Source organism: Variovorax sp. HW608 (genome assembly GCF_900090195.1).
GTDB lineage: Bacteria > Pseudomonadota > Gammaproteobacteria > Burkholderiales > Burkholderiaceae_C > Variovorax.
This window is the reverse complement of record NZ_LT607803.1, coordinates 1,891,927-1,947,907: the sequence shown is the minus strand read 5'-3', so window position 1 is coordinate 1,947,907 and position 55,981 is coordinate 1,891,927. Positions and strand designations below refer to the sequence as shown.

48 protein-coding genes and 2 pseudogenes (2 of these 50 running past the window's edge) are annotated in these 55,981 nt (G+C 65.8%); 27 read left to right on the top strand and 23 right to left on the bottom strand.

Translation table 11 applies throughout. From position 1 onward, the window contains the following. Window positions 1–1,053 carry the 3' portion of a hydantoinase/oxoprolinase family protein gene (locus VAR608DRAFT_RS09015; protein WP_088953755.1) on the top strand. The gene continues 1,041 nt to the left of window position 1, outside the view, so only the last 1,053 of its 2,094 coding nucleotides appear in the window; its start codon lies off the left edge, out of view; its stop codon occupies window positions 1,051–1,053. A 9-nt stretch (window positions 1,054–1,062) separates the two neighbouring features. Continuing rightward, window positions 1,063–2,733 (top strand): hydantoinase B/oxoprolinase family protein, encoded by a 1,671-nt coding sequence (locus VAR608DRAFT_RS09010; protein ID WP_231973374.1) that lies wholly within the window; start codon window positions 1,063–1,065, stop codon window positions 2,731–2,733. A gap of 33 nt (window positions 2,734–2,766) precedes the next feature. On the opposite strand, the gene VAR608DRAFT_RS09005 is transcribed toward VAR608DRAFT_RS09010, so the two are convergent. Continuing rightward, window positions 2,767–3,729, bottom strand: coding sequence for a LysR substrate-binding domain-containing protein (locus VAR608DRAFT_RS09005; protein WP_088953753.1), 963 nt, complete (start codon window positions 3,727–3,729; stop codon window positions 2,767–2,769). 237 nt (window positions 3,730–3,966) lie between these two features. On the opposite strand from VAR608DRAFT_RS09005, the gene VAR608DRAFT_RS09000 reads away from it, so the two are divergent. Further along, entirely contained in the window at window positions 3,967–4,749 is a 783-nt protein-coding gene (locus VAR608DRAFT_RS09000; RefSeq protein WP_088958691.1) for a class II aldolase/adducin family protein, read from the top strand. Window positions 4,750–4,789: 40 nt separating this feature from the next. On the opposite strand, the pseudogene VAR608DRAFT_RS08995 reads toward VAR608DRAFT_RS09000, so the two are convergent. The 3 genes and pseudogenes from VAR608DRAFT_RS08995 to VAR608DRAFT_RS08985 form a co-directional block, all read right to left on the bottom strand. Next, window positions 4,790–5,579, bottom strand: a pseudogene (locus tag VAR608DRAFT_RS08995) (SDR family NAD(P)-dependent oxidoreductase). A 174-nt stretch (window positions 5,580–5,753) separates the two neighbouring features. Continuing rightward, window positions 5,754–7,190, bottom strand: coding sequence for an aldehyde dehydrogenase family protein (locus VAR608DRAFT_RS08990; protein WP_088953752.1), 1,437 nt, complete (start codon window positions 7,188–7,190; stop codon window positions 5,754–5,756). A gap of 85 nt (window positions 7,191–7,275) precedes the next feature. After that, on the bottom strand, window positions 7,276–7,950 hold the full coding sequence (locus tag VAR608DRAFT_RS08985; protein WP_088953751.1) for a GntR family transcriptional regulator: 675 nt from the start codon (window positions 7,948–7,950) through the stop codon (window positions 7,276–7,278). A 306-nt stretch (window positions 7,951–8,256) separates the two neighbouring features. On the opposite strand from VAR608DRAFT_RS08985, the gene VAR608DRAFT_RS08980 reads away from it, so the two are divergent. Together VAR608DRAFT_RS08980 and VAR608DRAFT_RS08975 are read left to right on the top strand one after the other, a co-directional pair. Then, a complete protein-coding gene (locus VAR608DRAFT_RS08980; RefSeq protein ID WP_088953750.1) occupies window positions 8,257–9,366 on the top strand; it encodes a mandelate racemase/muconate lactonizing enzyme family protein in 1,110 nt (369 codons plus the stop codon). Window positions 9,367–9,561: 195 nt separating this feature from the next. Further along, window positions 9,562–10,428, top strand: coding sequence for a DMT family transporter (locus tag VAR608DRAFT_RS08975; protein WP_088953749.1), 867 nt, complete (start codon window positions 9,562–9,564; stop codon window positions 10,426–10,428). 317 nt (window positions 10,429–10,745) lie between these two features. On the opposite strand, the gene VAR608DRAFT_RS08970 is transcribed toward VAR608DRAFT_RS08975, so the two are convergent. The 5 genes from VAR608DRAFT_RS08970 to VAR608DRAFT_RS08950 form a co-directional block, all read right to left on the bottom strand. Continuing rightward, window positions 10,746–11,618 (bottom strand): amino acid ABC transporter substrate-binding protein, encoded by an 873-nt coding sequence (locus VAR608DRAFT_RS08970; protein ID WP_157730748.1) that lies wholly within the window; start codon window positions 11,616–11,618, stop codon window positions 10,746–10,748. A gap of 71 nt (window positions 11,619–11,689) precedes the next feature. Beyond that, window positions 11,690–13,873 (bottom strand): response regulator, encoded by a 2,184-nt coding sequence (locus VAR608DRAFT_RS08965; RefSeq protein WP_088953747.1) that lies wholly within the window; start codon window positions 13,871–13,873, stop codon window positions 11,690–11,692. 17 nt (window positions 13,874–13,890) lie between these two features. Next, window positions 13,891–18,834, bottom strand: a complete 4,944-nt coding sequence (locus VAR608DRAFT_RS08960) for a HAMP domain-containing protein (protein WP_088953746.1) — start codon at window positions 18,832–18,834, stop codon at window positions 13,891–13,893. Between the two features lie 255 nt (window positions 18,835–19,089). Then, a complete protein-coding gene (locus tag VAR608DRAFT_RS08955) occupies window positions 19,090–20,604 on the bottom strand; it encodes a sodium:solute symporter family protein (protein WP_088953745.1) in 1,515 nt (504 codons plus the stop codon). Then, a complete protein-coding gene (locus VAR608DRAFT_RS08950; protein WP_088953744.1) occupies window positions 20,601–20,882 on the bottom strand; it encodes a DUF3311 domain-containing protein in 282 nt (93 codons plus the stop codon). Before VAR608DRAFT_RS08950 ends, VAR608DRAFT_RS08955 begins: the two co-directional genes overlap by 4 nt. A 222-nt stretch (window positions 20,883–21,104) precedes the next feature. On the opposite strand from VAR608DRAFT_RS08950, the gene VAR608DRAFT_RS08945 reads away from it, so the two are divergent. Genes VAR608DRAFT_RS08945 through VAR608DRAFT_RS08935 form a run of 3 tightly spaced genes read left to right on the top strand, consistent with a single transcriptional unit; the run spans window position 21,105 to window position 23,072 of the window. After that, complete coding sequence (locus VAR608DRAFT_RS08945) at window positions 21,105–21,641, top strand: helix-turn-helix domain-containing protein (RefSeq protein ID WP_088953743.1); 537 nt, start codon at window positions 21,105–21,107, stop codon at window positions 21,639–21,641. A gap of 16 nt (window positions 21,642–21,657) precedes the next feature. Next, entirely contained in the window at window positions 21,658–22,014 is a 357-nt protein-coding gene (locus VAR608DRAFT_RS08940) for a TIGR04076 family protein (RefSeq protein ID WP_088953742.1), read from the top strand. Next, a complete protein-coding gene (locus tag VAR608DRAFT_RS08935; RefSeq protein ID WP_088953741.1) occupies window positions 22,011–23,072 on the top strand; it encodes an aldo/keto reductase in 1,062 nt (353 codons plus the stop codon). The genes VAR608DRAFT_RS08940 and VAR608DRAFT_RS08935 overlap by 4 nt, the downstream gene beginning before the upstream one ends. A gap of 19 nt (window positions 23,073–23,091) precedes the next feature. Here VAR608DRAFT_RS08935 and phnX read toward each other — a convergent pair whose 3' ends face one another. The 5 genes from phnX to VAR608DRAFT_RS08910 all read right to left on the bottom strand — a co-directional run bounded on the left by phnX (window position 23,092) and on the right by VAR608DRAFT_RS08910 (window position 28,989). Further along, window positions 23,092–23,910: a phosphonoacetaldehyde hydrolase gene (gene phnX, locus VAR608DRAFT_RS08930; protein ID WP_088953740.1), complete on the bottom strand. Its 819-nt coding sequence runs from the start codon at window positions 23,908–23,910 to the stop codon at window positions 23,092–23,094. A gap of 19 nt (window positions 23,911–23,929) precedes the next feature. After that, window positions 23,930–25,054: a TIGR03364 family FAD-dependent oxidoreductase gene (locus VAR608DRAFT_RS08925; RefSeq protein WP_088958690.1), complete on the bottom strand. Its 1,125-nt coding sequence runs from the start codon at window positions 25,052–25,054 to the stop codon at window positions 23,930–23,932. Between the two features lie 17 nt (window positions 25,055–25,071). Beyond that, window positions 25,072–26,775 (bottom strand): putative 2-aminoethylphosphonate ABC transporter permease subunit, encoded by a 1,704-nt coding sequence (locus VAR608DRAFT_RS08920; protein ID WP_088953739.1) that lies wholly within the window; start codon window positions 26,773–26,775, stop codon window positions 25,072–25,074. Between the two features lies 1 nt (window position 26,776). Next, window positions 26,777–27,874 (bottom strand): putative 2-aminoethylphosphonate ABC transporter ATP-binding protein, encoded by a 1,098-nt coding sequence (locus VAR608DRAFT_RS08915; protein ID WP_088953738.1) that lies wholly within the window; start codon window positions 27,872–27,874, stop codon window positions 26,777–26,779. 80 nt (window positions 27,875–27,954) lie between these two features. Next, complete coding sequence (locus VAR608DRAFT_RS08910) at window positions 27,955–28,989, bottom strand: putative 2-aminoethylphosphonate ABC transporter substrate-binding protein (protein WP_088953737.1); 1,035 nt, start codon at window positions 28,987–28,989, stop codon at window positions 27,955–27,957. Between the two features lie 162 nt (window positions 28,990–29,151). On the opposite strand from VAR608DRAFT_RS08910, the gene VAR608DRAFT_RS08905 reads away from it, so the two are divergent. From VAR608DRAFT_RS08905 to bamC, 4 genes are all read left to right on the top strand, one after another. Further along, complete coding sequence (locus tag VAR608DRAFT_RS08905) at window positions 29,152–29,889, top strand: phosphonate utilization associated transcriptional regulator (RefSeq protein WP_088953736.1); 738 nt, start codon at window positions 29,152–29,154, stop codon at window positions 29,887–29,889. Between the two features lie 11 nt (window positions 29,890–29,900). After that, complete coding sequence (locus VAR608DRAFT_RS08900; RefSeq protein WP_088953735.1) at window positions 29,901–30,458, top strand: phosphonate degradation HD-domain oxygenase; 558 nt, start codon at window positions 29,901–29,903, stop codon at window positions 30,456–30,458. Further along, on the top strand, window positions 30,455–31,327 hold the full coding sequence (locus tag VAR608DRAFT_RS08895) for an EamA family transporter (protein ID WP_088953734.1): 873 nt from the start codon (window positions 30,455–30,457) through the stop codon (window positions 31,325–31,327). Before VAR608DRAFT_RS08900 ends, VAR608DRAFT_RS08895 begins: the two co-directional genes overlap by 4 nt. 92 nt (window positions 31,328–31,419) lie before the next feature. After that, entirely contained in the window at window positions 31,420–32,529 is a 1,110-nt protein-coding gene (gene bamC, locus VAR608DRAFT_RS08890) for an outer membrane protein assembly factor BamC (RefSeq protein WP_088953733.1), read from the top strand. Window positions 32,530–32,542: 13 nt separating this feature from the next. On the opposite strand, the gene bamA is transcribed toward bamC, so the two are convergent. After that, window positions 32,543–34,930, bottom strand: a complete 2,388-nt coding sequence (bamA, locus tag VAR608DRAFT_RS08885; RefSeq protein WP_088953732.1) for an outer membrane protein assembly factor BamA — start codon at window positions 34,928–34,930, stop codon at window positions 32,543–32,545. A gap of 200 nt (window positions 34,931–35,130) precedes the next feature. Between bamA and VAR608DRAFT_RS08880 the strand changes: the two genes are divergently transcribed. After that, window positions 35,131–35,520 carry a hypothetical protein gene (locus tag VAR608DRAFT_RS08880; RefSeq protein ID WP_088953731.1) on the top strand — a complete coding sequence of 130 codons (390 nt, stop codon included), beginning with the start codon at window positions 35,131–35,133 and terminating at the stop codon, window positions 35,518–35,520. A 42-nt stretch (window positions 35,521–35,562) separates the two neighbouring features. Here VAR608DRAFT_RS08880 and VAR608DRAFT_RS08875 read toward each other — a convergent pair whose 3' ends face one another. After that, window positions 35,563–36,417: a LysR family transcriptional regulator gene (locus VAR608DRAFT_RS08875; protein WP_088953730.1), complete on the bottom strand. Its 855-nt coding sequence runs from the start codon at window positions 36,415–36,417 to the stop codon at window positions 35,563–35,565. Between the two features lie 120 nt (window positions 36,418–36,537). Between VAR608DRAFT_RS08875 and VAR608DRAFT_RS08870 the strand changes: the two genes are divergently transcribed. Genes VAR608DRAFT_RS08870 through VAR608DRAFT_RS08860 form a run of 3 tightly spaced genes read left to right on the top strand, consistent with a single transcriptional unit; the run spans window position 36,538 to window position 39,428 of the window. Next, window positions 36,538–37,410, top strand: coding sequence for an NAD(P)-dependent oxidoreductase (locus VAR608DRAFT_RS08870; protein WP_088953729.1), 873 nt, complete (start codon window positions 36,538–36,540; stop codon window positions 37,408–37,410). Between the two features lie 2 nt (window positions 37,411–37,412). Then, entirely contained in the window at window positions 37,413–38,345 is a 933-nt protein-coding gene (locus tag VAR608DRAFT_RS08865; protein WP_231973372.1) for a DMT family transporter, read from the top strand. Between the two features lie 51 nt (window positions 38,346–38,396). Further along, window positions 38,397–39,428, top strand: a complete 1,032-nt coding sequence (locus VAR608DRAFT_RS08860; RefSeq protein ID WP_088953728.1) for a cupin domain-containing protein — start codon at window positions 38,397–38,399, stop codon at window positions 39,426–39,428. A 101-nt stretch (window positions 39,429–39,529) separates the two neighbouring features. Here the strand turns inward: VAR608DRAFT_RS08860 and ltrA are convergent, their stop codons facing one another. After that, a complete protein-coding gene (gene ltrA / locus VAR608DRAFT_RS08855) occupies window positions 39,530–41,038 on the bottom strand; it encodes a group II intron reverse transcriptase/maturase (RefSeq protein WP_231973370.1) in 1,509 nt (502 codons plus the stop codon). 402 nt (window positions 41,039–41,440) lie between these two features. On the opposite strand from ltrA, the gene VAR608DRAFT_RS08850 reads away from it, so the two are divergent. After that, on the top strand, window positions 41,441–42,130 hold the full coding sequence (locus tag VAR608DRAFT_RS08850; protein WP_088953727.1) for an iron-containing redox enzyme family protein: 690 nt from the start codon (window positions 41,441–41,443) through the stop codon (window positions 42,128–42,130). Window positions 42,131–42,258: 128 nt separating this feature from the next. Here VAR608DRAFT_RS08850 and katG read toward each other — a convergent pair whose 3' ends face one another. Both katG and VAR608DRAFT_RS38475 read right to left on the bottom strand, forming a co-directional pair. Next, window positions 42,259–44,478 (bottom strand): catalase/peroxidase HPI, encoded by a 2,220-nt coding sequence (katG, locus tag VAR608DRAFT_RS08845; RefSeq protein ID WP_088953726.1) that lies wholly within the window; start codon window positions 44,476–44,478, stop codon window positions 42,259–42,261. A gap of 127 nt (window positions 44,479–44,605) precedes the next feature. Beyond that, window positions 44,606–45,232: a hypothetical protein gene (locus tag VAR608DRAFT_RS38475; RefSeq protein WP_443082926.1), complete on the bottom strand. Its 627-nt coding sequence runs from the start codon at window positions 45,230–45,232 to the stop codon at window positions 44,606–44,608. A gap of 42 nt (window positions 45,233–45,274) precedes the next feature. On the opposite strand from VAR608DRAFT_RS38475, the pseudogene VAR608DRAFT_RS08835 reads away from it, so the two are divergent. After that, window positions 45,275–45,502: pseudogene (locus VAR608DRAFT_RS08835) on the top strand (IclR family transcriptional regulator); the annotation flags it as partial. A gap of 73 nt (window positions 45,503–45,575) precedes the next feature. After that, window positions 45,576–45,773, top strand: coding sequence for a hypothetical protein (locus tag VAR608DRAFT_RS08830; RefSeq protein WP_088958688.1), 198 nt, complete (start codon window positions 45,576–45,578; stop codon window positions 45,771–45,773). A gap of 3 nt (window positions 45,774–45,776) precedes the next feature. Here VAR608DRAFT_RS08830 and VAR608DRAFT_RS08825 read toward each other — a convergent pair whose 3' ends face one another. The 3 genes from VAR608DRAFT_RS08825 to VAR608DRAFT_RS08815 form a co-directional block, all read right to left on the bottom strand. Then, window positions 45,777–46,691: a bestrophin family protein gene (locus tag VAR608DRAFT_RS08825; RefSeq protein ID WP_088953725.1), complete on the bottom strand. Its 915-nt coding sequence runs from the start codon at window positions 46,689–46,691 to the stop codon at window positions 45,777–45,779. A gap of 8 nt (window positions 46,692–46,699) precedes the next feature. Then, the gene (locus VAR608DRAFT_RS08820) at window positions 46,700–46,840 is read right to left on the bottom strand and encodes a hypothetical protein (protein WP_157730746.1); all 141 of its coding nucleotides are present in this window, start codon (window positions 46,838–46,840) and stop codon (window positions 46,700–46,702) included. Window positions 46,841–46,915: 75 nt separating this feature from the next. Continuing rightward, complete coding sequence (locus VAR608DRAFT_RS08815) at window positions 46,916–47,455, bottom strand: DUF4231 domain-containing protein (protein ID WP_088953723.1); 540 nt, start codon at window positions 47,453–47,455, stop codon at window positions 46,916–46,918. Window positions 47,456–47,639: 184 nt separating this feature from the next. Here VAR608DRAFT_RS08815 and VAR608DRAFT_RS08810 point away from each other — a divergent pair, with 184 nt between their 5' ends. The 4 genes from VAR608DRAFT_RS08810 to VAR608DRAFT_RS08795 all read left to right on the top strand — a co-directional run bounded on the left by VAR608DRAFT_RS08810 (window position 47,640) and on the right by VAR608DRAFT_RS08795 (window position 51,277). After that, window positions 47,640–48,494, top strand: a complete 855-nt coding sequence (locus VAR608DRAFT_RS08810; RefSeq protein WP_088953722.1) for a DUF2272 domain-containing protein — start codon at window positions 47,640–47,642, stop codon at window positions 48,492–48,494. 355 nt (window positions 48,495–48,849) lie between these two features. Beyond that, complete coding sequence (locus tag VAR608DRAFT_RS08805; RefSeq protein WP_231973368.1) at window positions 48,850–49,662, top strand: transporter substrate-binding domain-containing protein; 813 nt, start codon at window positions 48,850–48,852, stop codon at window positions 49,660–49,662. 10 nt (window positions 49,663–49,672) lie between these two features. Beyond that, entirely contained in the window at window positions 49,673–50,467 is a 795-nt protein-coding gene (locus tag VAR608DRAFT_RS08800) for an amino acid ABC transporter permease (RefSeq protein ID WP_088953720.1), read from the top strand. Beyond that, window positions 50,468–51,277, top strand: a complete 810-nt coding sequence (locus VAR608DRAFT_RS08795; RefSeq protein WP_088953719.1) for an amino acid ABC transporter ATP-binding protein — start codon at window positions 50,468–50,470, stop codon at window positions 51,275–51,277. Window positions 51,278–51,283: 6 nt separating this feature from the next. Here the strand turns inward: VAR608DRAFT_RS08795 and gcvA are convergent, their stop codons facing one another. After that, the gene (gene gcvA, locus VAR608DRAFT_RS08790; RefSeq protein ID WP_088953718.1) at window positions 51,284–52,201 is read right to left on the bottom strand and encodes a transcriptional regulator GcvA; all 918 of its coding nucleotides are present in this window, start codon (window positions 52,199–52,201) and stop codon (window positions 51,284–51,286) included. Between the two features lie 189 nt (window positions 52,202–52,390). Between gcvA and hglS the strand changes: the two genes are divergently transcribed. The 4 genes from hglS to VAR608DRAFT_RS08770 form a co-directional block, all read left to right on the top strand. Further along, on the top strand, window positions 52,391–53,773 hold the full coding sequence (hglS, locus tag VAR608DRAFT_RS08785; RefSeq protein WP_088953717.1) for a 2-oxoadipate dioxygenase/decarboxylase HglS: 1,383 nt from the start codon (window positions 52,391–52,393) through the stop codon (window positions 53,771–53,773). Window positions 53,774–53,892: 119 nt separating this feature from the next. Continuing rightward, the gene (locus VAR608DRAFT_RS08780) at window positions 53,893–55,005 is read left to right on the top strand and encodes an aminotransferase-like domain-containing protein (RefSeq protein WP_157730744.1); all 1,113 of its coding nucleotides are present in this window, start codon (window positions 53,893–53,895) and stop codon (window positions 55,003–55,005) included. Window positions 55,006–55,070: 65 nt separating this feature from the next. Beyond that, the gene (locus tag VAR608DRAFT_RS08775; protein WP_088953715.1) at window positions 55,071–55,523 is read left to right on the top strand and encodes an Lrp/AsnC family transcriptional regulator; all 453 of its coding nucleotides are present in this window, start codon (window positions 55,071–55,073) and stop codon (window positions 55,521–55,523) included. 28 nt (window positions 55,524–55,551) lie between these two features. Beyond that, a protein-coding gene (locus VAR608DRAFT_RS08770) for an aspartate/glutamate racemase family protein (RefSeq protein WP_088953714.1) crosses the window boundary here: on the top strand, window positions 55,552–55,981 show its 5' portion. Its footprint extends 257 nt past the window's final position; only the first 430 of its 687 coding nucleotides appear in the window; the start codon lies at window positions 55,552–55,554; the stop codon falls past the right edge of the window.

Genomic DNA, 55,981 nt, shown 5'->3' with positions numbered 1-55,981 from the left:
GACATGAAGCAGGTCCGCGTGGGACCGGAAAGTGCAAGCTCGGAACCAGGCCCGGCCTGCTACGGGCGCGGGGGCAAGCGACCCACGGTGACCGACGCCGACCTCGCGCTGGGCAAGCTGGACCCGAACAACTTCGCCGGCGGCAGTATCCAACTCGACACCGCAGCGACGCGGTCGGCTATGAATGAACATGTGGCGACGCCGCTCGCTGCGAGCGTCTTGGCCGCGGCCCACGCGATCGCGGAGGTCGTCGACGAGAACATGGCGAACGCCGCACGCATGCACGCTGTCGAGAACGGGCGCGACCTCGAGCGCTACACCATGATCGCCTATGGCGGTGCAGCGCCCCTGCATGCCGTGCGCCTGTGCGAGAAGCTGGGCATCAAGCGCTTGCTCGTTCCATCCGGCGCCGGCGTCGGTTCGGCCATCGGCTTCCTGCGGGCGCCGTTCTCCTACGAGTCGCTCCGAAGCGCCGTGATGAGTCTGGCCGACTTTGACGCGAGCCTCGTCAACCAGCTGCTAGACGACATGGAGACGGAGGTGTCTGGCTTTCTGCGCGACGCAGGCCACCAGGGCGAAGCCCGCAGGGAACTGAAAGCGTATATGCGCTACGCGGGCCAGGGATGGGAAATTCCCATCGCCGTCGAAGTCGGTCGATTCGAGCCTGGCAGCATCGCCCGGCTGCGGGAGAGCTTCGTCAAGTCCTACACAGCCCTGTTCGGCCACGCGGTCGAGGGACTGGACCTCGAGATCGTGAGCTGGTCGCTGTCGCTTCGGACAGAGGTGACTTCGCCTCAGCCCGTGCAAGCCATCGACGGGGATCGCTGCGGCAACGGCGCGCCGCCTGTGGCGGCCGCCCATCGCGAGGTTTTCGATGCCAAGACCGGCAAGCCGCTTCGCTGCGCCATCTTCACACGGGACAAGCTGTCGCCAGGCATCGGCGTCGATGGGCCGCTCATCGTCGTGGAGCGCGAGACATCCACCTACGTCAGCCCTGCATACAGGGTCATCCGCCAACAAGACGAGACCCTGCTGGTCGAGCGTCGCAACTAAGGAATGAATATGGACAACCCAATCGCCGTGCACCACCAGATCATGTGGAATCGGCTCATCTCGGTCGTCGAGGAACAGGCGGTGACCTTGATGCGCACCGCGTTCTGCACGAGTGTTCGCGAGGCTGGCGACCTCTCCGCCGGTGTCTTCGACGCACAGGGACGCATGGTCGCGCAGGCCGTGACGGGCACGCCGGGCCACGTGAACTCGATGGCCGAGTCCGTGGGGCACTTCACCCGGCCGTTCGACTCCCGCACGCTGACGCCAGGCGACGTGCTGGTCACCAACGACCCCTGGATGGGCACCGGTCACCTGCACGACATCACCGTCGTCACGCCGGTGTTCCGGGAGCGCAACGGAGTGCCGGTCCTGGTGGCCTACTTCGCCTCGACTGCACACGTCGTGGACATCGGTGGTCGCGGCTTCGGGCCGGATGCCGGCGACGTGTACGAGGAAGGCATCTGCATTCCGCCAATGAAGCTGTACAAGGCTGGGATGCTGAACGAGGACCTCGTCGGCATCCTGCGGTGGAACGTCAGGGAGCAGGACCAGGTGGTCGGCGACTTCCAGTCGCTGGCAGCCTGCAACGAGACCGGCCGTCGCCGCCTGAACGCCATGCTGGACGAATTCGGGCTCGATGGCCTGGAAGAACTGGCTGGCTTCATCTTCGCCCACAGCGAGCGCGCGACGCGCCAGCGCATCGCGGCCTTGCCCGGCGACGTTCACCGCTACGCGATGACGGTCGACGGCTACGAGCAGCCGGTCGAACTCTGCGTCGCCATCCACGCACGAGACGGGACGCTGCACTCCGACTTCGACGGAACCTCCGGTCTCAGCCGCTTCGGCATCAACGTGCCGCTCACCTACACCAAGGCCTACACCTGCTATGCCCTGAAGTGCGCCATCGCGCCCGAAGTGCCCAACAACTGGGCGTCGCTGCGGCCCTTCGCGGTCTCGGCGCCGGACAACTGCATCCTCAACGCGCCGCGCCCCTGCCCGGTTTCGGTTCGCCATGTCATCGGCCACCTGATTCCCGACGTCGTCTTCGGTGCCCTGCGCGGCCTGTGCCCCGCGGTCGTCCCGGCGGAGGGTGCAAGCGCGCTGTGGAACCTTCAGCTTCGGTTCAAGGGTGTGGAGCCGGAGACGACAGGCATTCAGCGCGATGTCCTGATGTTCAACACCGGGGGTACCGGCGCGCGGCCGTACAGCGACGGGCTCAGCGCGACCGCGTTTCCCAGCGGCGTGCATGCCATGTCGGTGGAGGTCACCGAGAGCGTCGGCCCGATCGTGATCTGGCGCAAGGAGCTGCGGCCGGACTCCGCGGGTGCGGGGCGGTGGCGCGGCGGGCTGGGCCAGCACATTGAACTCAGCGCATCGAAGGGCTACGAGTTCACGCTCAGCGCCATGTTCGACCGCGTCCGCTTTCCGGCGCGCGGCCACAACGGCGGCGAAGCCGGCGCGTCCGGCAGCATTGCGCTCGACGATGGAACCGTGCTGAAGGCCAAGGGCAAGCAGACCGTTCCGCAAGGCCGCCGCCTGATCCTGCAGTTGCCCGGCGGCGGTGGCAACGGACGCGCCAGTGAGCGGACGAAGGACGAGGTGAGGCGCGACGTCTCCCTCGGCTATGTCTCGCTCGAGCAGGCCGCGCGCGACTACCGCCACGTCTTCGAAGACAACTGAGGGCTGAACGGCGGCGCCTCGTGCCGCCGCTCTCTATGCGCCTGCGCCGCTGGTCCGTGGCGTGAGGCGAGACTCGTAGCCGATCACGTCGGGCTGGCAGACATATTCGCGCAGCCACTCGATGAAGAGCTTCAGGACCGGCGCGATCGGCTTGTCGTTCTTGTAGCAGAGGTAGAACTTCGGGCTCTTCTCCACTGGCAGCTGCCGGAGCAGGTCCACGCCGAACGGCGCCACCAACTCGCCCTTCTCGATGTACTTGAGCGCGTCGACGTAGGAAATGAAGCCGATCCCCAGGCCGGCCAGGGTCGCTTCAAGCATCGCGTCGTGCGTGTGCAGCTTGAGCGCCGAGCGCTTCTGCCCGTCCGACTTCAGCCCGAGAAGCTCGAGCGTGTCCGGCCACAGCGAGTTCTTGGCCAGAGGCAGCACGAGATTCTGTTGCAGCAGGTCTTCCTTGCTCGCCAGAGGTTGCTTGGCCAGCAGAGCGGGCGCGACCGCCAAGACCTTCAAGTCCTCGATCAGGGGAATCTCGGTGAGGCCCGACTCTCCGCCGTATCCCCAATGGATTGCTGCGTCGATGCCCTGATGGTCCAGGTCGATCAGCTCGACTCCTACCGACATGCGGAAATCCAGTTCGGGAAAATCCGCCGTGAAGTTGCCGAGATTGCGGACCAGATAGTGCGTCGAGAAGTACGGGCTGACGTGCAGGTACAGGCTGATGCGGGCGGGCGCCCCGGTGACCGCGCCAACGCCCGCCGCGAACTCGTCGAGACCGGCCTTGACGTTCAGGTAGAAGCGTTGTGCCGCATCAGTGGGCGCCAGGCTCCTGATCGTGCGCCGGAACAGTTGCTGGCCGAGCGACGTTTCCAGGATCTTCAGCTGCTGGCTCACTGCCTGGGGCGTCAGGCAAAGTTCGGACGCAGCCTTGCGGATCGAGCCATGGCGATAGATGGCCTCGAAGATGCGGAGCGTGTTGAGGGGTGGCAGTCTGTAATGCATGGGTCACCGAAACCGCGTAAGACATTGTCGCACTCGGCCGCACGCTCGATAACGCGGCGTTCCCCTGCTCACTTCCGTTTCCCGCCAACGGTCGCAGGCAAGGACAGCCAGGGCTTGTCCCCCGTCGAGCTATTTCTTGTTTGTCAGCCTTTGCCACCGCTCGCAGAATTTCAACCACAACGTTTGGGCATCGCCGGTGCCCTTGTCATCCTGTCGCAGACACCACAACACCAGACCATGATCTCCACCACGGACCCGCACATCAATCGAAAGCCGCGCAACATCTCGACCGCAGAATGGGAAACCCGCGTCCAGGTGGCTGCGGCCTATCGGCTGGCCGCCAAGTTCGGTCTGACCGACTTGATCTACACGCACATTTCCGCCCGTGTCCCGGGCACTCAGGACCAGTTCCTGATCAACCCTCATGGCTGGTTCTTCGACGAGATCACCGCCTCTTCGCTGGTAAGAATCGATGTGGACGGCCGCCCGATCGGCGACGACCGGTTCGAGGTCAACGCTGCAGGCTTCACCATCCACAGCGCGCTGCACACTGCACGGCACGACGTCGAATGCGTGGTGCACCTGCACACGACGGCCGGCATGGCCGTGGCGGCAATGAAATGCGGGCTTCTGCCGATCAACCAAATCAGCATGCAGTTCCACAACCGCGTCGCCTACCACGACTACGAGGGCATTTCTCTCGAGTTGGACGAACGCGAGCGCATCGTCAAATCCATCGGCAACAAGGACTATCTGATCCTGCGCAACCACGGATTGCTCACCACCGGACGGTCTGTGGCGGAGGCCTTCACGAGGATGTTCTACCTGAACCGAGCCTGCGAGATCCAACTCGCCACCCTCTCGGCTGGCCAGGAACTCGTGATCCCGTCGGCCGAGGTGTGCGAACACGCGGCCAAGCAGCATGACGACTACGCATACCTCGATACGGTGCACCTCGACCGTGAGTGGACCGCGCTGCTGCGTCTGCTTGACCGCGATGGCAACGGCTATCGAAGCTGAGACGCTGGCAGACTGAAAACGGCGGCCCGAGAGCCGTAGCCTAGAACGCGCTTTTTACACAGCCGCCGTCGACGCGAAGCGCCGCCCCTGTCGTCCCCGATGAAAGCGGGCTGGCAATGTAGGCCACCATGGAGGCAATCTCCGCCGGAGCTTCGAACCTCTTGATGAGGGATGTCGGTCGAACCTTCTCGAAGAACTCCCTCTCGTGGGCATCGAAGGACTTGCCATCGGCCTTCGCGAGCGCCTCGACGAAATCGCCCACACCCCGCGACTTGGTCGGACCCGGCAGGATGCTGTTGACGGTGATTCCAGAGCCTGCGACGGCCTCGGCCAAACCGCGAGAGACGGCCAGCTGCGCGGTCTTCGTCATGCCGTAGTGAATCATCTCCGAAGGAATCTGGACCGCGCTCTCGCTCGAGATGAAGATGATGCGCCCCCAGTTGGCGCGCCTCATCGCGGGCAATACCAGACGCGCCAGGCGGACGCCGCTCAGGACATTCACATCGAAAAAGCGTGTCCAGTCCTCATCCGGAATTCTTCGAACGGCTTGGGTTCGAAGATGCCGAGGTTGTTGCCAGAATCTCGATGCCAGGGTACTTCGTCACCAAGGCTTGCGCGGCAGCGGCCATGCTCAGGTCGCCGGCGAAGCCAATGACCTCGCCGCCTTCCGCCACCTTGATTTGAGCGACCGCAGCGTCGACGGAGCTCTGCGAACGCCCGTTGACGATGACGCGTGCACCCTCCGCCGCCAGGGCCTGCGCGATGGCAAAGCCGATACCTGCCGTGCTGCCGGTCACCAGCGCCAGCCTGCCTGTGAGTAGGAGATTCATTGCGCGTGCCTTTCAAAGAAAAAGACGGGCTCAGCCAGACGGCGAAGTGCGGCGGTGACTGGCCTTCGAGGCTCAGCGTAGGTGAATTCGAGGCCGCCGTCGAGCGCCCGCTCCTGGCCCGATTGTTGCCTGCTGCCATGCGTGATTGCTCACGCGGTCGAAGCTTTGATGTCTTCAGGCGGCCGTGTACGCCGTCTTCACCACGGTGAAGAACTCCTGCGCATAGCGGCCCTGCTCGCGCGGCCCGTAGCTCGACCCCTTGCGGCCGCCGAAGGGCACGTGGTAGTCCACGCCGGCCGTGGGCAGGTTCACCATCACCATGCCGGCCTGGCTGTGGCGCTTGAAGTGCGTCGCGTACTTCAGGCTCGTGGTCGCGATGCCGGCCGAGAGGCCGAACTCGGTGTCGTTCGCGGTCGCCAGCGCTTCCTCGTAGTTCTTGACCTTGATGACGCTGGCCACCGGGCCGAAGATCTCTTCCTTGTTGATGCGCATGGCGGCCACCGATTCGCTGAACAGCGCCGGCGACATGTAGAAGCCGTCGGTATCGAGCTTGAGCCGCTCGCCGCCCGCGGCCAGGGTCGCGCCTTCCTTCTTGCCGATCTCGACGTATTCCAGGTCCTGCTGCAGCTGGCTGCCGCTGGAGACCGGGCCGATGTCGGTGCCCTGCGCGAGCGCATCGCCGACCTTGATCCTGGCCATGCGCGCCTTCATCGCCTCGATGAACTTCGGGTAGATGCCTTCGGTCACGATCAGCCGGCTCGATGCGGTGCAGCGCTGGCCGGTCGAGTAGAAGGCGCTCTGCACGCTGAGCTCCACCGCCTGGTTCAGGTCCGCATCGTCGAGCACCACCTGCGGGTTCTTGCCGCCCATCTCGAGCTGCACCTTCTTGCCAAGGGTCGCGCACTGCACCGCGATGTCGCGGCCCACGCCGACCGAGCCGGTGAAGCTGATCGCATGGATGCCCGGGTGCTTGACCAGCGCATTGCCGATCACGCTGCCGCGGCCCATCACGAGATTGAAGACGCCGGCCGGAATGCCCGAGCGGCTGATGATCTCGGCCAGCGCCCAGGCGCAGCCCGGCACGAGGTCGGCGGGCTTGAGCACCACGCAGTTGCCGAAGGCGAGCGCGGGGGCCACCTTCCAGGCGGGGATCGCAATGGGGAAGTTCCACGGCGTGATCAGGCCCACGACGCCGACCGGCTCGCGCGTGATCTCGATGCCGATGCCGGGGCGCACCGACGGAATCACCTCGCCCGCAAGGCGCAGGCATTCGCCGGCGAAGAACTTGAAGATCTGGCCGGCGCGCGTGGCCTCGCCGATGCCTTCGGCCTTGGTCTTGCCCTCTTCGCGCGCGAGCAGCGTGCCGAGCTCTTCCTTGCGCGCGAGGATCTCGTTGCCGATCTTGTCCAGCGCTTCCGAGCGCGCCTGCACGCTGCCGGTGGACCAGGCCGGGAACGCGGCCGTCGCGGCCGCCACCGCGGCATCGACCTGGCCGGCATCGCCCTGGGCGTACTCGCCCAGCACGTCCATCAAGTTCGACGGATTCACGTTCGGGCTGTACGAGAGGCCTTTGAGCCACTCGCCGCCGATGAAATTCTCATGCTGCTGCATTGCGGGTTCCTTGAAGATGAAGAAGGGAAATGCGCGAGCGGAAACTCCCGGATGAGGAGCTCGTTGGCGCTGAGGCTGCTGCGACTTACCGGTCGATGATTCGTCTCGCAAACACCTCGAGGTAGTCGAGGAGGCGGTTGGCTCCGGCGGCTGCTGCAGATTCGTTGCCCGTGGCGATGCCTTCCGCCAATTCCATATGGGCTTTGGCGCCGGCGGTGATATCACCTTCGTGCTGATAGGCGTACCAGAACCTTCGGCATTGCACGATGAGGGGAACCACCGCTTTCACGGCCGACTTGTTAAGGCACGCCACATGGTTGACCAAGTCGAGCTCGTGATCTGCGCGCATGTACTCATTGAGGTTGCCGCGATCCGCCGCCTTCAACATGCGCTCGGCGCACCGAACGATCTCCTTCCGCTGCGCAACCGACGCACGCCGCGCGGAGCAAGTCGCGATGAGATCCTCCAAGACCCGCCTGGTCTGGATCACGTCGAGATGCTCCGCGAGATCGATACTTGACACCAGGAGGCCGCGCCGCGGCTGCTGGGTGATCAACCCGATCGAAATCATCCGCAGCAGCGCTTCACGCACAGGGGTTCTCCCGAGACCTGTCAGTTCGACCAGATCGTTCTCCACGACTGGACTGCCGGGCTCGATCTGCATGGTGGAGATCAACGACTCGATCGCGTCGTAGGCGAGGTCGGCGGCACGGCGCTTGGGCAACGCGACTTTTGCGGCGGCGGTTGGATGGCTGGGCATAGGCGAACTGATGAAATGGACGCCCGCACGTCCGAGGAAAGGTTTGTATGTCTCGAAACGGCGCGGACTTCAAATATATCCCGTCACCTAAATATATTGTGGGGATATTACTACCATTTTTATCGAAGGCCAAGCTAGAATCCCTACACCCCTTGAGCATGCGCGCTTGCTGGGACCGACGCCGCGAGCTTGGGGAGGCGTCCCTGGCACCTTGCGGTCTGTCTCGTTGGCGCGGTGATTCTTGTGGCGATAGGACTGCTCATGCTGCGGGGCTGGGTGCAGCGCAACTTGGAAACTGGATCCGATATGAAGATCAACAGGATTGACGTCTACAACTTCGATCTGACCTATGTGCATGGCGTCTACACGATGTCAGGCGGCCGCGACATCACTTCGCTTCAATCGACCTTGGTGTGCGTCACGGCCGACAACGGGCGCCAGGGGTGGGGCGAGGTCTGCCCGCTGGGTTCTACGTACCTGCCAGCCCATGCAGGCGGCGCACGTGCAGCACTCGAGCTTCTTGCGCCTGCTCTTATCGGGGTGGACCCGACCGACCTCGCGAGGGTCAACGACACCATGGACGCAACGCTCATGGGTTACGCCTACGCCAAGAGCCCGATCGATGTGGCTTGCTGGGACCTGGCCGGCAAGTCGTGGGGCGTGAGTGTCGCCACGATGCTCGGAGGCGTGCGTCAGACCAGGTTCCCGCTCTACTTCGCCGTGCCGCTGGGCAGCCCGGAAGAAATGACAGAGTATGTCCTGGCCCGTCGCAACGAGGGCATCCATCGCTTCCAGCTCAAGGTCGGTGGCGATCCGACGCTCGACGGCATTCGTGCGAAGCACATCATCGAAGCGACCGGCCCCGAAGATCTGATCGTCGCCGATGCCAACTGCGGTTGGCGCCTGAACGACGCCATCATTGCGGCCCGGGCCATGGAAGGGCTTCCGCGGTTGTACCTTGAACAGCCTTGCCCGACCATGGAGGAATGCATTGAAGTACGCAAGCACACCTCTCTACCAATGATGTACGACGAGGTGGTCAATGACGTGCCTACCCTTCTGCGTGCGGTTCGCGACGGTGGTGCAGGCGGCATGAATCTGAAGGTCTCCAAGGTAGGCGGACTGACCAAGGCCAAGTTGCTGCGGGACCTTTGTCAGGAACTGGGACTCCAGGTCACGATTGAAGACACGTGGGGCGGCGATGTCGTGTCCGCGGCCTCGGCACACCTGGCGGCGTCGACACGAGAGCGCAATCTGTTGACCGTTTCGTTCATGAACGACTGGACCAACGAGCACGTGGCGGGATATCAACCTCGCAGCAAAGACGGCTTTGGCAGTGCGCCGACGGGTCCCGGCCTCGGCATCGACGTGGATCTGGCGACGCTCGGCAAACCCCTCATGAGTTTCGGCAACTAAGCGCCGGAAATTGACGCCCGGGTCTGTTGCGCCGCCGGCGTCGAGGACCGCGGCAGCGCGAAGGTCATAGAACTGCCGGCGCTGGCCCAGAGAGCGCCGTCCTACCTCTGTCGCGAGAAGTCGCTGTGGTCGTCTGCGCAGCAGAGCGTGGCGGACCGTTCGACGGTTTGCGCCCAAATCTATCCAACCTCATCGATGTCCGCTCACCGCTCGGGACTGACCGTCGCCCACATTGCCGCCCTACTCTTTGGCCTCACTGGAGTTTTGGGAGCGCTGATCCGTGGCGACGCCGCTGTGGTCACCCTTGGCCGCGCGTGCTTCGCGTGCGCGGCGCTGGCAACGTTCGCGTTGGTGCACAAGCTTCCGCTGGTGCGCACCTTGACTCTCCACAAGCTGCGAATCCTCTTTGCCACCGGGGCGCTTCTGGCTATTCATTGGGTCACGTTCTTTGTTGCCGTCAAGGTGGGTGGCGTTGCAGTTGCCACGCTTGGATTCGCAAGCTTCCCAGCATTCATTGCCATGCTGGACATGCTTTTGTTTCGCGAGAAGATCTGTCCGAGCGAGGGTCTCTTGCTCACTTTAGTCACTATGGGTCTGGTCCTCGTAACGCCCTCGTTCGACTTCGGTGACCAAGGCACGGTCGGATTGATGCTCGGGCTGGGATCCGGCCTGTCCTTCGCGATCCTTGCCATGTGCAATCGCAGGGGAGTTCGCGGCATGAATCCAGTCCAGATCGCGTTCTGGCAGAACGCCGTGGTTAGCCTCTTGGTAGCGCCAATCGCAGCAAGTGGCCTTGGTCGACTCGGGCCAATGGATTGGTTCTTCCTAGCACTGCTGGGCATTTTCTGTACCGGCCTTTCGCAGTACTTGTTCGTGAAGAGTCTGGAGACCTTGAGCGCTCGCACTTCAGGGATGGTCCTGGCGCTAGAGCCGGTCTATGCCATCGCGTGCGCGTGGTGGTTGTTCGCAGAACGACCCTCGCTGAGAATGCTTGCCGGCGCCGCGCTCATCATCTCCGCGACGGCCATGTCCGCGCGCAAAGGGCCTCAGATCGCGACCTAGCTTTGCTACGGATGGTCTGCAGAACATGATCCGCTGCGGACGCAATTGACTGAACCAGACGATGACGATGCATCCGCTCTGCTCATTCGCGCAGGCTCAGCATCGTTTTGCTGCGCAGTGCCGTCGTATTGGCGGCCTTGCGAGCCCGAATCGGGCGTCGCAGATGCACTCATGCCTCGGCGCACCGTCTCTCGCACGACGCTGCTCAGGCCAGGAAGTGTTCTTCTGTCGTCACCAATGCTCCGTCTTGTTCGACAGCTAAGCAGCCGCGTGCGCCGGGCCGCTCAGCTTCGCGCGCCGCGTGATCGACGCCTGACTCACTCAGGCAGCGCGTTCAGCACATACACCGCCTCGATCAGCGGCGACGGCACCGCGCTGGGCGGGAAGGCCTGGCGGAACACATTGACGATCTCTCCGCTGCGGTAGATGTCGGACAGCGCGCGGTTCACCGCGAGGCGCATGTCCGGGTCGCGGCGCATCATCAGCGAATAGGTCTCCATCGAGAGGTAGTCGTCGCCGAGGCGCAGCGTGCTGCCGGCCGGGCCGCCGAGCACCTCGCCCACGAGGATCAGGCGGTCGGTCGCGTACGCATCGGCGCGGCCGTCGCGCACGGCGGCGATGCCGTCGGTGTGCGTCTGCACCGTGACGAAGACCGGCACGACGCCGCGCTCCGAGAGGCCCTTGAGCACCTTTTCGGTGGTGGACCCGGGAATCACGCCCACCCGCTTGCCGTTGAGCTCGGCCGCGCGCGCGATCGGCTTGGAGGACAGCGACACGTACGACGCGCCCTCGACCCAGATCGTGTTGCTGAAATCGACCTGCCGCTCGCGGCCCAGCGTGCGCGAGGTGCTGCCGCATTCGAGATCGACGGTCCCGTCCATCACCGCCGGCATGCGCGAGGCGACCGTCACCGGAACCCACTGCACGTCGAGCTTGGCGAGGTTGAGTTGCGACTTCAGCGAAGTCACGACGCGCTTGCACAGCTCCACCGAATAGCCGGCAGGTGCACCGTCAGGCCCCTTGAAGGCGAAAGGCTTCGCATCCTCGCGGAACCCCAGCCTGATGGTCTGCGTCTGGCTGATGCGCGCCAGCGTGTCCTTGGGCACCGCGCTGGGCGGATTGGCGCAGGCACCGAGCAGTGCAGAAACCAGCAGCAGGAGCGGCACAAGTCCCGGGAAGCGTGTGGTCATGCATTCATCCTTGGTGAAACGGCGGCGCGCATTGTGGGGCCGGGGACGCGGGTTTGGCAAACCCGCCGGCCCTACACCGCGACGGTGTGCGCGCCGCGGGCGCCCGTGCCGCCGGCCGGCGTCCCTTCGCCGCCTCGCCATTCCCGGACGTACGCCAGGAGCTGCTGCGCATCGACCGGCTTGACGAAATGCCTGTCGAAGCCGGCATCGAGCGCGGCCTGCCGGTCCTCGCTCTGCCCGTAGCCCGTGAGCGCGATCATCAGCACCTCGCGGCCCTGCGGCATCGCGCGCATCCGCCGCGCGACCTCGTAGCCGTCGATCTTCGGCAGGCCGATGTCGAGGATCACCACCGCGGGCTGGTATTCGGCGAAGGCCGCGAGCGCCTGCTCTCCATCCGAGGCAATGCGCACCTCGTGGCCGTCGATGCTGAGCAGCGTCTCGATGCCTGCGGCCGCGTCGAGGTTGTCGTCGACGACCAGCACGCGGCGACGCGCGGCCTGCGGTACGGGCCCGGAAGCTCCTTGCGCCTCGGCTGCCTCGGCCGCCTGCGCGCAAGGCAGCCGCACCTTGAAGATCGATCCCTTGTCCCTGCCCTCGCTGAAGGCCTCGATGTCGCCGCCGTGCAGGTGCGTGAGCCGCCGCGCGAGCGTGAGGCCGACGCCGAGCCCGCCCTGCGCCCGGTCCAGCCCGCGCTGGCCCTGCGCGAAGAGATCGAAGATGTGCGGCAGCAGCTCGGGCTCGATGCCCATGCCCTGGTCGTGCACCGTGAGCACGATCTCCTCGCCCTCGCGCCGCGCGTGCAGCGCGATGGCCTTGCCTTCGGGGCTGTACTTCGATGCGTTGTGCAGCAGGTTCGAGATCACCTGCGTGAGCCGCGCGACGTCGCCGCGGACCCACAAGGGCTCGTCGGGCACGTGCACGCTCAGGGTCTGCCGGTGCCGCTCGACGGTGGCGCGCACCGTCTCGACGCTCTGCGCCACGAGCTTGCGCAGCTCGAAGCTCTCGTACTTGAGGACGATCTTCCCCTCGCTGATGCGCGAGACGTCGAGCAGCTCCTCGATGAGCCGCGTCATCTGGCGCGACTGGCGGGTCGCGACGTCGATCGCCCAGGTCAGCTTGCCGTCGTTCGGCGCGATGCGCCGGATCACCTCGATCGCGGTGACGATCGACGCGAGCGGGTTGCGCAGCTCGTGCGACATCATCGCGAGGAACTCGTCCTTGCGGCGACTGGCCAGTTGCAGCTCCTGCTGGGCCGCCTGCCGCTCGACGATCTGCCGCTGCAGCAGCCCGTAGAGGCGCGCGTTCTCGAACGCGACCGACGCCCGCGCGGCGACCTCGCCGAGCATGCCCGCGGCCGTCGCCCGCGCAAAGGCGCGGCTCTCGTCGAGCGCGACCCACAGCGCGCCGAGCCGGCGCTCGCCGGACGCCAGCGGAACGGCCGCCATCCAGGCCCAAGGCAGATCGCCCCGCCCTTCGCGGGCCGCGTCGACTTCGACGGCCACGCCCGAATCGATGACCTGCTGGAGCATCGCCGCCACGGCGGGCTCCAGCACGGCGCCGGGTTCCTTGTCGGTTTGCATGCGCACGCCGCCGCCCTGCTCTTCGGCGCGGCACCAGCCGTCCACTTTCGACTCCGCATCGACCAGCTGAATCACCGCCCGGCATGCGAAGGCCGGCACCAGAAGATCGGCCAGCTGCGCCATCGCGGCATCGATCTCCAGCGTGCCGCCGAGCGTGCGGCTCGCGTGCGCGAGGAAGGCCGAGCGCCGGTCGTTCTCCTCGGCCACGCGGCGCGCGGCTTCGGCCGCCATCACGGCGGCGCGGTTGTCCGCCTGCACCTGGATCTGCCGCTTCATCTGGAACAGCGACACGAACACGCTCACCTTGCTGCGCAGCACCTCGGGCACCACCGGCGAGATGATGAAGTCCACCGCCCCGAGCGAGTAGCCGCGCGCACTCTGCATCTCGTCCCAGTACGAGGTGATGAAGATGATCGGCGTGTAGGCCGACCGGCGGTGCTTGCGGATCAGCGCCGCGGTCTCGAAGCCGTCGAGGTCCGGCATGTTCACGTCGAGCAGGATGACCGCGAACTCGCGCTTCAGGACCTCGCGCAGCGCCTCCGCGCCGGAGCGCACCGCCACGAGGTTCTGCCCAAGCTCCTCCAGCACGGTGCGAAAGACGAGCAGCTTCTCGGCCAGGTCGTCCACGATGAGGATGTCGACCGGCTCCGGCGGCTCGTCGGACGGCAGCCCCATCGCGGCGTTCGGCTCCCCTAGTGGCATAGCCAGCCCCGCAGCACGACCAGCAGGTGGGCGGTCTCCACCGGCTTAGAGAGATAGTCCCAGGCCCCCGCCTCGATGCACTTCTCGCGGTCGCCCTTCATGGCCTTCGCGGTCACCGCGATCAGCGGCAGGTGCTTGCCGCGCGGCAGCCTGCGCAGCGCGCGCATGGTTTCCATGCCGTCCATCTCGGGCATCATGATGTCCATCAGCACCACGTCGATGTCCGGGTCCTCCTCGACCTGCCGGATCGCATCGCGGCCGTTCTCCGCCGAGACGATCTGCATGCCCTGCTCGTCGAGCACCGCCGCGAGCGCGAAGATGTTGCGGATGTCGTCGTCGACGATCAGCGCCTTCTTGCCCGCCAGCGTGCGCACCGTTTCGCCTACCGCATCCACCGCCGCGCGCTCGGCCTGCGTCATCACCGCGATGCCGCGATGGAGGAAGAAGGTGGTCGCGTCGACGAGCCGCTCGAGCGAGGGCGCGAGGCACAGCGCCGGCCCGTTCGGTCCCGGCTCCCATCCGGGCGGCACGCTGCCTTCCGGGTGGAACAGCACCACCGGCAACTGCCTCGCGGGCGGCCGGCTCTCGATGAACTCCGCCATGTCGGCCCGATGGAAGTCCGCGACCGAGCCGTCGGTGACCAGGCAGTCCACGTCGCCCTTCGCCAGCGCCTGCCGCAGCCGTCCGGCCGATTCGGCCATCACGACCTGCACGTCGCTGCCCAGCGCCGCGAGGTAGCTGTCGCGCAGGCTCGAGCGGATCATCGCGAGCACGATCTTGCGCGTGCCCGAGCGCAGGAAGTCGCCCAGGTCCGCCAGCGCGGCATCCACCACGTCCATCGATTGCAGCGGCTTCGCGAGGAAGCCCACCGCGCCCGATCCCAGCGCGCGCTCGCGCGAGTCGTCGGTGGACACGACCAGCACCGGGATGTGCCGCGTCGCGAGATCGGCCTTGAGCCGCTCGAGGATGCGCCAGCCCTCCATGTCGGGCAGGAAGATGTCGAGCGTGATGACCGCCGGCCGGTAGTCGCGCGTGAGGCCCAGCGCGTCCGCGCCGCTGGCGCTCACCAGACCCTTGAAGCCCGCGCGCCGCGCGGAATGCAACAGCATCTTCGAGAACGCGAGGTCGTTCTCCACGATCAGCGCGACCCGGTCGCCCGGCAGGATGTTGCCGCGATCGTCGTCGGCGATGTTGACCTCGATCGCGTGCAGCGCGTCCGCCGCCTTCGCATCGGCGGGGACAGCCGCGCGCGCGGCCGGCGCCGCCTCGCCGCGCTTGCGCATCTCGACCAGCTCGCGCTCGGCGCGCGGAACGGCCTCGGGCTCCGCGGCCGCGCTGCGGCTGGTGCGCACGCTGCGCGAGGGGCTGTAGTTCTGCGGCAGGTACAGCGTGAAGGTGCTGCCCTGCGAAGGCACGCTCTTGAGCCGGATCTCGCCGCCCAGGAGCCGTGCCAGCTCGCGGCTGATCGCGAGGCCGAGCCCGGTGCCGCCGTACTTGCGCGAGGTCGATCCGTCCGCCTGCTGGAAGGCCTCGAAGACGATCTGCTGCTTGTCGGCGGAGATGCCGATGCCGGTGTCCGACACCGAGAAGGCCAGGACGCTGCTTGCGCGATTGAGTTCCTCGTTGTCGCGCGACCAGCCGCTGCCCACCGTCGAGATCGTGAGCGAAACCGCCCCATGGTGCGTGAACTTGAAGGCGTTGGACAGCAGGTTCTTGATGATCTGCTGCAGCCGCTTCGCATCGGTGACCATCGTCTCGGGCAAGGGCTGCGGCGCCACGAGCTCGAAGCCGACATGCCGCGACTCGGCCACGTGGCGGAAGCTGCGCTCGACCGAGCGCTGCAGGTCGTCGAGCCGAAGCTCGCTCACCTCGACCGCCACGGTGCCCGACTCGATCTTCGACAGATCGAGGATGTCGTTGATGAGCATCAGGAGGTCATTGCCCGACAGGTGAATGGTCTTCGCGAACTCCACCTGCTTGGCCGTGAGGTTGCCGCCGGTATTCTTGCAGAGCTGGTCGGAAAGGATCAGCAGGCTGTTGAGCGGCGTGCGCAACTCGTGCGACATGTTGGCAAGGAACTCGGACTTGTACTTCGAGGTGAGCGCGAGCTGCTCGGCCTTCTCCTCGAGCGCCTGCCGGGCCTGCTCGACCTCCTGGTTCTTGCGCTCCACCTCCTGGTTCTGGTGCACCAGGAGGCGTGCCTTTTCCTGCAGCTCCTCGTTGGTCTGCTGCAGTTCGAGCTGGCGGCTTTGCAGCTCTTCGGCGAGCGACTGCGACTGCGTGAGCAGATCCTCGGTGCGCATGTTGGCCGCGATCGTGTTGATCACGATGCCGATCGATTCGGTGAGCTGGTCGAGGAAGGCCTGGTGCGACGGATTGAAGCGCTCCAGCGACGCCAGCTCCATCACGCCGCGCACCTCGCCCTCGAAGACGATCGGCAGCACGATCACGTCCATCGCCGCGCTCTCGCTGAGGCCGGTCGCGATGCGGAAGGCCGGGTTGGCGACGTTGGTCAAGAGGATCTTCGACTTCTCGATCGCGCACTGGCCCACCAGCCCCTGCCCCAGCTCGATTTCCCTGCCGTGCACGTCCTGCCCGCCGGACGCATAGCTCGCGAAGAGCTTGAGCCTGGGCGCACCGCCCACGTTGGTGAGCACGTAGAACTCCGCCTGCTGCGCACCGACCACCGGCGCGAGCTCGGACAGGATGAGCTGGCCCACCGTGAGCAGGTCCTTCTGCCCCTGCAGCATGCGGCTGAACTTCGCCAGGTTGGTCTTGAGCCAGTCCTGCTCGGTGTTCTTGCGGATCGTGTCGCGCAGGTTGCGGATCATCTCGTTGATCGTGTCCTTGAGCACGGCCACTTCGCCCTGCGCCTCGACCGCGATCGAGCGCGTGAGGTTGCCCTGCGTCACCGCGGTCGCCACCTCGGCGATCGCGCGCACCTGCGTGGTGAGGTTGGCGGCGAGCTGGTTCACGTTCTCGGTCAGGCCCTTCCAGGTGCCCGCCGCGCCCGGCACCTTGGCCTGTCCACCGAGCTTGCCTTCCACGCCCACTTCGCGCGCAACGGTGGTCACCTGGTCGGCGAAGGTCGCGAGCGTGTCGGTCATGCTGTTGATGGTCTCCGAGAGCGCGGCGATCTCGCCCTTGGCCTCCACGGTGAGCTTCTGCTTGAGGTCGCCGCCGGCCACCGCGGTCACCACCTTCGCGATGCCGCGCACCTGACCCGTCAGGTTGCCGGCCATGAAGTTCACGTTGTCGGTGAGGTTCTTCCAGGTACCGGCCACGCCCTGCACGTCGGCCTGTCCGCCGAGCTTGCCTTCGGTGCCCACTTCGCGCGCCACGCGCGTGACTTCGGCCGCGAAGGAATTGAGCGTGTCCACCATCGTGTTGATCGTGGCCTTGAGTTCGAGGATCTCGCCCTTCACGTCCACCGTGATCTTCTTGGAAAGATCGCCCGCCGCCACCGCCTTGGTCACGTCCGCGATGTTGCGCACCTGGCTCGTGAGGTTCGACGCCATCGAGTTGACCGAATTGGTCAGGTCCTTCCAGGTGCCGGCCACGCCCTGCACGTCGGCCTGACCACCCAGCTTGCCTTCGGTGCCCACCTCGCGCGCCACGCGCGTCACTTCGGCCGCGAAGGAGCGCAGCTGATCGACCATGCTGTTGATCGTGTTCTTGAGCTCGGAGATCTCGCCCATCACATCGACCGTGATCTTCTTCGAGAGATCGCCCGCCGCCACCGCGGTCGTCACCTCGGCGATGTTGCGCACCTGCGAAGTGAGGTTGCCGGCCATGAAGTTCACCGACTCCGTGAGGTCCTTCCAGGTGCCCGCGACACCCTGCACGTCGGCCTGTCCGCCGAGCTTGCCCTCGGTGCCCACTTCGCGCGCCACGCGCGTCACTTCGGCGGCGAACGATCGAAGCTGGTCCACCATGGTGTTGACCGTGTTCTTGAGCTCGAGGATCTCGCCCTTCACGTCCACCGTGATCTTCTTGGAAAGATCGCCCGCCGCCACCGCCTTCGTCACGTCCGCGATGTTGCGCACCTGGCTCGTCAGGTTGCCCGCCATCGAGTTGACCGAGTCGGTCAGGTCCTTCCACGTGCCCGAGACGCCTTCCACCCGCGCCTGCCCGCCGAGCGAGCCTTCGGTGCCGACCTCGCGCGCCACCCGCGTCACTTCGGACGCGAAGGATCGCAGCTGGTCCACCATGGTGTTGATGGTGTTCTTCAGCGTGAGGAACTCGCCCTTCACGTCGACGTCGATCTTCTTCGAGAGGTCGCCCTTCGCCACCGCGGTCGTCACATCCGCGATGTTGCGCACCTGGTCAGTCAGGTTGCCGGCCATCGAGTTGACCGAATCGGTCAGGTCCTTCCAAGTGCCCGCCACCCCCTTGACCTTGGCCTGTCCGCCGAGCTTGCCTTCGGTGCCCACTTCGCGCGCGACGCGCGTCACTTCGGCGGAGAAATCGCCGAGCTGCTCCACCATCTTGTTGATCGTCGTCGCGGTGCGCAGGAACTCGCCTTCGAGCTCGCGGCCGTCGACATCCAGCGCCATGCTCTTGGACAGATCGCCCTGCGCGACCGCGCCGATCACGCGCGCGACTTCGGTCGTCGGATGCACGAGGTCATCGATCAGCGCGTTCACGCATTCGATCGATTCGCCCCAGAAGCCGCGCGTCTCCGCCATCACCGCACGCTGCCTGAGCTTGCCCTCGCGGCCGACCACCTTGCGCAGCCGCACGAGCTCGGAGGCGAGCGCCGCGTTCTGCTCGACCACGTCGTTGAAGACTTCCGCCACCTTGCCGGAGAGGCCCGTCCAGTGCATGGGCAACCGTGCCTTCGAGTCGCCCTTGCGAAGTTGAGTCAGCGCTTCCAGCAGGAGTTCGAGCTCGTCCACCGAGGCCGCGAAGGGAATTCTTTCAACCGCTTGCATGCTGGACCACCTTTGTGTGCGGCATCGGGGCGGGCCAGGACAGCGCCCGCGTCCAGGGTCCTCCGCCAGGGCCGCAGGATGCCAACTGGCACTATCACGCAAGCGTGTTGAGTTCGCAACGGGGGTTCCCGGTCGGTGGTGGCTCCTCCCCACTCAGCCGTACAGCGACGTAGGAATCGGCTGACACCGTCCGGCTGCTTCGTCCGACTGAAGGCGGCAGGGGTGGAGGGCGGTGGCCCCTCCTCGCCCGTCCGCTCAGGCCGCTCTCACCGCGGGCGCGTCGCGCCGGGCACGCAAAGACTCGGCCGCGTCCTGCATGGCGAGCGCAATCGCAGCGCGTTGCGGCCTGGGCGTCACGAGGCTGACGACCCCCACCACCGCCGCATTGACGGCCATCGCGATCAATCCGGGCTCCCATTGCGCAGCGGCGCTGGCCCAGAATTGCGCCGGCGCGGGCGCAAGCAGGGCAATGAATCCTGCAACGAGTCCCGCCAGGACCCCGAGCGCGCTGGTGCGCCGCCAGATGAAGCCGAGGAAGACGCCCGGCGCCAGCATCCCGATGGCCGCATAGGCGTCGAGCAGGATCTTGACCAGCGATCCCTTCTGCGTGATCGACAGCACCACCGCGGCGACCGCGAAGAACACGAGCGAGGCGCGCGACAGCGCCAGCGATGCACGCTCGCCCAGGTCGGTCTTGAAGGGCCGAACCACATTGCGCGTGAAGACCGAACCGGCGGTGATGAGCAGCATCGAGCCCGGCGCGAGCGCCAGCAGGAAGCCGGTGCCGGCCAAAAGGCCGACGATCCAGGCCGGGTACTTGTCGGACACGAACTGCAGCAGCGCCGCATTGAGGTTGTTGCCCGGCGGCTGCGTGTTGGCCAGCAGCGCTGCAAAGCCGAGCAGGATGATGAAGAAGTAGGCGAGCGAATAGATCGGCTGCCAGATCGCGTTGCGCCGGATGGCCTTGGCGCTGTGCGCGGTGTAGGACATCTGGAACAGGTGCGGAAAGACCCAGTTGCCCAGCGCGATGTTGATGGCCGAGGTCATCAGCCAGATCGCCGTGGTCGGCGACTTCGGATCGATGCCGGGGAAGCTGCCGATGCCCGGGTGCCGCGCCTCGACCATGCCGAACACATCCAGCAGCGACGCCGCGCCGACCTTGCTCGCGACGGTGGCGCTCAGGACCACGACGACCACGACCATCAGCACATCCTTGACACCGGCCGCGAAGGCCGCCGAGCGGACGCCCGCCGCGAACACGAAGGCGATCATCAAGAGGCCCGCCAGCATGGTGGCCAGCTCGCTCGAGACGACATTGCCCAGCGTGAGCTGCACGATCAGGCCGAGGCTGACCAGCTGGATCTGCACATAGACCACCAGCGAGGCGATGCCGACCACGCCGGTCAGCACGCCGAGCCACGGCGCGTCGTAGCGCGCGGCGAAGAAGTCGGCCTGCGTGACCAGCCTGCCCGTGCGGCCGGCGCGCCAGATCCTGGGCATGAGCCAGTAGCCGACCGCATAGCTCAGGGACACCGAGCAGAACGCGAGGTAGGCCGGCGCGCCCAATGCCCATGCGTAGCCCGAGATGCCGAGCACCGCGAAGGTCGTGTAGACCTCGCCGGCGTTCATGAACCAGAACACCAGCGTGCCGAGGCTGCGGCCGCCGACGGCCCAGTCGGTGAGCGTCTCGCTGCGCCGGGTCTGCCGGCCGTAGGCGATGGCACCCGCGGCCGTCGCGAGCAGGATGGCAAGGATGATGGCGAGTTTCATGCCGGCTCTCCATCGGCGCGCGAACTCTCGGCCAGGAAGGCCGCCTCTTCCTCGTCGACGCCTGCGGCGGCATCCAGCCGGAACACGATGGCGATCACGATGCTGGCGAACACGATCCCGGCCATCTGCCATGCCATGGCGAAGGGCATGCCCAGCGGACGCCAGGCGATGTCGTTCACCACCGGCGCAAGAAAGGCTTGCCAGACGAAGGGAAGGAGCAGCAGCCATCGATGGCCGAGGCGCAGCGGTCGGATCTGCTCGGGCGGCGAGGGGGTCATCAGCGGTCTCTCCTGTAAAGTGCTACTGCACAACTTGGGTGGCCGATTGTGCAGTCACCGGGCTCGTCGGCACAACGTCGCCGAAGGGCATCCCGATGGGTGTTTACCCTTTGATTTCAAGGATGAAACACACATCATCCAATCTTGTTGACGTCCAATCAGGCAGCACATAACATCACCCAACACGTAAAGTGTGACTGCATAAGAGAAAGAGAAAAGAACATGATCGGCGATCGGCTCAAAGAGCTCCGCACCGCACGAGGCCTGAGCCTGCGCGAGCTCGCAGCCCAGGCCGGCGTGTCCGCCACGCTGCTCAGCCAGATCGAGCGTTCGGTGACCGACCCGAGCCTCGAAACCATGCGGCGGCTGGCCGGCGTGTTCGGCGAATCGATCTCCTCGCTCTTTTCCGAACCCGCGCCGCCCTCGGTGTGGATCAGCCGGCCCGGCGAGCGCTCCCTGCTCACCGCACCCAAGGGACAGGTCGCCTATGAACGATTGACCGCCGGCAACGGCCAGCTCGAAGTGCTGCGCGCCGTGCTCGAACCCGGCCAGATTTCGGCGGACGAGCCGCGCGGCCATCCGTCGACCGAGTGCGTGTATGTCGTGACGGGCACGCTGGTGGCGCAGGTCGCCGGCGTCGACTACGCGGTCGCGGGCGGCGAAAGCATCTCGTTCGATTCGCGCCTGCCGCATCGCTACCTGAACCGATCCGAGTCAGCGGTGGAAATCATCCTCTCGGTGACGCCCCCCAACCCATGAATCAAGGAGCCATCCGGTGAGCAACGACGACAACGCCTTTTCCCTCCATGACCTGCGGGTCGAGGTCGTGGCACCCGAAGGCGCGAGGCTCTACTGCGGCGCCAATGCCGGCGACTACTTCGAGCTTCGCGGCGAGATGCTGCACCTGCCCGAAGGCCAGGGCTTCTCGATCTATTCGCTCGGCGCCCTGTTGCCGCTGCTGGCGGCCAAGCAGCGGCACACCGATCCGAACGACTGGATGAGCACCGATGCCGACATCGCGTGCCCCGACCCCCACTGCCCCTCGCGCTTTCGCATCTCGCGCATCGGGCTGCGCACCTTCCGCCACGCCGATACGACGGCGGTGATCCATCCCTCGAAGAACCCGTCATGACCGAATCCCGCCGCCGGATCGAACTCGCACCCGGCTATTCCATCTCGCGCCTCCTGAAGGGCGGCTGGCAACTGGCCGGCGGGCACGGCGACGTGGATCGCGCGAGCGCCATCGCCGACATGGCGGCCTACTACGACGCCGGCATCACCACCTTCGATTGCGCCGACATCTACACCGGCGTCGAGGAACTGATCGGCGACTTCCGCGCCGACTACAGGGCCCGCAACGGCCAGGGCAGCCTCTCGCGGCTGCGCGTGCACACCAAGTTCGTGCCCGACCTCGCGCTGCTGCCCGCCATCGACCGGCGGCAGGTCGAAGAGACCATCGATCGATCGCTCAGAAGGCTGCGCATGGAACGGCTCGACCTCGTTCAGTTCCACTGGTGGGACTACCGCGTGCCGCGTTACCTCGAAGTCGCGCACTGGCTCACCGAGTTGCAGCGCGCCGGAAAGATCGACCGCCTGGGCGGCACCAACTTCGATACCGCCCACACGTGCGAACTGGTCGAAGCCGGCGTGCCGCTGGTGAGCATGCAGGTGCAGTACTCATTGCTCGACCAGCGGCCCTTGCCCCTGATGACGCCTTTCTGCGCGCGCTCGGGCATGAAGCTGCTGTGCTACGGCAGCGTGGCCGGCGGCTTCCTGTCGGAACGCTGGCTCGGCGTTGGCGAGCCGAAGGAGGCGCTGGAGAACCGCTCGCTCGTCAAGTACAAGCTGATCATCGACGACTTCGGCGGCTGGGATCTCTTCCAGCAGTTGCTCACGCAACTGCGGAAGATCGCGCTCCGGCACGGGGTCTCGATCCCGACCGTCGCGATGCGCTGGGTCCTGCAGCAACCGATGGTCGCGGCGGTGATCGTCGGCGTGCGGCGCGGGGACCATCTCGCGGACCATCTGAAGGTGCTCGACCTGCAACTCGATGCGGACGATCTCTCGGCGCTGGATGCGGTGCTGTCGCAGCGCAAGCCGCCGACGGGCGATGTCTACGCCGTCGAGCGCGACGTCGAGGGGCGGCATGGCAGCGTCATGAAGTACGACCTCAACGACGCCGGGCGCTGACGACGCGCCGTCCGGTGCCTCAGGGCCTTTCGCCGCGCGCGAGGCGCGCGTCGATGGCGTCGAGCACCGGCAACAGATCGGCCACGCTGTCGATCACGTAGTGCGCGCCGGCCGCCCTCAGTTCGGCGGTCGCGCGATCACGCACCGCCTGCCGGCCTGCGGCGTCGAGCGCCTGCCACTCGGCGAGCGTGAGCCCGGCCGCGTTGCCGCTGATCGCGAGCCCGACGGACCACGACCCTGCGTTGAGGCCTTCCTGCACGCCGACGCCGGTGTCGTCGACCTTGACCACTGCGTAGGGCGGCCACACGCCGAGGTCGGCGAAGCTGCGATACATCATGAGCGGCGCCGGCCGGCCGGCCGCGAGATCGCCGGCGCACACGAGGTTGTCCGGCACGTAGCCGCCCTCGGCCGCGATCTTCGCGACCACGTCCATGATCGGCCGGTTGTAGCCGGTGGTGGAGCCCACCTTGAGGCCGCGTGCGCGCACCGCCTTCACGGCTTCGAGTGCGCCGGGGATGAAGTCGCAGAAGTCCGGCACCACCGCCGCATTCATCGGCGTGAAGACGTCGTACAGATGGTCGATGTCGGCATGGGTGAAGGGCCTGCCGTGCTTGGCCTGCCACTGCGCAGCCACGCGCGGCAGTTCGGTCAGCGCCTTGATGTGGTCCCATTTGGCGAGGCCCATGGGCCCGCGCGCTTCGGCGATGCCGAGCTCGATGCCGAACTGCGCGAACAGGCGCACGAACGCGCCCATCGGTGCGCAGGAGCCGAAATCGATGATGGTGCCGGCCCAGTCGAAGACGACGGCCTGAAGCTTGTCTTGATGATGTTCGTTCATGGCGTGCGTTGCGCGGCCGTCACCAGCCGGCAAAGACTTCCTCGGCGATGCCGAAGGCGGTACTGGCGCCGGTGCCGCTGGTCACGATCACGAGCCGCGTGGCGGCATCTGGCGCGTCGATCAGGCAGTCGGTCACCGGCGACGAGGGGTAGGTCCCGACCCAGCGCTGGGTCACGGTGTAGTGGGGCAGCTTCAGCGCCTCCTGCATGTGGCGCAGGATGAGGTCGTCCACGCGCGTATCGGCGAAGGGCTCGACCACCGGCCCGTAGTGGTGCGAATCGCCGACCACCAGCGAGCCGTCTGCGCTCTGCACCACGATCAGGTGGATGCCGTTGGCGAGCGATTCACCCTCCTCCGCCTCGAGCTGCGCGCGCAGCGCCCTGGCGGCTGGCAGCTCGCTGTAGCCGAGGTAGCGCACCAGGCTCAGGTCGGCCATGACCGATCCCGGCAGGCGGAAGCCCTCGGGCGGCCGCACGCGCAGCATGTGGAGCTGGCACAGCCGGAGCTGGTGCGGTGCGAGCCGTTCGGCGAAGAGCCCGCCGAGCTCGATGTTCGTGCAGACCGCGACCCGCTCCGCATGCAGCCTGGCCCGCGAAGTGCGGACGCGCGGCGTCGCGACTTCGAGCACCTGCTCGCCGAAGCGGAAGCTCACGCCCTTGGCCTTCGCAAGCCACCTGGCGAGCAGCCCGATCGCGGTGCGCGATTCGACACGCGCCTCGTGCGGGCTGTAGAGCACCGCCTGGGCGCCATCGAGCTGCAGCACCGGTGCGCGCCGCGCCGCCTCGTCGACGTTCAGCAGCTCGCAGCCTTCGGCCATCGCCGTGCCCATGAATTCTTCGAGCACGGTCAGGGCCTTCGGACGGAAGGCCGTGAGGTACAGCCCGCGATGGATGACGTCGATGCCCGCCTGCGGCGCCACCTCGCCCCAGATCTCGCGCGCACGGCGCGCGCGGCGCCAGGTGTCGCCCGCGCCCTGCCCGGTCACTGTGACGAAGCCGAAGTTGCGAATGGACGCGCCGATGCAGGCCGCGTCCTTCTCCACCACGCACACCTTCAGGCCGCGCTGGGCGGCGGTGTACGCATGCGCCAGGCCGACGATGCCGGCGCCGACGACGATCAGGTCGAAGTTCGTTGTGTTGCTCATGTTGGTCTGAAGGAGCCTCAGCGCTGCCGCCATGCCTGCGTGCGGCGTTCGACCCAGCGGCCGGCCAGCAGGTACAGCAGCGTGACGACGGTGGAGGTGGCGGCGATCAGCACCGCCATCGCGGCAGCGGCGCCGATCTCGCCGGCCTCGTCGAGATTGAGGATGGCCACCGAAGCCGGCTTGGTGTCCGGCGAGTAGAGGAAGACGACCGCCGAGATCGTGGTCATCGCGTTGATGAAGAAATAGCGCGACACGTCGAGCAGCACCGGCAGGCAGATCGGCAGCGTCACGCGCCGCAGCGTGACATGGAACGGCACCTTGAGCGAGGCCGACACCGCCTCGAACTCCTCATCGATCGCCTTCAGGGCCGTCACCATCGTGAGATGCCCCGTGGTGTAGAAGTGCACGACGGTGCAAAGGATCAGGATCGCCATCGTCTGGTACAGCCCGCCGAGCGGGTTGCCCGGCGCGTTGAAGAAGAAGATGTAGCCGAGCCCGAGCACCAGCCCCGGCACCGCCATCGGCAGCATCGCCATCAGCCGCACCAGCGGTCGCGCCCATTCGAGGCCGCGTGTCTTCTCCAGCAGGTAGGCGCCGACGAAGACCACCGCCGTGCCGAACACCGCGGTGCCGGCGGCCAACTTCAGGCTGTTGACCACCGAATCGCCGAGTTCGGCGTCCACGATGCCGACGATGTAGTGGGTCAGGCTCGGCGCGAGGTTGTAGGGCCACAGGGTCACGAAGGACGCGAACACCGCCATGCCGAACATCGCCAGCATCAGCGCGCAGATGAAGAGCGCGTAGCCCGTCATCGCCGCGTCGAAGCCGCGCGAGGCGCGCGGCACATAGGCCACTGCGCGCGCGGTCAGCATCGCGGTCTGCTTGCGCTGCACGAAGTGGTCGACCGCGAAGGTGATGGCCGCGGGCGCGAGCAGCAGCAGCGCCACCACCGCACCACGCTGGAAGTCCTGCTGCCCGATCACGAGCTTGAACACGTCGGTCGCGAGCACGTTGAAGTTGCCGCCCACCACCTTCGGAATGCCGAAGTCGGTGATGACCAGCGTGAAGACCACCAGCGCCGCCGAGATCAGCCCGTACTTGGCGCCCGGCAACGTGATCGTGAAGAAGCGCCGCACGGCCGAAGTACCCATCGCGTCGGCCGCCTCGTAGAGCCGCGCATCGGCCAGCGACAGCGCGGTGACGAGAATCATCAGCGCATGCGGGAAGGTCGCGAAGCATTCGGCCAGCACGATGCCCGACGGCCCGTAGATGCCCGGGAAGCCGAGCCCGAGCCAGAACGCCTTGGCCACGCCCTGGTTGCCGAACCAGTAGATCAGCGAGATCGCCGACAGCAGCGACGGCGCGAGCAGTGGCAGCAGCGTGATGCTGCGCAGCAACCCCTTGGCCCGCATGCAGCTGCGCGTGAGCGCATAGGCGAAGGCGAAGGCCAGCGGGATGACGATGAGCGTCACCAGCATCGACACCCAGACGCTGTTCCAGAGACTGTTCGAGAGCGCCGGAGAAGCCAGGTAGGAGGCGAAGTTCGCCCAGCCGCTGCGGGCGTCGCCACCCTGCAGCGCCTGCGAAAGGATCGCGCCCAGCGGAAGCACCAGCCCGATGAGCAGAAAGGCCGCGACCGCCAGCAGCGCGAGATGCGCCGCGCGTTCGCTCCAGTGCACGCGCAGACGCGCGGGGCGCGCCGGATGAAGAACCACCGCCATCTCAGGCCCCGTTGCGTGGGAAGACGCGCAGCCGGTCGGTGCGCAGCGCGAAGTCCAGGCGATGGCCTTCGCGCACGTTGAACTCGTCCATCTGGTTGAGCGAGAACTGCAGTTGCAGCGGCATGCCGGGCAGGCACTCGGCATCGACTTCGGCGAGACAGTTGCCGCCGAGGAACTCGATCCGCTTCACCATGCCCGAGCAACGGTCGGGATGCTCGGCGCCGGGGCTGAGCATCACGCGGTCTTCGGGGCGCAGGTAGAGCATCACTTCCTGGCCGGCCTGGTAGCCCGCCCCCTGCCCGTCCTCGCAGCGCAGCTTCATCTTCCCGCAAGCGAACGAACGATCGCCTTCAGCCACGGCGGGCAGCCGGTTCACCTTGCCGACGAATCCGGCGACGAAAGGCGAAGCCGGCTCGCGATACACCTCCATCGGCGTGCCCACCTGCTCGATCACGCCGTGGTTCATCACCACCAGCCGGTCGGCCACCGAGAGCGCCTCTTCCTGGTCGTGCGTCACCATGATGGTGGTCACGCCCAGTTCGCGCTGCAGCGCATGGATCTCGTTGCGCAGGTGCACGCGCACGATCGCGTCCAGCGCCGAGAGCGGCTCGTCGAGCAGCAGCAGCCCCGGCGACGTCGCGAGCGCGCGCGCGAGCGCCACGCGCTGCTGCTGGCCGCCGGACATCTGGGCCGGGTACTTGCCGCCGCTGCCGGGCAGGCCGACCAGATTCAGCAACTCTTCCACGCGCGCCTTGATTTGCGCCCTGGGCTGGTGCCGGTTCACCAGCCCGTAGCCGACGTTGTCGGCGATCGTCAGGTTGGGAAAGAGCGCATAGGACTGGAACACGATCCCGTAGTCGCGCTCGGGCGGCGGCAACAGCGAGATGTCGCGCCCGTCCTGCCACAGCCGCCCGCCGGTCTGCACTTCGAGCCCGGCGATGATGCGCAGCAGCGTCGTCTTGCCGCAGCCCGACGGGCCGAGGAAGCAGACGAACTCGCCAGGGCGGATCGCGAGATCGATGTGCTCCAGTGCGGTGAAGGCGCCGAAACGCTTGTGCACCCCCTCGATGCGCAGATAGCTGTCGTTCGCCTCGTCCATCCTGGCTCCTGCGTGGACCGCGGAACGGGCCGGCGTACCGGCGCTGCGCTCGACACCGAAGGCGCGCGCCGGCACCAGCCTCACTTCTTCGCCTCGCTCTTGGCGTCGTAGCGCCGGGTCCATTCGGCGAGGATGCGCTCGCGATTGACCGCCGACTTCTCGAAGTCCATCTTGATCAGGCGCGCTTCGTAGTCGTCCGGAATGTTCGCGAGCTTCGGCGCCACGCCGGGCTGCGCCGTGATCGCGAAGTTCTTGCCGTACAGCAGCATCGCGTCCTTGGACGAGGCCCAGTCGGCGAGCTTCTTCGCGGCCTCTTCCTTCTTCGTGCCCTTGTAGATCGCGAAGCCCTCGAGGTCCCAGCCGAGGCCTTCCTTCGGGAAGACGAGCTCGATCGGCGCGCCCTTGGCCTTGTTGGTGTAGCCGCGGTATTCGAAGGAGATGCCGGCCACGTACTCGCCCGCGGCGGCCATGTTGCAGGGCTTGGAGCCGGAGTGCGTGTACTGCGCGACGTTCTCGTGCAGCGCATCCATGTACTTCCAGCCGCCGCCCTTGCCGCTGTCGTCGCCCCACATCTGCAGCCAGGCCGCGACGTCGAAGTAGCCGGTGCCGGACGACGCCGGGTTCGGCATCACGACCTGGCCCTTGTACTCGGGCTTGAGCAAGTCCTTCCAGGTGGTCGGGACCGGGATGTTCTTCTTCTTGGCCTCGACTGTGTTGAAGCACACCGTCGCGCCGAAGACGTCCATGCCCCACCACGCGGGCGGCGACTTCTTGTCGCGGTACTGCGGCATGATCGCGTCGAGGTTCAGCGGCGCGTAGGGCTCCAGCATGCCGTTCTTCTCGAACAGCGCGAGGCTCGACGCCGCCACGCCCCAGATGACGTCCGCCTGCGGGTTCGCCTTCTCGGCCAGCAGCTTGGCGGTGATCACGCCGGTGGAGTCACGCACCCACTTGATCTCGATGTTCGGATTGACCTTGTTGAAGGCCTCCTGGTAGGCCTTGAGCTGGTCCGTCTCCAGTGCGGTATAGACGGTCAGCTGGGTCTTCTGGGCCAGTGCGCCGGTGGCGCAGGCGAGGCCGATGAAAGCGGCCACGATGGTTCTTGCGTAGTGCATGAGCGAGCTCCTCGAACAAAAAGGTGGGCCGAAATGTGCCGGGCGCAGAAGTCATCCTCGTGACACATCCGCGAAGCAAAATCGGGGCCAGTCGCTTAGCCTTGTCTATCGTCGACTGCAGATCGTAGACAATCTGCACCCGGCAACGTACAGTTTTTGACCATGCCCGGCAAGAAGATTTCACCTCATCCCGCCATCGCACAGCTTCAGTGCAACTCCCTCGCGAACCTGGTGCAGACCGAGATCGAACGCATGATCCTGGCGGGCGAACTGCCCTCGGGCGCGAAGCTCACCGAGTCCACGCTCGCCGACCAGCTCGGCGTCTCGCGCGGCCCGGTGCGCGAGGCCTTCCGCATGCTGGAGGAAGCGGGCCTCGTGCGCACCGAGAAGAACCGCGGCGTCTTCGTGCGCGACGTGCCGATCGAGGAAGCCCTGCAGATCTTCGAGGTGCGCGCGGCGATGGACCTCTACGTCGGCCGCAAGCTCGCGCAGTCGCTCGGCACGACGCAGGTCAAGGAACTGCGCCAGCTCGTCGATGCGATGGAGCAGGCGGTGAAGGCCGAGAACGCGCAGGACTATCACCGCTTCAACCTCAAGTTCCACGACCGCCTGCTCGAGCTCGCGGGCAACGACAAGCTGCTCGCGACCTACCGCAAGCTGGTGAACGAGCTGTCGCTGTTCCGCCGGCAGAACCTGACCCGCGAATCGATGGCGGTCTATTCGCGCGAGCACCGCCAGATCGTCAAGGCGATCGCAGCCGGCGACGCCGACGCCGCCGGGCAGGCAATGTTCCAGCACGTGATGAACAGCCGCGAGCGCACGCTGCGCAACTATGAGCAGAAGCTCGCCGAAACCGCCGCGACCACGGCGTCGGCATCACGGCAGCCGGCCCTGGCCTGAGGGCGGACACCATGGCACTGACGCTCGCCGACATCGAGACCCTGTTCCGCGACAAGGGCGGCGCCCAGTACAGCGGCGAACCCGTGACCCAGCTCCAGCATGCGCTGCAGAGCGCCAGCCTCGCCGAAGAGGAAGGCGCGGACGACGAGCTCGTCACCGCCGCGCTGCTGCACGATCTCGGCCACCTGCTGAACGACCAGGGCGAGACGCCGTCGCTGCGCGGCATCGACGACCAGCACCAGTTCTTCGCCCTGCCCTTCCTGCGCGGCACGTTCTCCGATCGCGTGCTCGACGCGATCCGCTGGCATGTCGATGCCAAGCGCTACCTGTGCGCCACGCGGCCCGCGTACTGGGCCGGGCTGTCCGAGGACTCCAGGCGCAGCCTCGTGTTGCAGGGCGGCGTGTTCTCGGCCGACGAGGCACGCGAATTCATCGGCCGCCCGCATGCCGAAGACGCGGTTCGGCTGCGGCTCTGGGATGACAAGGCAAAGAAGCGCAACCACGCCACGCCCGATCTCGCGCACTACCTGGCTCGCGCCCGACGCTGCATGACGGGCGCCGCCGCGTGACGCTCACCGGCCCGATCGTGCTCGCCGTGCTGTTCGGCGCGCTGCTGCACGCGAGCTGGAATGCGCTGATCAAGTCGGCGCCCGACAAGTCGCTCGATACCGCGCTGATCCACAGCCTCGGTTTCATCGTCGCGGTGCCGTTGCTGTCGGTCACCGGCTTTCCGCCGGCCGCAGCCTGGCCGTACATCATCACCTCGACGCTGGTCCACATCGGCTACTACATCGCGCTCGCGGGCGCCTACAAGCATGGGGACCTCAGCCTCACCTACCCGCTGATGCGCGGCTGCGCCCCGCTGCTCGTTGCCCTCTGCAGCCATGCGGTGATCGGCGAAGTCCTCTCCCCGATGGCCTGGGGAGGCGTCGCAGCCATCTGCACCGGCGTGATCCTTCTGAGCCTGTCTCCCGCGAGCCTGCACGCAGCCGAAGGGCATCGCGGCAAGGCGGTGCGCTACGCACTGAGCAACGCCGCGATCATCGCGGTCTATACGGTGGTGGATGGTCTCGGGGTGCGCGCATCGGGCAACGCGGCGGCCTATCTGGCAACGCTGTTCCTCTTCGATGGCATCCCCTACATGCTGCTGGTCATGTGGCGTCGTCGCGAGGCCGGCCAGGGACGCGCTGCATTGGCGTACATGGCGGGGCGCTGGAAGCTCGCATGCGTCGGGATGCTGGCCTCGGTCGGCAGCTATGGCATTGCGCTCTGGGCCATGACGCGCGCGCCCGTCGCCGCGGTCGCCGCGCTGCGCGAGACCTCGGTGCTGTTCGCGGCGGTGATCGGCACGGTCTGGCTGCGCGAGGCGTTCGGACGCCATCGGGCGGCGGGCACTGCGGTGCTGGTGGCGGGCGTGATCGCGCTGCGCTTCGGCTGAGGCCGAAGGGTCTCCCAGCTTTCTCCCGATTCGTTCGTCAGGATCGCGTGCGCGCGACCCCCTTTTCGCGGGTCCGAATCCCGAAAGATCCGATGAGCTTCACACCTTCCCGTCTCGCCTTGTGCGTCATCAGCGTGGGCCTGGCCGCATGCAGCACGCCGCAGGACGACAACCTGCGCTACCAGAGCACCACCAAGGCCAAGGCCAGCACGCTGGCCACACCCCCCGATGTCACGCAACTCATGCACGGCCAGGGCGACACCGCCTCCGCGCGCGTCGCATCGGCCAGCGACTACCACGCCGCGCGACCGCAGGCAGCCGCCCCCTCCACCGCGCCCAGCGCGTTGGGTGACGTGCGCATGGAAAGCGAGGGCCAGCACCGCTGGCTGGTGGTCGGCCGCACGCCGGAGCAGCTCTGGGAGCCGCTGCGCAAGTTCTGGCAGGACAACGGCTTCGTGCTCGACACCGACCAGCCGGAGCGCCGCATCATGGAGACCGACTGGGCGGAGAGTCACGCCAAGGTGCCGACCGGCATGGTTCGCGATACGCTCGCTTCGCTCTCTTCGGCGACGGAGCTCTCGCAGGGCGCCGCGGAGATGGACCGCTTCCGCACCCGGCTGGAACAGACCGCCGGCGGCACCGAGATCTACGTCAGCCATCGCGGCATGCGCGAGATCGCCGACACCTCGCGCGACGGCCACACCACGTGGCGCGCTGCGCCTGCCGATGCCGAGCTCGAAGCCGAATGGCTGCGCCGGCTGATGGCGCGCCTCGGCGATGTGCCCGGCCAGACCGCCACCGCCATCACGACCGAAGCTCCCGTCGCACCGAAGCGCGGCCCGCAGATCGTCGATCCCAAGGGCCAGCCGACGCTGCAGCTGGCCGAGAACTTCGACCTCGCCTGGCGGCACGTCGGTCTCGCGCTGGACCGCACCGGCTTCACCGTCGAGGACCGCAACCGCAGCGAAGGCACCTACTTCGTGCGCTACGTGCCGCCGACCAATGGAAAGGAGCCCGGCGCCTTCGCGAAGCTGGTCGACTTCGTGCATCCGGGCCCGGTGGCCGCGCCGCTCAAGCTCGGCATCCAGGTGCGCAGCGAGAACGACACGAGCGCGGTGACGGTCGTCGGCCGCGCGAACACCACCGTCGCACCCGCCGATGCGTTGCGCATCGTGCAGGTGATCGCGGCGGATCTTCAGTAGCGCACCGCCGGCTTCAGAACGAAGTGCCGATCTGGAACTGGATGCGCTGGAGCCGGTCGGCCGCGATGCCGTTGGCCTCGTCCAGCTTCTGGTAAGTGATCGGCAGCGCGTACGCCAGGCGCAGCGGCCCGAGCGGCGAGATCCAGCTGATGCCGATGCCGGCCGACGAACGCAGCTTGTTCTGCGCGCTCCACTGCGCATCGGTCATCGACGCGGTGCGGGCGGAGAACACATTGCCCGCATCGAAGAAGCCGTAGAGCCGCAGCGAGCGATCGTTGCCCGCGCCCGGGAACGGCGTGCTGAGCTCCATGTTGAAGATCGCCTTGCGCGTGCCGCCGAGCGCGCCGCCGGTGACCGCATCGGCCGGGCCGAGCGAGTTCTGCTCGAATCCGCGGATCGAACCGAGGCCACCGGCATAGAAGTTCTTGAAGACCGGGTAGGTCGTGTCGCCATAGGGCGTCGCGTAGCCCAGCTGCCCGTTGAAGGCCAGCGTGTACTGCTTGGACAGCGGCACGTACTGCTGGTAGTTGTACTGGCTCTTCAGGTAACGCATCTCGGAGCCGACACCCACTTCGAGGCTGGCCGACTGCAGGCGCCCGCGCGTGGGCACCAGCGCGCTGTCGCGGTCGTCGCGCGACCAGCCGATGGTGGCCGGCACGCCGATCACGCTGGGCCGCGCGCAGACGACGCTCGGCACCGTGCCCGAGCACTGGAAGTAGTCCAGATAGGCCTGCGGCGTCGCGGTGTAGACGTAGGAGCCGTTGACCAGCGTGTAGGTGCCGTTGCTGCCCGGCGAGAAGCTGTAGCGCTCCAGCCCGAGCCCGAAATACACGGTGTTCAACTCGTTGAAGGGAACGCCGAAGCGGATCGAGCCGCCCTCGCTCGTCAGCTTGTAGTTGCCGTCGGCCGAGTAATAGGGCCGCGTGGTGGTGTGAAAGACGCTCAGCGTGCGCGAGACGCCGTCCTTGGTGAAGTACGGATCGGTCGCGGTCAGCGAGATCGACTTGTTGTACGAGCTCGTGCTCACCTGCAGCCCCAGGTAGTTGCCCGAGCCGAAGACGTTCTCCTGCGTGATGCCGAAGGTCAGCGAGACCTTGTCGGTCGACGAATAGCCCGCGCCGATCTGCAGGCTGCCGGTGGGCTTTTCCTTGACGTTGACCGTCACGTCGACCTGGTCCGGCGCACCGGGGACCTCCTGCGTCTGCACGTCGACGTCGCTGAAATAGCCCAGCCGGTCGACGCGGTCGCGCGAGAGCTTGATCTTGTCGCCGTCGTACCAGGAGGCCTCGAACTGCCGGAACTCGCGGCGGATGACTTCGTCGCGCGTGCGGTCGTTGCCCGACACGACCACGCGCCGCACCGACACGCGGCGCGACGGCTCGGACTGCAGCGTGAGGCTCACGCGGCCCTTGTCGCGATCGATCTCGGGCACCGGCCGCACCTGTGCGAAGGCATAGCCGAAGCTGCCGAAATAGTCGGTAAAGGCTTTCACGGTCGCGTCGACCTGCTCGGCGTTGTAGGGCTCGCCGACCCGGATCTGCACCAGCGACTTGAACTCGTCGTCGCGTCCGAAGTAGGTGCCTGCGAGCTTCACGCCGGACACCACGTACTTCTCGCCTTCGCTGATGTTGACCGTGATGCTCAGGTCCTGCCGGTCGGGCGAGATCGCGATCTGCGTGGAGTCGATGTTGAACTCGAGGTAGCCGCGCGTGAGGTAGTAGGAGCGCAGCGTCTCGAGATCGGCGTTGAGCTTGGCGCGTGAGTACTGGTTCGACTTGGTGTACCAGCTCAGCATCGTGCCGCCGTCCTGGTCGAACAGGTTCAAGAGGGTCTTCTCGCTGAAGGCCCTGTTGCCGACGATGTGCATTTCGCGGATGTGCGCCACCTCGCCCTCGGTCACCGTGAACGTGAGGTTCACACGATTGCGCTCGACGGGCGTGACCGTGGTCACGATCTGCGCGTTGTAGAGGCTGCGGCTGACGTACTGCCGCTTGAGCTCCTGCTCGGCGCGGTCGGCGAGTGCCTTGTCGAAGGGGCGCCCGTCGGCGAGTCCGACTTCGCGCAGGGCCTTGACCAGTGCCGCCTTGTCGAATTCCTTGGCGCCGACGAAGTCGACATCGGCCACCGTGGGGCGCTCCTCGACGATCACGACGAGCACGTTGTTGACCACGTCGATGCGCGCGTCCTTGAACAGCCCCAGCTCGAAGAGCGCGCGGATCGCGCTCGCGCCGGTCTCGTCGGTGTAGGTGTCGCCGACGTGTACCGGCAGCGTGGCGAAGACGGTCCCGACCTCGACGCGCTGAAGGCCCTCGACGCGGATGTCCTTGACGGTGAATGGTTCGATGGCCCAGCTGGTCGATGCGAGCAGCGTCGACGCCAGGGCCAGGATGGCGCGCCTCATCCGGCAGCAGCTTCCAGGATTTCGGTGATGGGATAGGCGGGGAAATGCAGGCCGGGCCTGCCGTACGAAACGAACGATGCGTGCATCCGGGCAATGGTGCGCGCCGATTGAGGAGAGATTGGGGAGGCCGCTCCCCGATTTGTCCGCATTCGCTTTCTAGATTCGCGGCTCGCTTTTCTTCTTTCCGCCGAGCCGACGCCATGAGCCCTACCGCCAACAAGATCCGACGCGCACGATGCGCCGTCGATGACGTGATGCTGGAACTCTTCAGCCCGCAGATCGTCGAAGGCGCGCCTCACCCGCGCCTCGTCGGCATCGCAAGCGATTGCACCCGGCGCGAGCAAAACGCAGCGCGGCAGATCGCCATCGAACAGCGCACCGATGCCGGGCTGCATCTGTGCCTGGCGGTTGCGTCGGCGGCATTGGAAGTGAGCCGGGCGCTGCTCGACAGCGCAGTGAACGCACAGGCCGATGAAGGCGAACGCGCACTGCAGAGTTGCGCGCAGGATGCCGGCCTCGTGGTCGAGGCGGCACTGCGGGCGCGCGCGATTCTTGCGGACCGCCTGCCGGGTTCATTCGCGCCCGGATAGACGCCCGCGATCAGAAGCGGTTCGCGAGGCCCATCGCCGGGGTCACTCTTTCAGCACCCGAGCCAATGCCAGAATCTTCGCCTGGGGTGCATTCCTTCGCCAAACCAGCCGCGTAGTGGCATGCCCGAATCTCGACCTCAGCCGATGCACACTCAGCCTGGAGCTGTCGACATAGGTACTCAGCACGCTGCGCGGGACCAGGGCTACGCCCATTCCGACTGCAACACACCCCAGGATCAAGTGGTAGGAGCCGACCTCTACGATCCGATCCGGGAACACGTCTGAGCGTGCGAACCAATCTTCGAGTCGCCTTCGATGAGGACAGCCGGGATGAAACGCCAGAATCGAGCGGTGGAGAACGTCCTTGGGCGAGTTGATCTGGGCATGCTTGGCATCGGCCACGATCACGAGCTCTTCCTCATAGATGGGCACAGACTCGAGCCGACGATCAGATATCGGATCTGCAACAAGGGCTGCATCAAGTTCTGAGTTCAGCACCTTCTGGATCAGATCGCGAGGATCGCCTGAATAGAGCTCGAGCGCCACATCCGGATAGAGCTCATGGAACCGCCCCAATGGCGTCGGGAGGCGCGCCGCAGCCGTGCTCTCCATCGCGCCAAGCCGGAGAACCCCGGTGGGTTGGTTCTGCTTGATTGCCTCTGATGCTTCCTGGGCCAGGTCCAGCAGACGATCCGCATACCCAGCCAAGATCTTCCCCGCGGGGGAAAGCTGCATTCGACGGCCCTCGCGAAAGAACAGCTCGACACCCAGCTTCTCCTCCAGAACCTGGATTCGTACCGTCACGCTGGACTGAGCGCGGTGCAGGATCTCCGCTGCCCGGACAACCCCCCCAGCATGTACGACGGTCCTGAAAATCTGCAGATCACTCAGTTCCATGTAAATCGGTTTTTTCGAACGATTGCTTCGATATAAATCATTTTTCAGTATCGATCAACTTCCGTACATTCCGCACCATTCGGTCCGCTTGAGATCGTCGTCAGGGATGGGGATAGAGAAATGAAGATCGGCCTCATTGGTATAGGGGTGATGGGCGAGCCAATGGCTCGCCATGTCAGGAAGGCTGGCCATCAGGTCGCCGTATTCAATCGAAGCCCGCAACGCTGCGAGCCCCTGCGCTCGCTCGGCATCGAAGTCCTGGGGTCAGCGCGGGAACTCGTCGAGTTTGCCGAGGTGACAGTGCTCATGGTTCCGAGCCATGTCGAGGTGGACGAGGTGCTCGAACGCAGCGCAGATGGTGCGATAGGTGCACCGGTCCAAGGCAAGACGATTGTGTTGATGGCAACAGTCGCGCCGGCCTACTCGCTCGATCTCGGCGCCAGGCTGATGGCCGCGGGCGCCCGCTATGTCGAAGCACCTGTCTCGGGCTCGAAGCAGCCTGCAGAGAATGCACAGTTGGTCATCCTCGCCGCAGCGGCCGAGCCGGACGACATTGACGCAGTACAGCCCTTGTTCGATGCGATCGGCAAGAAGACGGTGCGCTGCGGGGTCGTGCCGATGGCCATGCGCATGAAACTAGCCAACCAACTGCTCCTGATTGCCTGGTTCGAAGCGATTTCGGAAGCAACACACTTCGCTCAGGGTATCGGTCTGGATGCTCGCGAGTTTTTGGAAATGGCCCAGGCCGGTCCGCTGGCCAACGATGTCTTGCGCTCCAAGGTCTCCAAGCTGACCAGCGACGACTTCACCCAACAAGCCCCGGTTCGCCACGTCGCCAAGGACATTGGCCTGGTGTGCGACGAAGCTGCACAGCGCGGACTTTGGCTGCCGATCGCCAATGCCAATCGCGCGCTCTTCAACGAGGCAATGCAGGCCGGGCAAGCCCAGGACGACGCAATCGCTATCCTCAAGATCCTGCGTCGGGGACGCTAGCCATGCCCGCCGTGCCGATTTCTCCGGCCGGCACGTCGGGCCGGCGGCCCTTGACCATGGGCGTGCTCTGCGGCTTGGCGACCGCCTTCATCTGGGCGAGTTGGTCTGTTGCAACCCGCTTCGCAGTCACCACCACACTGGGGCCGCACGACGTGACCTTCCTGCGTTTTGGTGTTTCGGCCCTGCTCTTGTGGCCCATCCTGGTGCGGCACGGACTGGGCCTGAAAAAGATCGGACTGGTGCGGCTTCTGGTGATGATCCTCGGTGCCGGGGTCCCGTTCATGATGCTCGGCTCGTTCGGAATGCAGTTTGCACCCGCCTCGCATGTGGCCGCCCTCATGATCGGGATGATGCCCATATGGGTGGTCGTGCTTTCGAGGCTGCTTTTCGGAGAGGTCTTTTCGAAGAAACAGCTGGCAGGCCTGGCCACGGTCATCGCGGGCGCCCTGTGCATCAGTGGCTACGCGCTATTTGCCAATCGAACTGCAGGCGAATGGCGCGGCGACCTGCTCTTTCTGCTTGCCGGCCTGTGCTTTGCAAGCTTTACCGTAGCGCAAAGGCAATCGGGCATCAGCCCCTGGCACGCCACGGCATTGGTCAATGTCTGCTCGGCCGTGCTTTTCGCGCCGATTTACTTCTTCTTGCTGTCGCCCAACATCTTCTCGGCACCGCCAGCGGTCGTGGGCTTTCAGGTCGTCGCCCAAGGTATCGCCGTCGCCATCCTGGGGATGTACTTCTTCACTGAAGCAGTGCGCCGGCTCGGGGCACCTCGGGCTGCGATCTTCGGCGCCCTGGCGCCGTCGCTTGCTGCTTTGATCGCCATGGTCGTGCTAAATGAAATCCCCGCGCTACTGACGACGGTCGGCATTGCATTGGTAATGGTCGGCGTGGCGCTGGTTGTCACTGGGGATAGGCCGAAACCAGTCCAGCCTTGAGTGCGCGTTTTCGCGCACCTCATGAAAACGGACAGATAAGGGAGCTATCAGATGACTGCAGAACAGGCGACGGACACGTCGGTAATCGACCCTCCAGCCTCAGACCTCAACGAAGCATCTACGCTGAGGGCCCTCAGCGCTGGCTGGACGACAGCGCAGGACCGCGCCTTCTTGGTCCCGATTCTCAATTGGGCTTTCGCCGCCATGCTTGATGGCCCTGTCATACAAGCACCTCACAATGAGGGCGATGACCCGCTGGCATATGCGGCCGTCTTCTTCGGAAAGCATTTGGTCGACCGGTTCAACACAGCGACTGACAAGGTCAGTCCAGCGAGGGTGACAGACCTTACCGCGCCGACTTTTGCCAAACACTTTGTCACGTCGGGACAAGAACTGTTCAATAGCGCCCCTGCCCGTACGCGCAGTGCCATGATTCGGGCGCACGTCGATTTCGGATTTCAGGTCCTGACGGCCGTTGAGAAGTCCATCATTCGAGCGGCAATCGACGATGGTGACCATCTCGTGGAGCCCGTGCGTCACGGCAAGTCGACCGGCCCCGTGGCTACCGAGGACAAGGCCGCGCAGGACCTGATTGTCTGCCAGCTGAAGTTCCTCGCCGACCTGCATGCTGCCCTCCGATTCAATCGGCTGGAAGCCGCGTCAAACCGGATTCAGGCCAGGCGCAGTCTTGAACGCAGCGATGAGCCGCCGATAGCGCTCCATCCTGGCATGGGCGAGATCATGTTCGAAGAAGCGGACGACACCCGTGAAATCCGTTTCGCTGTCGAGCGCTACCCGATGACGGCCGAGGTGCTGGATCCCCGAGTCGTACGGATCCCGCCTGGTAAGTTCAACAATCGCCACAAGCACGCGCATGAGACGCTGTTCTACTTCATTTCGGGCGCGGGTCGAATCCTGGTTGGCGACACCTGGGTTCCTGTGAAGCAGGGCGATGCGGTTTTTTCTCCGCGCTGGGCCATTCATCAAACGCATAACACGGGCTCGGAGGAGTTGGTTCTTCTAGCCATCACCGACTACTACTTGACCAATCAGGTTTACATAGGAAGGTACGACAAGATCTGACGAGCTGCGGCGCCACCATGTTCATTACTAACTACTACCAATCAGTCAGAGTAGGAATGTCAGTCACCCAACACCCCCTCCACAGATCCGTACGTGCGGAGCTACCGCATACGGCTCCTGCCTTGGGTCATGACGATCAGACGCTGGTTCGGGTAGGGGTGGCAGATGTTCGGGACAGGCAGCCAGCGCGCCATCAAGCGATACATGCGTCGCCAAGGCAGGTCGTGGCTCTGGCTGCGGCGGCACAGCGTGCGATGCCACAGCCCGACGACCTGATGGCGGAATGTCCTCAGCCGCGCGCCGTTGCACGGCACGCCGAAGTAGCGCGCATGCCCAGTCACCACCGCCCGCAGGTACTGGCCCTGCTCCGGGATGGGTTGGTGCATGCGCCTTCTGAGTTCGAGCTTGATCACCTGCAGCTTGGCTCGCAGGCGTTTGGCACTGGTGAGTCGCAGGACCATGAACTTGCCCTTTCGGGTCGTCCCGCAGCAATGCGTGAACCCCAGGAAGTCGAAGGTCTGCGGCTTGCCTTGTCCCTTGCGGCGTCGGTTCTCGTGGGCGAAGCGCCCGAACTCGATCAGCCGCGTCTTCTCGGGATGCAGCTTCAACCCGAACTGGCCCAGCCGCTCGGCCACCGCGCGCTGGAAGCGCTCGGCGTCATCACGGAACTGGAACCCCGCAACCCAATCGTCGGCGTAGCGCACGACGATCACGTCACCCCGGGCATGGCGCCCCCTCCACTGCTTCACCCACAGGTCCAACGCATAGTGCAGGTAGATGTTGGCCAGCAGCGGACTGATGCTCCCGCCCTGAACCGTCCCCAACTCACCTTGCGTGAGCCTGCCGTCCTCCAGCACGCCCGCGTGCAGCCATTTCTTGATCAGCCGCACCACGCGCGTGTCAGCCACGCGATGTTCGATGAACTTCACCAGCCAGTCCCTTTCGATCGTGTCGAAGAACTTGGCGATGTCCGCATCGAGTATCCAGTTCACCTTCCTTGCGCCCACACCCACCGCCACGGCATCCAGCGCGTTGTGCGCGCTGCGCCCGGGCCTGAAGCCGTAGCTGAACCCGAGGAAGTCCTGCTCGTAGATGGCGTTCAACACTTCGACCGTGGCACGCTGGACGAGCTTGTCCTCCAGCGCCGGCACGCCCAGCGGGCGCTTGCTGCCGTCGGCCTTGTCGATGTACACCCTCTTCACAGGCTGGGGCCGGTAGCCCCCTCGGGCCAGCCGCTCGGACAACTCCAGGAGATTGCCCTCCAGGTCCTGTCCGTACGTCTGCCAGGTCTGGCCGTCCACCCCGGCGGCCGCGTCGCGCTTGAGCGCGAGGTAAGCCGCCCGCAGGCGTTCGACCGCGTAGATGTGATGCAGCAGTCCCGTGAACCTCGCATCACGACGGCCCTTTGCCGTCTGTCGTATGCCATCGAGCGCGGTTCCCATGTCATAGACCCGCACCGATCTGCGGGACATGCGCGCCGCGATGGCATTTCCCTTGGCCTGCCGCCTTCCCTCCACCACCTCCGCCGCCGCAGGAGCTTCCCCCGCAGCCTTGTTCGGCAGCTTCTTCGGTACTACGCAGCAGTCCGACTTCCCGCGCCTGTGGCTCATCGTCGTACGCCCTTGGGCTTCACGATGCGCTCTGCAGCCAGCGCTTCCCAGCGCTGCGCAGAAGGACGCGGGATCTCCCGGTTCCCGAACAAAGTGCTTGCGTGCGTGCTCGGGGTCTTTGACCGCGCGGGGTCCGCCTCTGCCTCGCCAATGCGGCAGCGACGGTGTGACCTTCGGCATTCTCCTACTGCCTCGGCACCCCGGACCACCCGCAGCTGTCGCCACGGGGCATGTATTACGCGGCTCGATACCCGGCCCGCTCGTCCCCCTATCAACGCTTCGCCCACACCCTCGCGGATGTGCACGCATGACTCGGGGCCGCCGTAGCTGGCTAAGCCTTCAACGTATGAAACTTTCATTCACAACACTTTGCCGGTTTTGACCGGCGCACAGGAGACACAAATGCAACAATTCTGGAAGCTCGCCGATTCGAGCAAGACGGAGGCCGAGTTCATCGCCGACCGAAAGCTGAAGGAACTGCAGACCCTGCCCATCGAATCCCTGCGCAAAATCTTCGTGCAGTACCGATACTTCACGATCTACTACATTGCGGACATGGCCCTGCTGGTGCACCGCCTGCCATTTGGCAAGCTGCGATCTTTGCTCGCCGAGTTCCTGAGCGAAGAACTTGGCGATGGATCGCCCACCCATGCGCACCCAGACCTGTACGACAGTTTCCTTGCCAGCGTCGGCGTTGACGCCAGAGGGTGCCAGCCGATTCCGAGCAACGTGAAGCTGCTCGAAGGGATCAGTTCGTTGATGGAGACAGAGTCGTCGACTCAAGGTGTCGGTCTCCGCGGCCTAGGCGGCGAATGTTTGTGTCAGCTCTACCTCTCTGCCATGTACTCCCACTTCAGCCGCAATCCCGCAATCGAAGCTATGTCAGATCGCGTCGATTGGCGCTTCTGGAGAATTCATATCGGCGACGTCGACATCCAGCATCGGTTGAAGTTGCGCGCGGCCATCGATGAAGAAATCGCTCGTTCGCCCGAATGCGAGGATGAAATCCGGATCGGGTATGAAAAGAGCAAAGCCGCTTGGGATCAGTTCTGGACCAACATCTTCGAAGCCGAAATGGTGATGGACGCGTAGTGCCAGGGAGGCCATCAAAGTTGGGAGCTGGGGGCCGCTGATGGACAAAAATGGGCGGGAGCAAAAAAACTCAGGCGGGCCGGCAATGCACCGGCCCGCCCGATCGACGGTCAACTCGCGACGCCGCCTCAGCGCCCCAGATCGAAGCGATCGAGGTTCATCACCTTGGTCCAAGCCGCCACGAAGTCATCGACGAACTTCTTCTTGCCGTCGGCGCTTCCGTAGACCTCCGCGATCGCACGCAGTTGCGAGTTCGAACCGAAGACGAGGTCGATGCGCGTGCCGGTCCACTTGACCTTGCCGGTCTTGCGGTCGCGGCCTTCGAACTGCTCCTTGGCGTCCGAGGTGGGCTTCCACTCTGTGCCCATGTCGAGCAGGTTGACGAAGTAGTCGTTGCTGAGGGTGCCCGGCTTCTGCGTGAAGACGCCGTGCTTGCTGCCGCCGACGTTGGCGCCCAGTACGCGCAGGCCGCCGACGAGCACCGTCATCTCCGGCGCGGTGAGCGTCAGCAGTTGTGCCTTGTCGATCAGCAGTGCTTCGGCCGGCACGGCGAACTGTGCCTTGACGAAGTTGCGGAAGCCATCGGCCACCGGCTCCAGCACCGCGAAGGATTCGACGTCGGTCTGGTCCTGCGACGCATCCCCGCGGCCCGGCGAGAACGGCACGGTGACATCCTGGCCCGCGTCCTTGGCAGCCTTCTCGACGGCGGCATTGCCCGCCAGCACGATCAGGTCGGCCAGCGAGATCTTCTTGCCGCCGCTTTGCGCGGCGTTGAATTTCTCCTGGATGCCCTGCAGCGTCTGCAGCACCTTGGCGAGCTGGTCCGGCTGGTTGACGGCCCAGTCCTTCTGCGGCGCGAGACGGATGCGCGCGCCGTTTGCGCCGCCACGCTTGTCGGAACCGCGGAAGGTCGAGGCCGACGCCCATGCGGTCGAGACGAGTTGCGGCACGGTCAGGCCCGAGGCCAGCACGTCCTTCTTGAGCGCGGCGATGTCCTTCGCGTCGACCAGCGGATGGTCGACCTTCGGGATCGGGTCCTGCCAGATCAGTCGCTCGGCCGGCACTTCGGGGCCGAGGTAGCGGGCGATCGGCCCCATGTCGCGGTGCGTGAGCTTGAACCATGCGCGTGCGAAGGCATCCGCGAACTCGTCGGGATGCTCCATGAAGCGGCGCGAGATCTTCTCGAAGTCCGGGTCCATGCGCATCGTCAGGTCGGTGGTCAGCATGGTCGGCAGCACCTTCTTCGACGGATCGTGTGCGTGGGGAATGGTCGCCTGCGCACCCTTGGCCACCCACTGCTTCGCGCCGGCCGGGCTCTTGGTCAGCTCCCATTCGTAGCCGAACAGGTTCTCGAAGTAGCTGTTGCTCCACTTCGTCGGCGAGGTGGTCCAGGTGACTTCCAGGCCGCTGCTGATGGTGTCGGCGCCCTTGCCGGTGCCGTAGGCGCTCTTCCAGCCCAGGCCCTGCTCTTCGAGACCGGCCGCTTCGGGTACCTGTCCCACGTTGCTGGCCGGGCCGGCGCCGTGCGTCTTGCCGAAGGTGTGGCCGCCGGCGATGAGCGCGACGGTTTCCTCGTCGTTCATCGCCATGCGGCCGAAGGTGTCGCGGATGTCCTTGGCCGCGGCGATCGGGTCGGCGCTGGCTTCCGGGCCTTCGGGGTTGACGTAGATCAGGCCCATCTGCACGGCCCCGAACGGATTCTCGAGGTTGCGCGTCTTAGGGGGCGTCTGGCCGTCCTTGCCGTAGCGGACGTCGTCGGCCAGCCAGGTCGTCTCGCGGCCCCAGGACACGTCATGGTCCGGCTCCCACACATCGGGTCGGCCGCCGCCGAAGCCGAAGGTCTTGAAGCCCATGGTTTCGAGGGCCACGTTGCCGGAGAGGATCATCAGGTCGGCCCAGGAGATCTTCTGGCCGTACTTCTGCTTGATCGGCCAGAGAAGGCGACGGGCCTTGTCGAGGCTGACGTTGTCCGGCCAGCTGTTGAGCGGCGCGAAGCGCTGCTGGCCGCGGCCACCGCCTCCGCGTCCATCGCCGATGCGATATGTGCCTGCGCTGTGCCAGGCCATGCGGATGAAGAGCGGGCCGTAGTGGCCGAAGTCCGCCGGCCACCAGTCCTGCGAGTCGGTCATCAGGTCGGCGAGATCCTTCTTGAGCGCCGCATAGTCGAGGCTCTTGAAGGCCTTCGCGTAGTCGAAGTCGCCGTCGAGGGGGTCTGATTTGGAGGAATGCTGATGAAGCAGGTCGAGGCGCAGTTGCTGCGGCCACCAGTCGCGGTTGGTGGTTCCACCGCCGGCCCCGCTGAACGGGCACTTGGCTTCCGTCTTGTCTACAGTCTTTTCGCTACTCATGGATGCCACTCCTTAGGATGTATCGAGGGAGGAAAGGGCATTCTGTGACAGAAGCCGTTCGGGTGCGACCAAAAACGACTATGGCAACGATAGCAAGCGTTGACGGTCAGGCTGCCGGTGTGCTTGCCTACCTTCTGGCGCGCTGGATGCGCGGGAAGAACCACCTGCGGCTCGGCTTCGTCCAGAGCAGCGCGACCCCGATCAGGCACAGCAGCGCCTCGGCCGCTTCGAACAGCAGGTCGCCTTCGGCCACCGGCTGGTCGATCCCGCCGGTGACGAGGTCCAGGAGATTCGGCAGCTCGAGCACCAGCAGCAGGATGGTCAGCACGATGGCCGCCCACCGCGCCCGCCCGACGATGCGCCAGAGCAGGTAGGCGACCACCAGCATCACCGCCGCGACGACCATCAGCCCGTAGGCCTGGCCTTCGCCCGGCAGCTCGTTCAGCGCGATGAGCCAGGAGACCAGGTCGACAGCGAGCGCAACGGACAGAAGCGCGACCGCCACGTACACGGTCGTCGGCTTGCGGGAATAGTCAACAGGGGCCACCGGCCCTCCTTCGGAAACTGGGAAGGGCTTCATTTTGTCGCCAGCATCTACCTGCTTGCTGACAAGCCTGTGACCGGAATCCTTGAGCTCCACGTCGAAGGCCTGCTCGCGCGAAGGGTCGAGCGTGCGCAGGGTCGATTCGAAATGTTCGATATGCAGCGTGTCCTCGGGCCACGCGGCGCAATGGCTTTCGAGCGCCGACAGCATGCGACTTCGGGCCGCAGGGATACACCTGGTTACCCGTTTCGGGCATGGCGAGCAGCGCGGCCAGTCTATCTGCGCGGCATCAGCGCGGTGGCGGCCCCGGTCTACGACTTCACCGGCCGCGTGTGCGCGGTGATCACCGCGCTCGGCGCGAGCGGCGGCTTCGATCCCTCGGCCGACGGCGTGATCGCGACGGCGGTGCTGCGCGAAGCCGAGGCTACGAGCGCCAAGCTGGGCCACGCCCCATCAGCCGCAAACGCCCGGGGCAACTAGCGGCATGCGCCTACCCGAAGTCGGGCGGATGCGCCGGTGTCGGCACGGCATGGATGAGGGCAAGTTGGTTGGCATGAAAGTCCTCGTTCCACTCCTCCTGGCCGCTGCCGCCCTCGCCGGTTGCGTGGCTGTTCCCTACGACGCCGGTCCGCCGCCGGGCGCCTACTACAGCCGCCATGCCCCGCCGCCGCCGGGTTGGCGGCGCGACTACGACCGCGACGGCGTGCCGGACCGCTACGACCGCCTTCCGTACGATCCGTACCGCTACTAAGGTCTAGGTCTGGATGAACTCGCCGGGCGCCAGCCCGGACTGCGGCGGCTGCGCCTCGCCCATCATCTCGCGCAGCGTCGACTCGATCATGGCCGACATCGCATCGAGCGCGAGGTCGTTGGGCTCGGTGCCGAAGGGCTCCTCGATCTCCGCGCCCAATGCTTCGAGCGCGAAGAAGGTGTAGGCAATGAAGGCGACGATCACCGGCGTCGTCGGCCCGATCGCATCGACCAGCCCGAAGGGCAGCAGCACGCAGTACAGATAGATCGTGCGATGGATGATCACCGAGTAAGTGAACGGGATCGGCGTGCCAGCGATGCGCTCGCAGCCGCCCAGGGCTTCGGTCAGCCGGCCGAGCGGTATTTCCATGGCCTGCACCAGCGCCGGTGAGAGCTGGCCCGCCTGACGGCGGTCGCGCAGCCATTCGCCGGCCATCAGCAGCAGCATCGCCGGCTTGTAGAGCGCGGTCTGCAGGCGTGCGCAATCCTGCGCCGGAAGCAATCGTTCCAGATCGGCGCTCGGGTCCGTCATGCGCAGCTGGTGCCGCAGCGCATGCACGAACGCGATCAGCCGCGCCGCGAGCGTGGACGCATCCGATGGCGGATCGACCAGGGTCAGCGCCTGCCGCAGCAGCGCGCGCGTCTCGTTGAGGAGCAGGCCCCAGAGCGTGCGCGCCTCCCAGTAGCGCGCATAGCTCGTGCTGTTGCGAAAGCCCAGGAAGATCGCCAGGGTCAGGCCGATGAGCGAGAACGGCACGAAGTTGAGCGGGATCTTCCACGCGAACACGCGCCCGTGCAGCAGCGTGACGAGGATCGCGAAGGCGGTGGTCGCGAGCAGCTGGGGCAGGATCACCGGCAGCACCGAGCCGCGCCAGACGAACAGCATGCGGAACCAGTTCGGGCGCGGGCGGACGATCATGCGCCGGCTCAGCAGGTCACGCCGCCGTCCACGCGGCCGAGCCGGCGCGTGGCCATGCGCTCGGCGATCGCACGGCCGATGCCGCGCGACGAGCCGGTGATGATGGCGACCTTGCCGGCCAGCGAAAACAAGGGGGCGGACGTGGGCATCGATGTCTCCTTCTCGGTGTGGGCGGCGTGGGTTCCGCCCGATTGGAACGCACCGGCCCGCCGCGCGCCCGTCACCTATTTGTCTTGCTCGCGGATGCCCTTCCAGGTCTGCTCGTACGCCTCCGTGAGCCGCTGGTATTCGGCGAAGCCGTCGCCGGCGACCTGGTCGCGGCGGGTCTCGAAGTCCGGGCTGCGCTCGGCGAACTCCAGCTTCTCCTTGAGGTCCTTCAGGTCGCTGCAATAGGTGCGCAGCGCGATCCACAGCTCGCGCGGCGCATAGAAGGTCTTGACCAGCGTGACCAACGTCACCGCGGCGCTCAGCACCAGCACCACGTTGGTCGCGAGCGCGCCGAGTCCGGCGCCGCCTGCCACCTGGAATCCCGTGATCACGGTGATCGCCGCGGAGAGCACGGCGATCGCGAGCTGCGTCACGAAGCTCGACACCCGGTACCAGTTGGCGCGCGGCTCCCGGTCCCGCAGCTGCGCGTCGATCGCCTGGTAGACGTATTGCAGCTGAGTGGCCTGGGGCACCGGCGTGAGCGGCGCCACGCGCTGCGACGACGCCTCGAGGGCGGGTTCGACCTGCTGCGGCAGGTTTGAAGGATCAGCGGCCATGGACGACTCCTTCCTCGTTCCGGTCGGCCGGAAGTCCCCGCATCATCGCATCGAACCCGCCCGGGGGGCGGCCCGATACCCCGAACGGCCTAGAGGGGCGTGTTCATCCTAGGACCCGATCCGGATTGACACCCCGCCCGAAAGCCTGAACGATGCCCTACCCCACCTGCGCGAGGAGACGGCGATGCAGAAGAAGGTCGGTGTCGAAGCCATCAACGTGCGTTCGGGAACCACGACGCAGGCGAACAACATCCTCGCGACGCTCGAACTCGGGCACCCGGTCGAGGACCTGGAAGACGGGCCTGCGGGCTGGGTGCATGTGCGCACCGACGTCGAGGGCAGGGAGATCGAAGGCTTTTCGGTCAGCGAACTCCAGAAGACCGCGGCCTGGAACCCGCCGCCGCAGCCCACCTTCCGTCCGCTCGAAAACGATGCGCGCGAGGCGCTGGCCGATGCGGCCATCGCGCAGTGGATCCGCTTCGACCACGGCAACGGGCAGGAGAACAAGGAACCCTTCAGCAGCTTCATCGGCGCGATGTGGAAGCACTTCGGCCAGAACTTCACCGGCAAGAACCAGGACATGCCCTGGTCGGCGGTCGCGATCTCGCTGATGGTGCGCAATGCCGCGGCCAAGGGCTTCGAGGCCTACGGCAACTTTCCGGAATCGACGGGGCACGCGCGCTACATCTGGTCCTCGATCCGCGCCATGGCGAGCGGCGACATGACATCCACCTTCTGGGGCGTGCGCCGCGACAACCAGAAGCCGCTGGTCGGCGACATCATCGCGAACTGGCGCAGCGATCCGCACAGCTACGACCAGTTCCTCGCCGCGCCGCAGAACCCCGAGTGGCCCAGCCACACCGACATCGTGGTGGCGGTCGGGCCGAACCTGTGCCTGGCGATCGGCGGCAACGTCCGCAACACGGTCTACGCCACGCGCTACCAGCTCGACAACGGCGGCTTCCTGTCTGCGAACCAGCGCATCGCAGACGGCAAGCTCGTAGGCGAGGTCATCGCGCTGATGTCGAACCGCGCCTGACGCACCTCTGCGGCTGAGCAAACCTCAGGTTTTCACCACTTTTGCGGCCGGGCCCGTTGGTGCAGCATGCACCGGGTTGGTCGTTCCAGGTTGCGAGTCAACGCGAGGAATGAGGGTGGGAACCCTTACTTCATGAGTTTTACGCAACACCGACGAAGTCCGAACCAAGCTCGCCGACGAAATGACGAGTATTTCAACGGAACGTCGAAAACCAGGCCGCACAATGACGATGTGTCGCCTACACCCTGACCGACTCCAGTCCTAGACTTCGGCTGCCAGGGAAACGGTGTTTCCAAATCAAACAATGGCGAGCTTTTTGCTAGGAGATGTTGCCGTGATAACGAAACGATTTTTCTTGAACGCCCTGGTCGCGCTCGCGTCCCTCGGCACGGTCGGGATCAGCGCTGCGCAGGATGCCGAATCCACGATGGCCCGCGTTCAGCGCACCAAGGTTCTTCGGGTCGGCGCCGTCGCGGGAGCCGTTCCCTACTTCAACAAGGACCTGGCCAGCGGAAAGTGGGAAGGCTTCGGCCCCGACTTCGCCGAAAGCCTCGCCAAGAAGCTGGGTGCCAAGGTCGAGTACGTCGAGACGACCTGGGGCAACGCGGTCCTGGACCTGCAGTCCAACAAGATCGACGCCATGTACGGGATGGCGCCCACGCCCGCCCGCAGGGAAGTGGTGAACTTCACCGACACCCTCTTCGACAACACGTACACGGTCGTCTGTCGCAAGGGCTTTCCCTCGAAGTCCTGGGAAGAACTGAACGCTCCGGGCAACAAGATCGTGGTCGATGTCGGTTCCAGCCACGACCAGCTCGCCTCGAAGATCCTGACCAAGGCCGACGTGACGCGCCTGGAAAACAGCGGCGCAGCGACCTTGGCGTTGCAGTCCGGCCGTGCGGATTGCCAGATCCTGGTGGTCCTGCTTGCGCAGCCGCTGTTGGTCAAGCGCGCCACGCTCGGGACGATGTACATCCCGCAGCCGGTGTACACCGCCCCCGTGAGCATCGGCATCCGCAAGGAAAGCGACCCGGCATTCCAGAAGGCGGCCAACGAATGGCTGGCGGATGTTCGAGCCAAGGGCGAAGTTCGAAAGGTCATCCTGACGAACATGGAAAAGCTCGCCGGCGTGCCCGAGAGCGCCTTCCCGCCAGAAGTCAAATTCTGAGGGCTCGGCCATGCAACACGTCGAGTCAGATCCGGAAGCGAACAACCGCTCCGTGTTCGGCGTCGCGGCAGGCGTGCTCGTGACGGCGCTCGCCCTGTGGGCCCTGGTTCGCCATTTCGGCGGCGGTGCGGCAGGTACGGGCTACGACTGGGACTTCGGATCCCTCTGGAAGTACCGCAATCTGCTGGCTTCAGGCCTCGGGTACACCCTCCTCTTCACCATCGTGTGCGTGGCGCTCGGCCTGGCCGTCGGCCTCGTGGCCGGCCTGGGCCGCCTCTCGACCAATCCCGTCATCACGACGCCCCTGCGGGCCTACGTCGAGGTCTTCAGGTGCACGCCGGTCCTGGTGCAACTCGTGTGGTTCTACTACGCCCTGCCGGTCCTGACCGGCATCGAGTTGTCGGCCGTGGCCGCTGCGACGCTGTGCCTTGCGCTGTACGGCGGTGCGTTCTACTCCGAGATCATCCGGGGCGGCATCATCTCGATCGATCCTGGCCAGACGGAAGCCGCCAGGGCGATCGGCATGACCCGCTTTCAGCTGATGCGACGAATCATCCTGCCCCAGGCGTTCAAGAAGATGACGCCGCCGCTGATGAACCAGTCGATCATGCAGCTGAAGAACACATCGCTGTTGTCCGTGCTTGCCGTGCCGGACCTGTTGTACCAGGGCCAGGTCATCGCGCACGACAACTATCGTCCGCTCGAGGTCTACACCTTCACCGCGATCGCCTACTTCGCCGTGCTCTTCCCGGTCACGATCTGGGTCAAGCGCCTGGAATACGGCTCTGGCCCGAAGGAGGCCTGAATGTCCCGCCCCGTCATCGAGATTTCCGGCCTGAAAAAGTCCTTCGGAAGCAATGCGGTCCTGAAGGACATCAACCTCCAGGTCGACCGCGGCCAGGTCGTCGCCCTCATCGGCCCCTCCGGATCCGGCAAGTCGACGCTTCTGCGCTGCATCAATCTGCTGTCGGTGCCCAATGCGGGCCGCATCACCGTCGGCGAACAGACCATCGAGTTCAACGGCAGGCAGACCACCTTGCCGAAGGAGAAGAGCCTCGCCAGGTTCCGGGCATCGACCGGCATGGTCTTCCAGCACTTCAATCTCTTTCCTCACATGACGGCGCTTCAGAACGTCATGGAAGGACCGGTCACCGTGCTGAAGATGCCGAAGGCCGAAGCGGAGGCCAGAGCGCGCGACCTCCTGGGCAAGGTGGGCCTCGCCGAGCGGGCCGACTACCATCCCGACAAGCTGTCCGGAGGCCAGAAGCAGCGGGTCGCCATCGCGAGGGCGCTGGCGATGAAGCCGGCCGTCATGCTCTTCGACGAAGCCACCTCGGCGCTGGACCCGGAACTGGTCGGCGAGGTGCTCAACGTCATCAAGGGCCTCGCCAAGGAGGGCATGACCATGATTCTCGTCACGCACGAGATCGCCTTCGCGCGTGAAGTCGCGGACCAGGTGATCTTCATGCGCGACGGCGTGGTCGCGGAGTGCGGTCCGCCTTCCGTGGTGATCGACAACCCTCGGCAGGAGTCGACCCGCGCGTTCCTCGGTCGCTTCAAGGCGTCGGAACAAAACGTCGTTCCGATGCGCTCTGCGGCCGCGGCCGCCGCCTGAACTCCTTCAGCGGTGCGTCGATCGCGGCTGCACGGCCTTGGCCTCTTGAACCAGCCAGTCGCGGAAGGCCAGTGCGAGCGGGTTCTGGCTGCCGGCGTCGGGCAGCACGACGTAGTACGCCTGCTGGGTGACCAGGACCTCGTGCGACAGAAGGACCAGGCGCTCGGATTGCAGTTCTTCCTCGACCAGGAAACGCGGCACCAAGGCGACTCCATGACCGCTCGCCGCGGCCTGGACCAGCATCGAGAACTGCTCGTAGCGTGGTCCCCGCATCGCGGCTGAGGTCGAGACACCCACCTGATCGAACCATTCCGCCCATTGGGTGGGACGGGTCGACTGCTGAAGCAGTGTTTCGCCGGGCAAGTCCGCCTTGGTCCGAATGCGATGCCGCCGCTTGAATTCCGGGCTGCAAACCGGCAGCACGCTCTCCGCGAGCAGATAGGTGCAGGACGCCTCGGGCCAGAAGTCCTCACCGTAGTGGATCGCCGCGTCGAACGGCTCCCGATGGAAATCGAAAGGCTCCGTCTTGCTTGCGTAGTTGACGATGACCTTCGGAAACCGAGCGACGAACCGGCTCATGCGAGGAATCAACCAGCGCGTGGCGAACATCGGCAGCACGGCGAGATTCAGCACCTCGCCAACCCCTCCGAGGGTCATCACCTTCTGGGTCGCCTGGGAAACCGACTCCATTGCGCCGCGCAGCTCCGCTGCATACACGCGCCCCGCATCGGTGAGAACGACGCGCTGACGGACCCGATGGAACAGGACCGTGCCGACCTGGTCCTCCAGCTGCTTGATCTGGCGCGAAACAGCGCTTTGCGTGAGGTGCAGCTCCTCGGCGGCGCGCGAGATGCTGCCGTGTCTGGCCGCGCACTCGAAGGCCATCAGCACGCCCATCGACGGCAAAAAATCGCGTTTGAACATCTTGCGCCTGACGTATGAAACCCGAGGCAAGGGCCGGAGCGCTTCCTATGAGTGTCCAGCCCACTTCATTCCATTTGAACATGATTTCGTTCGAAATGAACGATATCCGAACGCCGCGTCCGCCGCGATAGTGAAGGCCTCGGGACCCCGCCCCATCGATCGCCCTCCCTCATTCGACCAGCCACTGCCATGCTGCGCACCAGCCCCGTCCATCCCGATGAATTGCGCGCGATGTTCTCGCGCGCGCTGTCAGCCATGTATCGCGCCGAGGTCCCCCTGTACGGCACGCTGCTGGACCTGGTGGCCGACATCAACGCCGAATGCCTGCACGAGTCGCCGAGCCTGGCCAAGCAGATGAACAGCACGGGCCAGCTTTCCGGCCTGGACATCGAGAGGCACGGCGCGATCCGTCTGGGCACCGCCCAGGAGCTCTCCATGATGGCCCGCCTGTTTGCGCTGATGGGCATGGAGCCGGTGGCCTACTACGACCTGGCCCTGGCGGGAATTCCCGTTCACGCCACCGCGTTTCGACCGACGAGCGATGCCGCACTCGCGCACAGTCCCTTCCGCGTCTTCACCTCGCTCTTGAGGCTGGACCTGATCGCCGACGCGGCCTTGCGCGAGGAAGCCGCGCGGATTCTGAGCCTGCGCCAGATCTTCACGCCGCGCTGCGTCGAACTCATCGAGCAGGCCGAGCGCGAAGGCGGGATCGCTTCGGATGTGGCCGAGGAATTCATCGCACAGGCCCTGGAGACATTCCGCTGGCACAGCGAGGCGACGGTCGACATCGAGACCTACAGGAAGCTACGCGCCGCGCACCCCCTGATTGCCGATGTCGTGTGCTTCAAGGGGCCGCACATCAATCACCTGACGCCGCGCGTGCTGGACATCGATGCCGCGCAGTCCGAAATGCGCCGTCGCGCGATCCATGCCAAGGACAGGATCGAGGGCCCGCCGAGGCGCAAGCATCCGATCCTGCTGCGCCAGACCAGCTTCCTCGCGCTGGAGGAGCCGATTCGCTTCCCGGGCAAGCAGCCGGTGGCCGGCACTCACACGGCGCGCTTCGGGGAAATCGAGCAGCGCGGAATCGCGCTCACGCGCAAGGGCCGCGAGCGCTACGACAAGTCCCTGGCTGCGGCGCTTCGAGCCGAACGCGACGGGGTGCCGATGGAAGAAGCGCTGGCCGTGGCTTTCGCCGAGTTTCCCGATGATCTCGATACCTTGCGCCGCGAAGGCCTGGCGTTCTTCCGGTACGCGGTCGACGCGCGGGCGGCCGCCGGCCTCCCGTCGCCGGACACGGAGGCCGACGAACTCGTCGAGCGGGGTTGGCTCACCGCGCAACCCGTCCTCTACCAGGACTTCCTGCCGGTCAGCGCTGCCGGGATCTTCCGCTCCAACCTGGGCAAGCGCGACGACCAGAGCTATGCGATCGGCGGCGACAAGGTTGCATTTGAAGCGGCGCTGGGCCGTGAAGTGGTGGACGAGTTCGTGCTGTATCAGGCTCAACAGGACACGTCTCTCGAGCAGAGCCTTTTGCAGCTGCGCCGCTTTCGCACTGCGTCGGTCGGCTGATCGAAGACATTCCAGGGACCCACTCCACCATGGCCGCTCCATCGTTCATCAGCCCGAGGTACGCCAACGCTCCGGGCTCTCCGATCCGGGAACTCAAGCGCTTCTCCGAGCGCCCCGGAATGATCTCTTTCGCCGGCGGCTACCCGGACCCCGGGCTCATGGACGCGCAGGGCCTGCAAGCCTGCCTCGCCCAACTGGAGCCGGCCGAATTCGCGCGCGCACTCGAATACGGCGGCACCGAAGGCGACCCTTCCTTGCGCGCCGAACTCGCTCGCCTCTCGCGAGCTCGAGGCCTCGACGCCCGGCCGGAAGACGTGCAGGTGCTCAGTGGTTCGCAACAGGGCATCGATCTGCTTGCGCGAACCTTGCTCTGCCCAGGCGACACCGTGCTCGTCGAGGCCCCGACCTATCCTGCAGCGCTGTCGGCCTTCCGCTTCGCCGGAGCGACAGTGCACCAAGTCCCGATGGATCAGCAAGGACTGGACATTGCAGCGCTCGAGTTCGCCATGGCCGCTCACAAGCCGAAGCTCCTGTACACGGTGCCCACGTTCGGCAACCCGACCGGGCTGACGCTCGCGGCCCATCGCCGCCAGGCGGTGGCCGAGCTTGCCGTGCGCTACCAATGCCTGGTGATCGAGGACGACCCCTACGGCGAGTTGTATTTCGACCAGGCCCCGCCGGCGCCGATCCATGCGGCGAGGAATGCAGTCCAGGGCGCAGAGGAAGTGCTGATCTACCTGGCCTCGCTGTCCAAGACGATGGCACCGGGCCTGCGGGTGGGCTGGATGCTCGGCCCGGCGGCGATCCGTCGCGCGTGCGTCCTGGCCAAGCAGGTCGATGACATGCACGCTTCGACGCTCACCCAGACGGCCGCGGCGCGCTACCTGAAGTCCGGCGCCTTCGAACGGCATCTGCCGACCTTGCGCGAAAGCTATCGCGCGCGCGCCATGGCCCTCTTCGGGGCGCTCGAGGAACAGTTCGGGAACCGTATCGAGATGCCCGAGCCGCAGGGCGGCATGTTCATGTGGGGCCGCGCGCCAGGCGTCTGCGCGCAGGACTGGCTGGCCGCCGCGATCGAGCACGGCGTCATGTTCGTTCCCGGCGCCGCTTTCTTCGCCGAGGCCTCGGACCCCGCGTTCTTCAGGCTTTCCTTCGCCACGCAGGACACCGCCGGCATGCGGGAAGGCGCTGGGCGCCTGTCCAATGCGATGCGCCAATTGAGGCTGCGATAAGGCTCGAGGAGGACGATCTTCCGGAATGCAAGAATGGTGTCTTTCGCACGAGGAGCTGCAAGGCCATGGACCTTCGCCTGGACGACATCGACCGCCATCTTCTGAGCCTGCTGCAAGCCAATGCCAGGGAACCCGCGGCCAATCTCGCGCGAAAACTGAAGGTCGCACGCACGACCATCGTGGCGCGAATCGCTCGCCTGGAGCGAGAAGGCATCGTGGCAGGCTACGGCGTGCGGCTGGGCCAGCGCGTCGAGCATGCCGCCGTGCGCGCCTTCTGTGGCATCAGCGTCAACGCGCGCAGCGCGTCGGCGGTCATCCGGGCCCTCGAGCGTCTGCCGGAAGTCGAGGAGGTGTGGGCGGTGAGCGGCCAGTACGACTACATGGTGTTGTTCCGCTGCGAGACCCCCGAGCAGCTCGATGCACTGCTGGACCAGATCGGCCTCATCGACGGTATCAGCCAGACCCATACCTCGCTGGTCCTCAGCCGCAAGATCGACCGGCGAAGTTCCGTCACCTGACCCAATCGCCCACGGCTCGACTTTCATCATGGCCTCATCCCCACATCGCGGCTTCCTCGGCGTGTTGATGCTCGATACCAACTTCCCGCGTCCGCCGGGGGACATCGGGAATGCCGAGACCTTTGAAAGGGCGGGAATCCCGGTTCGCTATTCGGTGGTGCGCGGGGCCTCGCCCCAGCGCATCGTCCGCGACGCGGATCCGAGCTTCCTGCGGCCGTTCATCGACGCAGCAAGCGCGCTGGTGAACGAAGGCGCGGTCATGCTGTCCACGAGCTGCGGCTTTCTTGCCGCCTACCAGGATGCGTTGGCGGATGCGGTAGCTGTCCCCGTGATCACTTCGAGCATCCTGCAATGCCGTGACCATGCCCTGCCCGGGATCGTCACCATCGATGCGGCCTCGTTGACGCCGTCCATCCTGGCGACCGCCAAGGTCCCGGCCGGCACGCCCGTACAGGGCG

Excerpts from the sequence above, each read along its gene's own strand:
- VAR608DRAFT_RS09010 (WP_231973374.1), top strand. The coding sequence starts at position 1,063 with ATGGACAACCCAATCGCCGTGCACCACCAGATCATGTGGAATCGGCTC.
- VAR608DRAFT_RS09005 (WP_088953753.1), bottom strand. The coding sequence starts at position 3,729 with ATGCATTACAGACTGCCACCCCTCAACACGCTCCGCATCTTCGAGGCC.
- VAR608DRAFT_RS09000 (WP_088958691.1), top strand. The coding sequence starts at position 3,967 with ATGATCTCCACCACGGACCCGCACATCAATCGAAAGCCGCGCAACATC.
- VAR608DRAFT_RS08990 (WP_088953752.1), bottom strand. The coding sequence starts at position 7,190 with ATGCAGCAGCATGAGAATTTCATCGGCGGCGAGTGGCTCAAAGGCCTC.
- VAR608DRAFT_RS08985 (WP_088953751.1), bottom strand. The coding sequence starts at position 7,950 with ATGCCCAGCCATCCAACCGCCGCCGCAAAAGTCGCGTTGCCCAAGCGC.
- VAR608DRAFT_RS08980 (WP_088953750.1), top strand. The coding sequence starts at position 8,257 with ATGAAGATCAACAGGATTGACGTCTACAACTTCGATCTGACCTATGTG.
- VAR608DRAFT_RS08975 (WP_088953749.1), top strand. The coding sequence starts at position 9,562 with ATGTCCGCTCACCGCTCGGGACTGACCGTCGCCCACATTGCCGCCCTA.
- VAR608DRAFT_RS08970 (WP_157730748.1), bottom strand. The coding sequence starts at position 11,618 with ATGACCACACGCTTCCCGGGACTTGTGCCGCTCCTGCTGCTGGTTTCT.
- VAR608DRAFT_RS08965 (WP_088953747.1), bottom strand. The coding sequence starts at position 13,873 with ATGGGGCTGCCGTCCGACGAGCCGCCGGAGCCGGTCGACATCCTCATC.
- VAR608DRAFT_RS08960 (WP_088953746.1), bottom strand. The coding sequence starts at position 18,834 with ATGCAAGCGGTTGAAAGAATTCCCTTCGCGGCCTCGGTGGACGAGCTC.
- VAR608DRAFT_RS08955 (WP_088953745.1), bottom strand. The coding sequence starts at position 20,604 with ATGAAACTCGCCATCATCCTTGCCATCCTGCTCGCGACGGCCGCGGGT.
- VAR608DRAFT_RS08950 (WP_088953744.1), bottom strand. The coding sequence starts at position 20,882 with ATGACCCCCTCGCCGCCCGAGCAGATCCGACCGCTGCGCCTCGGCCAT.
- VAR608DRAFT_RS08945 (WP_088953743.1), top strand. The coding sequence starts at position 21,105 with ATGATCGGCGATCGGCTCAAAGAGCTCCGCACCGCACGAGGCCTGAGC.
- VAR608DRAFT_RS08935 (WP_088953741.1), top strand. The coding sequence starts at position 22,011 with ATGACCGAATCCCGCCGCCGGATCGAACTCGCACCCGGCTATTCCATC.
- phnX (WP_088953740.1), bottom strand. The coding sequence starts at position 23,910 with ATGAACGAACATCATCAAGACAAGCTTCAGGCCGTCGTCTTCGACTGG.
- VAR608DRAFT_RS08925 (WP_088958690.1), bottom strand. The coding sequence starts at position 25,054 with ATGAGCAACACAACGAACTTCGACCTGATCGTCGTCGGCGCCGGCATC.
- VAR608DRAFT_RS08920 (WP_088953739.1), bottom strand. The coding sequence starts at position 26,775 with ATGGCGGTGGTTCTTCATCCGGCGCGCCCCGCGCGTCTGCGCGTGCAC.
- VAR608DRAFT_RS08915 (WP_088953738.1), bottom strand. The coding sequence starts at position 27,874 with ATGGACGAGGCGAACGACAGCTATCTGCGCATCGAGGGGGTGCACAAG.
- VAR608DRAFT_RS08910 (WP_088953737.1), bottom strand. The coding sequence starts at position 28,989 with ATGCACTACGCAAGAACCATCGTGGCCGCTTTCATCGGCCTCGCCTGC.
- VAR608DRAFT_RS08905 (WP_088953736.1), top strand. The coding sequence starts at position 29,152 with ATGCCCGGCAAGAAGATTTCACCTCATCCCGCCATCGCACAGCTTCAG.
- VAR608DRAFT_RS08900 (WP_088953735.1), top strand. The coding sequence starts at position 29,901 with ATGGCACTGACGCTCGCCGACATCGAGACCCTGTTCCGCGACAAGGGC.
- bamC (WP_088953733.1), top strand. The coding sequence starts at position 31,420 with ATGAGCTTCACACCTTCCCGTCTCGCCTTGTGCGTCATCAGCGTGGGC.
- bamA (WP_088953732.1), bottom strand. The coding sequence starts at position 34,930 with ATGAGGCGCGCCATCCTGGCCCTGGCGTCGACGCTGCTCGCATCGACC.
- VAR608DRAFT_RS08880 (WP_088953731.1), top strand. The coding sequence starts at position 35,131 with ATGAGCCCTACCGCCAACAAGATCCGACGCGCACGATGCGCCGTCGAT.
- VAR608DRAFT_RS08875 (WP_088953730.1), bottom strand. The coding sequence starts at position 36,417 with ATGGAACTGAGTGATCTGCAGATTTTCAGGACCGTCGTACATGCTGGG.
- VAR608DRAFT_RS08870 (WP_088953729.1), top strand. The coding sequence starts at position 36,538 with ATGAAGATCGGCCTCATTGGTATAGGGGTGATGGGCGAGCCAATGGCT.
- VAR608DRAFT_RS08865 (WP_231973372.1), top strand. The coding sequence starts at position 37,413 with ATGCCCGCCGTGCCGATTTCTCCGGCCGGCACGTCGGGCCGGCGGCCC.
- VAR608DRAFT_RS08860 (WP_088953728.1), top strand. The coding sequence starts at position 38,397 with ATGACTGCAGAACAGGCGACGGACACGTCGGTAATCGACCCTCCAGCC.
- ltrA (WP_231973370.1), bottom strand. The coding sequence starts at position 41,038 with ATGAGCCACAGGCGCGGGAAGTCGGACTGCTGCGTAGTACCGAAGAAG.
- VAR608DRAFT_RS08850 (WP_088953727.1), top strand. The coding sequence starts at position 41,441 with ATGCAACAATTCTGGAAGCTCGCCGATTCGAGCAAGACGGAGGCCGAG.
- katG (WP_088953726.1), bottom strand. The coding sequence starts at position 44,478 with ATGAGTAGCGAAAAGACTGTAGACAAGACGGAAGCCAAGTGCCCGTTC.
- VAR608DRAFT_RS38475 (WP_443082926.1), bottom strand. The coding sequence starts at position 45,232 with ATGCTGTCGGCGCTCGAAAGCCATTGCGCCGCGTGGCCCGAGGACACG.
- VAR608DRAFT_RS08830 (WP_088958688.1), top strand. The coding sequence starts at position 45,576 with ATGAAAGTCCTCGTTCCACTCCTCCTGGCCGCTGCCGCCCTCGCCGGT.
- VAR608DRAFT_RS08825 (WP_088953725.1), bottom strand. The coding sequence starts at position 46,691 with ATGATCGTCCGCCCGCGCCCGAACTGGTTCCGCATGCTGTTCGTCTGG.
- VAR608DRAFT_RS08820 (WP_157730746.1), bottom strand. The coding sequence starts at position 46,840 with ATGCCCACGTCCGCCCCCTTGTTTTCGCTGGCCGGCAAGGTCGCCATC.
- VAR608DRAFT_RS08815 (WP_088953723.1), bottom strand. The coding sequence starts at position 47,455 with ATGGCCGCTGATCCTTCAAACCTGCCGCAGCAGGTCGAACCCGCCCTC.
- VAR608DRAFT_RS08810 (WP_088953722.1), top strand. The coding sequence starts at position 47,640 with ATGCAGAAGAAGGTCGGTGTCGAAGCCATCAACGTGCGTTCGGGAACC.
- VAR608DRAFT_RS08800 (WP_088953720.1), top strand. The coding sequence starts at position 49,673 with ATGCAACACGTCGAGTCAGATCCGGAAGCGAACAACCGCTCCGTGTTC.
- VAR608DRAFT_RS08795 (WP_088953719.1), top strand. The coding sequence starts at position 50,468 with ATGTCCCGCCCCGTCATCGAGATTTCCGGCCTGAAAAAGTCCTTCGGA.
- gcvA (WP_088953718.1), bottom strand. The coding sequence starts at position 52,201 with ATGTTCAAACGCGATTTTTTGCCGTCGATGGGCGTGCTGATGGCCTTC.
- hglS (WP_088953717.1), top strand. The coding sequence starts at position 52,391 with ATGCTGCGCACCAGCCCCGTCCATCCCGATGAATTGCGCGCGATGTTC.
- VAR608DRAFT_RS08780 (WP_157730744.1), top strand. The coding sequence starts at position 53,893 with ATGATCTCTTTCGCCGGCGGCTACCCGGACCCCGGGCTCATGGACGCG.
- VAR608DRAFT_RS08775 (WP_088953715.1), top strand. The coding sequence starts at position 55,071 with ATGGACCTTCGCCTGGACGACATCGACCGCCATCTTCTGAGCCTGCTG.